General features: G+C 60.6%; 45 protein-coding genes, 1 tRNA gene and 3 pseudogenes (2 of these 49 cut by a window edge). 25 read left to right on the top strand and 24 right to left on the bottom strand.

Going from position 1 to position 57,671, the window contains the following annotated elements; translation table 11 throughout:
• Window positions 1-3,250 carry the 5' portion of an indolepyruvate ferredoxin oxidoreductase family protein gene (locus tag AW06_RS04395; RefSeq protein WP_273704377.1) on the bottom strand. 305 nt of this gene lie to the left of the window's left edge, so only the first 3,250 of its 3,555 coding nucleotides appear in the window; its start codon is at window positions 3,248-3,250; the stop codon falls past the left edge of the window.
• Between the two features lie 483 nt (window positions 3,251-3,733).
• Here AW06_RS04395 and AW06_RS04400 point away from each other — a divergent pair, with 483 nt between their 5' ends.
• From AW06_RS04400 to AW06_RS04435, 8 genes and pseudogenes are all read left to right on the top strand, one after another.
• Window positions 3,734-4,015: a hypothetical protein gene (locus AW06_RS04400; protein WP_034946151.1), complete on the top strand. Its 282-nt coding sequence runs from the start codon at window positions 3,734-3,736 to the stop codon at window positions 4,013-4,015.
• A gap of 139 nt (window positions 4,016-4,154) precedes the next feature.
• Window positions 4,155-5,297: a Gfo/Idh/MocA family oxidoreductase gene (locus tag AW06_RS04405; RefSeq protein WP_273704378.1), complete on the top strand. Its 1,143-nt coding sequence runs from the start codon at window positions 4,155-4,157 to the stop codon at window positions 5,295-5,297.
• Window positions 5,294-7,420 carry a bi-domain-containing oxidoreductase gene (locus AW06_RS04410; protein ID WP_034946158.1) on the top strand — a complete coding sequence of 709 codons (2,127 nt, stop codon included), beginning with the start codon at window positions 5,294-5,296 and terminating at the stop codon, window positions 7,418-7,420. Before AW06_RS04405 ends, AW06_RS04410 begins: the two co-directional genes overlap by 4 nt.
• A gap of 279 nt (window positions 7,421-7,699) precedes the next feature.
• Complete coding sequence (locus AW06_RS04415) at window positions 7,700-9,376, top strand: alginate lyase family protein (protein WP_034946161.1); 1,677 nt, start codon at window positions 7,700-7,702, stop codon at window positions 9,374-9,376.
• Between the two features lies 1 nt (window position 9,377).
• On the top strand, window positions 9,378-10,613 hold the full coding sequence (locus tag AW06_RS04420; protein ID WP_034946164.1) for a glycosyltransferase family 4 protein: 1,236 nt from the start codon (window positions 9,378-9,380) through the stop codon (window positions 10,611-10,613).
• Window positions 10,612-10,797 (top strand): annotated as a pseudogene (locus AW06_RS04425) (DUF3782 domain-containing protein); the annotation flags it as partial. The gene AW06_RS04420 and the pseudogene AW06_RS04425, both read left to right, overlap by 2 nt.
• A 170-nt stretch (window positions 10,798-10,967) precedes the next feature.
• Window positions 10,968-11,975 (top strand): NAD-dependent epimerase, encoded by a 1,008-nt coding sequence (locus AW06_RS04430; protein WP_034946167.1) that lies wholly within the window; start codon window positions 10,968-10,970, stop codon window positions 11,973-11,975.
• 18 nt (window positions 11,976-11,993) lie between these two features.
• A complete protein-coding gene (locus AW06_RS04435) occupies window positions 11,994-13,361 on the top strand; it encodes a UDP-glucose/GDP-mannose dehydrogenase family protein (protein WP_046534890.1) in 1,368 nt (455 codons plus the stop codon).
• Between the two features lie 89 nt (window positions 13,362-13,450).
• On the opposite strand, the gene AW06_RS04440 is transcribed toward AW06_RS04435, so the two are convergent.
• Genes AW06_RS04440 through modA form a run of 3 tightly spaced genes read right to left on the bottom strand, consistent with a single transcriptional unit; the run spans window position 13,451 to window position 16,001 of the window.
• Window positions 13,451-14,545: an ABC transporter ATP-binding protein gene (locus AW06_RS04440; protein WP_034946170.1), complete on the bottom strand. Its 1,095-nt coding sequence runs from the start codon at window positions 14,543-14,545 to the stop codon at window positions 13,451-13,453.
• Window positions 14,542-15,216, bottom strand: coding sequence for a molybdate ABC transporter permease subunit (gene modB, locus AW06_RS04445; protein ID WP_034946173.1), 675 nt, complete (start codon window positions 15,214-15,216; stop codon window positions 14,542-14,544). Before modB ends, AW06_RS04440 begins: the two co-directional genes overlap by 4 nt.
• Entirely contained in the window at window positions 15,216-16,001 is a 786-nt protein-coding gene (gene modA / locus AW06_RS04450; protein ID WP_034946176.1) for a molybdate ABC transporter substrate-binding protein, read from the bottom strand. The genes modB and modA overlap by 1 nt, the downstream gene beginning before the upstream one ends.
• A gap of 314 nt (window positions 16,002-16,315) precedes the next feature.
• On the opposite strand from modA, the gene dksA reads away from it, so the two are divergent.
• Window positions 16,316-16,741 (top strand): RNA polymerase-binding protein DksA, encoded by a 426-nt coding sequence (gene dksA / locus AW06_RS04455; protein ID WP_034946179.1) that lies wholly within the window; start codon window positions 16,316-16,318, stop codon window positions 16,739-16,741.
• Window positions 16,742-16,849: 108 nt separating this feature from the next.
• Here dksA and pnp read toward each other — a convergent pair whose 3' ends face one another.
• Entirely contained in the window at window positions 16,850-18,964 is a 2,115-nt protein-coding gene (gene pnp, locus AW06_RS04460; RefSeq protein ID WP_034946183.1) for a polyribonucleotide nucleotidyltransferase, read from the bottom strand.
• 174 nt (window positions 18,965-19,138) lie between these two features.
• A complete protein-coding gene (rpsO, locus tag AW06_RS04465) occupies window positions 19,139-19,408 on the bottom strand; it encodes a 30S ribosomal protein S15 (RefSeq protein WP_034931452.1) in 270 nt (89 codons plus the stop codon).
• Between the two features lie 316 nt (window positions 19,409-19,724).
• On the opposite strand from rpsO, the pseudogene AW06_RS04470 reads away from it, so the two are divergent.
• Both AW06_RS04470 and AW06_RS04475 read left to right on the top strand, forming a co-directional pair.
• Window positions 19,725-20,017, top strand: a pseudogene (locus tag AW06_RS04470) (transposase family protein); the annotation flags it as partial.
• A gap of 181 nt (window positions 20,018-20,198) precedes the next feature.
• Window positions 20,199-21,044: a DUF4743 domain-containing protein gene (locus tag AW06_RS04475; protein WP_034946189.1), complete on the top strand. Its 846-nt coding sequence runs from the start codon at window positions 20,199-20,201 to the stop codon at window positions 21,042-21,044.
• A gap of 508 nt (window positions 21,045-21,552) precedes the next feature.
• On the opposite strand, the gene AW06_RS04480 is transcribed toward AW06_RS04475, so the two are convergent.
• A tRNA-Leu gene (locus tag AW06_RS04480) sits at window positions 21,553-21,639 on the bottom strand.
• Between the two features lie 39 nt (window positions 21,640-21,678).
• Here AW06_RS04480 and rnr point away from each other — a divergent pair.
• From rnr to trmB, 6 genes are all read left to right on the top strand, one after another.
• On the top strand, window positions 21,679-23,850 hold the full coding sequence (gene rnr, locus AW06_RS04485; protein ID WP_138678213.1) for a ribonuclease R: 2,172 nt from the start codon (window positions 21,679-21,681) through the stop codon (window positions 23,848-23,850).
• Between the two features lie 28 nt (window positions 23,851-23,878).
• Window positions 23,879-26,728, top strand: a complete 2,850-nt coding sequence (locus AW06_RS04490; protein WP_273704379.1) for an AMP-binding protein — start codon at window positions 23,879-23,881, stop codon at window positions 26,726-26,728.
• Window positions 26,718-26,891: a hypothetical protein gene (locus AW06_RS04495; RefSeq protein WP_171047332.1), complete on the top strand. Its 174-nt coding sequence runs from the start codon at window positions 26,718-26,720 to the stop codon at window positions 26,889-26,891. Before AW06_RS04490 ends, AW06_RS04495 begins: the two co-directional genes overlap by 11 nt.
• A 521-nt stretch (window positions 26,892-27,412) precedes the next feature.
• Window positions 27,413-27,613: a sulfur carrier protein ThiS gene (gene thiS / locus AW06_RS04500; protein WP_034946195.1), complete on the top strand. Its 201-nt coding sequence runs from the start codon at window positions 27,413-27,415 to the stop codon at window positions 27,611-27,613.
• 32 nt (window positions 27,614-27,645) lie between these two features.
• Window positions 27,646-28,440, top strand: coding sequence for a thiazole synthase (locus AW06_RS04505; RefSeq protein WP_034946198.1), 795 nt, complete (start codon window positions 27,646-27,648; stop codon window positions 28,438-28,440).
• A 50-nt stretch (window positions 28,441-28,490) separates the two neighbouring features.
• Window positions 28,491-29,222: a tRNA (guanosine(46)-N7)-methyltransferase TrmB gene (gene trmB / locus AW06_RS04510; protein WP_046534896.1), complete on the top strand. Its 732-nt coding sequence runs from the start codon at window positions 28,491-28,493 to the stop codon at window positions 29,220-29,222.
• Here trmB and AW06_RS04515 read toward each other — a convergent pair.
• Window positions 29,181-29,705, bottom strand: a complete 525-nt coding sequence (locus AW06_RS04515) for an energy transducer TonB (RefSeq protein ID WP_034946201.1) — start codon at window positions 29,703-29,705, stop codon at window positions 29,181-29,183. The two genes, trmB and AW06_RS04515, sit on opposite strands and share 42 nt — an antisense overlap.
• An 83-nt stretch (window positions 29,706-29,788) precedes the next feature.
• On the opposite strand from AW06_RS04515, the gene AW06_RS04520 reads away from it, so the two are divergent.
• Window positions 29,789-30,775, top strand: a complete 987-nt coding sequence (locus AW06_RS04520; RefSeq protein ID WP_138678214.1) for an ankyrin repeat domain-containing protein — start codon at window positions 29,789-29,791, stop codon at window positions 30,773-30,775.
• Here the strand turns inward: AW06_RS04520 and hemW are convergent.
• Genes hemW through AW06_RS04545 form a run of 5 tightly spaced genes read right to left on the bottom strand, consistent with a single transcriptional unit; the run spans window position 30,735 to window position 35,201 of the window.
• Window positions 30,735-31,964 (bottom strand): radical SAM family heme chaperone HemW, encoded by a 1,230-nt coding sequence (gene hemW, locus AW06_RS04525; RefSeq protein WP_046534893.1) that lies wholly within the window; start codon window positions 31,962-31,964, stop codon window positions 30,735-30,737. The genes AW06_RS04520 and hemW overlap by 41 nt on opposite strands.
• 20 nt (window positions 31,965-31,984) lie before the next feature.
• Window positions 31,985-32,590, bottom strand: coding sequence for an RdgB/HAM1 family non-canonical purine NTP pyrophosphatase (rdgB, locus tag AW06_RS04530; protein WP_034946206.1), 606 nt, complete (start codon window positions 32,588-32,590; stop codon window positions 31,985-31,987).
• Window positions 32,587-33,303 carry a ribonuclease PH gene (rph, locus tag AW06_RS04535; RefSeq protein ID WP_034946209.1) on the bottom strand — a complete coding sequence of 239 codons (717 nt, stop codon included), beginning with the start codon at window positions 33,301-33,303 and terminating at the stop codon, window positions 32,587-32,589. The genes rdgB and rph overlap by 4 nt, the downstream gene beginning before the upstream one ends.
• Window positions 33,304-33,311: 8 nt before the next feature.
• A complete protein-coding gene (locus AW06_RS04540; RefSeq protein WP_034946212.1) occupies window positions 33,312-34,241 on the bottom strand; it encodes a PP2C family serine/threonine-protein phosphatase in 930 nt (309 codons plus the stop codon).
• Window positions 34,242-34,247: 6 nt separating this feature from the next.
• The gene (locus AW06_RS04545; RefSeq protein WP_034946215.1) at window positions 34,248-35,201 is read right to left on the bottom strand and encodes a serine/threonine-protein kinase; all 954 of its coding nucleotides are present in this window, start codon (window positions 35,199-35,201) and stop codon (window positions 34,248-34,250) included.
• A gap of 103 nt (window positions 35,202-35,304) precedes the next feature.
• Between AW06_RS04545 and AW06_RS04550 the strand changes: the two genes are divergently transcribed.
• Complete coding sequence (locus AW06_RS04550; protein WP_034946218.1) at window positions 35,305-36,171, top strand: YicC/YloC family endoribonuclease; 867 nt, start codon at window positions 35,305-35,307, stop codon at window positions 36,169-36,171.
• Window positions 36,172-36,188: 17 nt separating this feature from the next.
• Here the strand turns inward: AW06_RS04550 and AW06_RS19885 are convergent.
• A pseudogene (locus AW06_RS19885) lies at window positions 36,189-36,311 on the bottom strand (DNA-binding response regulator); the annotation flags it as partial.
• A gap of 209 nt (window positions 36,312-36,520) precedes the next feature.
• Here AW06_RS19885 and AW06_RS04560 point away from each other — a divergent pair.
• From AW06_RS04560 to AW06_RS04585, 6 genes are all read left to right on the top strand, one after another.
• Window positions 36,521-37,771 carry a TolC family protein gene (locus tag AW06_RS04560; RefSeq protein ID WP_034946224.1) on the top strand — a complete coding sequence of 417 codons (1,251 nt, stop codon included), beginning with the start codon at window positions 36,521-36,523 and terminating at the stop codon, window positions 37,769-37,771.
• On the top strand, window positions 37,768-38,337 hold the full coding sequence (locus AW06_RS19890; protein WP_273704380.1) for a hypothetical protein: 570 nt from the start codon (window positions 37,768-37,770) through the stop codon (window positions 38,335-38,337). Before AW06_RS04560 ends, AW06_RS19890 begins: the two co-directional genes overlap by 4 nt.
• Window positions 38,312-39,475: an HlyD family efflux transporter periplasmic adaptor subunit gene (locus tag AW06_RS04570; RefSeq protein WP_273704381.1), complete on the top strand. Its 1,164-nt coding sequence runs from the start codon at window positions 38,312-38,314 to the stop codon at window positions 39,473-39,475. The genes AW06_RS19890 and AW06_RS04570 overlap by 26 nt, the downstream gene beginning before the upstream one ends.
• A 1-nt stretch (window position 39,476) precedes the next feature.
• Window positions 39,477-42,581, top strand: coding sequence for an efflux RND transporter permease subunit (locus AW06_RS04575; protein ID WP_034946226.1), 3,105 nt, complete (start codon window positions 39,477-39,479; stop codon window positions 42,579-42,581).
• Between the two features lie 27 nt (window positions 42,582-42,608).
• Window positions 42,609-43,064: a hypothetical protein gene (locus AW06_RS04580; protein ID WP_034946228.1), complete on the top strand. Its 456-nt coding sequence runs from the start codon at window positions 42,609-42,611 to the stop codon at window positions 43,062-43,064.
• A gap of 234 nt (window positions 43,065-43,298) precedes the next feature.
• Window positions 43,299-43,607, top strand: a complete 309-nt coding sequence (locus tag AW06_RS04585) for a DUF411 domain-containing protein (protein WP_324545361.1) — start codon at window positions 43,299-43,301, stop codon at window positions 43,605-43,607.
• 83 nt (window positions 43,608-43,690) lie between these two features.
• Here AW06_RS04585 and malQ read toward each other — a convergent pair whose 3' ends face one another.
• From malQ to AW06_RS04635, 10 genes are all read right to left on the bottom strand, one after another.
• Window positions 43,691-45,220 (bottom strand): 4-alpha-glucanotransferase, encoded by a 1,530-nt coding sequence (gene malQ, locus AW06_RS04590; protein ID WP_034946230.1) that lies wholly within the window; start codon window positions 45,218-45,220, stop codon window positions 43,691-43,693.
• A gap of 77 nt (window positions 45,221-45,297) precedes the next feature.
• Complete coding sequence (locus AW06_RS04595; RefSeq protein WP_034946231.1) at window positions 45,298-46,482, bottom strand: acetate kinase; 1,185 nt, start codon at window positions 46,480-46,482, stop codon at window positions 45,298-45,300.
• A gap of 1 nt (window position 46,483) precedes the next feature.
• On the bottom strand, window positions 46,484-47,896 hold the full coding sequence (locus tag AW06_RS04600) for a bifunctional enoyl-CoA hydratase/phosphate acetyltransferase (protein ID WP_034946234.1): 1,413 nt from the start codon (window positions 47,894-47,896) through the stop codon (window positions 46,484-46,486).
• Between the two features lie 135 nt (window positions 47,897-48,031).
• The gene (gene fabI, locus AW06_RS04605; RefSeq protein WP_034946332.1) at window positions 48,032-48,829 is read right to left on the bottom strand and encodes an enoyl-ACP reductase FabI; all 798 of its coding nucleotides are present in this window, start codon (window positions 48,827-48,829) and stop codon (window positions 48,032-48,034) included.
• Window positions 48,830-48,880: 51 nt separating this feature from the next.
• Window positions 48,881-49,720, bottom strand: coding sequence for a polyphosphate kinase 2 (gene ppk2 / locus AW06_RS04610; protein WP_034946334.1), 840 nt, complete (start codon window positions 49,718-49,720; stop codon window positions 48,881-48,883).
• 232 nt (window positions 49,721-49,952) lie between these two features.
• On the bottom strand, window positions 49,953-51,371 hold the full coding sequence (locus AW06_RS04615; protein ID WP_034946237.1) for an efflux transporter outer membrane subunit: 1,419 nt from the start codon (window positions 51,369-51,371) through the stop codon (window positions 49,953-49,955).
• The gene (locus tag AW06_RS04620) at window positions 51,364-54,570 is read right to left on the bottom strand and encodes a multidrug efflux RND transporter permease subunit (protein WP_034946240.1); all 3,207 of its coding nucleotides are present in this window, start codon (window positions 54,568-54,570) and stop codon (window positions 51,364-51,366) included. Before AW06_RS04620 ends, AW06_RS04615 begins: the two co-directional genes overlap by 8 nt.
• 6 nt (window positions 54,571-54,576) lie before the next feature.
• Window positions 54,577-55,791 carry an efflux RND transporter periplasmic adaptor subunit gene (locus AW06_RS04625; protein WP_034946243.1) on the bottom strand — a complete coding sequence of 405 codons (1,215 nt, stop codon included), beginning with the start codon at window positions 55,789-55,791 and terminating at the stop codon, window positions 54,577-54,579.
• A 492-nt stretch (window positions 55,792-56,283) separates the two neighbouring features.
• The gene (locus tag AW06_RS04630) at window positions 56,284-57,414 is read right to left on the bottom strand and encodes an ABC transporter permease (RefSeq protein ID WP_034946246.1); all 1,131 of its coding nucleotides are present in this window, start codon (window positions 57,412-57,414) and stop codon (window positions 56,284-56,286) included.
• Between the two features lie 4 nt (window positions 57,415-57,418).
• A protein-coding gene (locus tag AW06_RS04635; RefSeq protein ID WP_034946249.1) for an ABC transporter ATP-binding protein crosses the window boundary here: on the bottom strand, window positions 57,419-57,671 show its end. 674 nt of this gene lie beyond the right edge of the window; 253 of the gene's 927 nt are visible here — the last part of the coding sequence; its start codon lies beyond the right edge, outside the window — the gene reads right to left on this strand; it ends in the stop codon at window positions 57,419-57,421.

A 57,671-nucleotide genomic window follows, 5' to 3' on the forward strand; every position in this document is an offset into this window, starting at 1 on the left:
GCCCGTAACTGCTTTTCCGGACTCGGCCAGTCGCTGGATCGAGTCTGGCGAGCAACGGTGGCGCGAGGTGGAAACGCAGGCGGTAGTCTCCCTCGAATTCTTCGGACAACTGCTGGAGGAATGCCGGGTCGGAATGCAGCCGTGCCACCTCGTACTCGTCCTTGACGGCCAGGAGTCTGAAATAGCTGCGAGCCACGGCTTCGCTCAGCGCGGTCGACTGCAATGGAGATTCAGCGGCGCTTACGCGCTCGACCAGCGCACGGTAACGTTCGGCGTAGCGCGCATTCTGATAGGCGGTCAAGGTCTCGACACGCTGGCGGATCAGCTCGTCGAGGTTCCGCGAAAGTCGCTGTGGTGCCGGCATGCCGGTGGGGTTGAGCAGATTCTGCAGGGCTTCAGGGTCGTGCGCTGCGCGCCGGCCCCAGAGAAAAGCCTGGCGATTCTGCTCGACCGCGGTCGCATTGAGTTCGATGGCCTGGTCGATGGCTGCCAGCGACAGCGGTACTAGCCCGCGCTGCCAGGCAACGCCGAGCAACAGCAGATTGCCGTAAAGGGCATCCCCCATCAGGCGGCGCGACATGGCCGCAGTGTCCAGAAAAAGGGCGTTGCCTTCTCCACACGCTTCACTGATCTGTTCCTGCAGGTGTTCCTGCGGGAATTGCCAGTCCGGGTTGCGCGTGAACTCGGCAGTGGGCGTTTCGGCGACGTTGACCACCGCGCGGGTCTTTCCGGCAAGCACTTTTGACAGGGCCTCGGCGCCGGCGCTGACCACCAGGTCGCCACCGATTACGGCATGCGCTTCGCCGGTGGCGATGCGTGCAGCGTGAATGTCCTCGGGCCGGTCAGCGATTCTGAGGTGAGAAAAAACGGTGCCGAATTTTTGTGCCAGGCCGGTCATGTCGAGTACCGAGACGCCCTTGCCGTCGAGATGCGCGGCCATTCCCAGCAGGGCGCCGAGGGTGACGACGCCGGTGCCGCCAACGCCGGTGATCAGGATGTTGTAGGGGTGCCTGGTGTCAGGCAGTAGAGGTTCCGGCAGCACCGCTTCCGCAGCAGCAATGGCTCGGCCGCGGCGCAGTCTGCCGCCTTCGACGCTGACGAAGCTGGGACAAAAGCCCTGGATGCACGAGAAATCCTTGTTGCACGCAGACTGGTCGATCGCCCGCTTGCGGCCGAACTCGGTTTCGACCGGAATCACCGCCAGGCAGTTGGATTGCACGCCACAGTCTCCGCACCCTTCACAGACCGCCGTGTTGATGAATACCCGCCGGGCCGGATCGGCGAGCTTGCCACGCTTGCGCCGACGGCGTTTCTCGGTGGCGCAGGTCTGGTCATAGATCAGGACCGACACACCGGGGTGATTGCGCAGTTCGCGCTGTACGGCATCGAGTTGATCGCGATGATGGATCGGCGTATTCGGGGCGAGATCAGGCACCTTGCGATATTTTTCCGGCTCGTCGGTGACAATGACGATCCGCTGGATGCCTTCCGCCGCCAGTTGTCGACTCAGTTGTGCGACACTTAACGGGCCATCGACCGGTTGCCCGCCGGTCATCGCCACGGCGTCGTTGTAGAGAATCTTGTAGGTGATGGCGACGCCGGCGGCGACCGCCTGGCGAATCGCCAACAGACCGGAGTGGAAGTAGGTGCCATCGCCGAGGTTGGCGAAAATGTGCTTCTCGCTGCTGAACGGCGCCTGCCCGACCCAGGTCACGCCTTCTCCGCCCATGTGCGTGAAGGTCGCGGTATTGCGGTCCATCCAGGTCACCATGTAGTGGCAGCCGATGCCGGCGACGGCGCGAGAACCTTCGGGTACGCGCGTCGAGGTGTTGTGCGGGCAACCGGAGCAGAAGTACGGCGTGCGCTGGATTGCCGCCATGCCGGTCGCCGGCAGCAGCCCCTGTGCGAGGCTTCTCTGTTTGGCCTCGAGCAGCGCCAGGCGAGCCTCGATTGCCGAAGAAGTGAAAAAGCGCCCGATGCGCGCCGCCAGTGCCCGCGCCACCTGTGCCACCGACAACTCGCCGGCCGCCGGCAGCAGCCAGTCACCATGCGTCAGATGCCCACTGCCGGTGGGCAGCAACGCCCATTCGCCTTTCTCGTCGAATTTCCCGACGACACGTGGCCGGACATCCTCGCGCCAGTTGTAGAGTTCCTCCTTGAGCTGGTATTCGAGCAGTTGCCGTTTTTCCTCGACAACCAAGATTTCTTCGAGTCCCTCGGCGAAACGGCGCACACCATCGGCTTCGAGTGGCCAGACCATGCCGACCTTGTACAGGCGAATGCCGATCTGCGCGGCCAGTTCGTCGTCGATACCCAGTTCGTCGAGCGCCTGGCGGACATCGAGGTAGGCCTTGCCGGCTGTGATGATTCCCAGGCGGGCTGGCGAAGCCGGGTCGGCACTATCGATCACCACCCGGTTGAGCTGGTTGGCTCGGCAATAGGCCAGCGCCGCGTACAGCTTGTGGTTGAGCAGGCGTGCTTCCTGCTGCAGTGGCGGGTCGGGCCAGCGGATGTTGAGCGCGTGCGGATCGTTCTTTGGCATCTCGAAATCGTCGGGCAGTCGAATTTGTATCGACAGCGGGTCAATCGAGACCGAGGCGGAGGTCTCCACGGTGTCGGCCAACGCCTTCATCACCACCCAGCAGCCCGAGTAGCGGCTCATGGCCCAGCCGTGCAGACCGTAATCAAGGTATTCCTGGACATTTGCCGGATAGAGCACCGGCATCATCACCGCCTTGAAGACATGCTCGGTCTGGTGCGGCAGTGTCGAAGACTTGGCGGCGTGATCGTCGCCGGCGATTACCAGGACACCGCCATGCTTTGCCGAACCGGCTGCATTGGCGTGCCGGAAAACGTCGCCGCAGCGGTCGACACCCGGACCCTTGCCGTACCACATGGCGAAGACACCCTCGTATTTGGCACCGGGAAAAAGATTGAGCTGCTGGGTTCCCCAGACTGCGGTGGCTGCGAGGTCCTCGTTGACCCCCGGCTGGAACACGATGCGCCGGGCGTCGAGATGCGGACGAGCTTTCCACAGCGCCTGATCGAGTCCTCCCAGTGGGCTGCCACGGTAGCCCGAGACAAAGCCTGCGGTATTCAGCCCGGCCGCCTCGTCACGCATGCGTTGCAGCATCGGCAGGCGAACGAGGGCTTGCGTGCCGCTCAGAAAGACGCGTCCCGAGTTGGCCGTATAGCGGCTGTCAAGTGTGGTCGAGAGATCGCCCATGGGATTCTCCTGTGGTGGTGGCATGTTGTCTGACCGAAACGCCTGGGGTCGTCCGGCCTACGATTCGTATTCGTTTGCGCTTTCGATGTCGCAACCGGCCGACTACCGGCAAGCCAGCAATCCCTCTGACTGCTCGCAGGCACGGGCCGGAATCCGCTTAAAGCAGCCAGAGATCAGTCCTTCGACATTCACCAGAGGGAATGTCTCGCACGGTCGCTGCCGGATTGTTGAAAGATGTTTTCAGCAGCGCTGACGATGGCAATCAAATGTAGTACAAACAGACCGCAGGAAGGGCTGAATTCTTTCAGCAACGCTCCCTGGTACCCATGGCAGTCCTGGGCAGGTGGATGGTTGATCTGCTCGAAAACAGTACAAACCCCAGGCCGCTTATGGAAAGCAGCCGCCCGGTGGACCAGAGTCAGTGCCCGCTAAAGGTTCTTTCGAAAAATTTTCCCAACGCAGTAATTTATATAGCAAAATTCTGCTACTGAACGTCCACTCAACGCCATGCACCTTCGCAAACACGACCTTCTGGAGATGGACGCCGAGTGGCTGAAGAAGCTGCTGGCGGAGCGATTGCTGGAAGTGTCTATCCGCCTCTTGGACGATGTCAAGGAATTGCAGGATCGGCAGATTCAGAACCTGGCCAACACCTCGAACCTCCCGGCCAGTCAGGCGTCGTGGAAGAAAGCTGGCGCCGACGAGGAAGAAAACGAATTCGACGAGCCACACCTGCCATTCATCAACAATGCCACCGAACAGGCGCTGCGGCACTGGGTGATTGCGTGATAGCTCAGCCACGGCACCCGCTCGTAAGCAGTATCCCGAGCCTTTGCTCCCTGGACAGCGTCATCGAGCCGGCCAGCAAGGGCCTGGAACTCCCCGTGCTGTCTGTCATCCCGGTGGCCGCATAGGGTGAACCATGACCATGAGTGAGCATGGAACAATGTCCGAAGTAGGCAAGGTACTTCGGTTCATGACCATTTATGGTTTCGGGAAAACAATATTCAAGATTATTGGTCGAGTAAGACCAAATGGTTTCTCCGCCAAGCTGTGGAAAAGTCGTAAGGCGGATATTGGGGTGATTGGTTGTGGTCAGTTTGCTTTTGCAACGATTGGCTTCTCAATCTGGCGAAGATATGGGAATCGGTTTGCCATTTGCTACGATATCGATGTCGATAAGCAGCGCTCTTTCGCCTCATTTTTTGGTCTTGCACAGGAGAATGTTTCCGCTCTGGATGTCATGACTGACGAGCGAGTGAGGTTCCTATATATTGCTTCCAATCATGCCTCGCACACGGACTATGCAGTTCAAGGGCTTCTGGCGGGCAAAATCGTTTACCTGGAAAAGCCGATTAGCGTCAGTATCGAGCAATTACAAAGACTCCATGAAACCATTCGGAGAACGGGAGGGCAGATCTTTGCTGGATACAACCGGCCATTTTCTGCCGCGGTGCGCCATCTGCATCACTGGATGGCAGGGGTGAACCAACCACTGACCCTGAATTGTTTCATCAGCGGTCATGTGCTAGGGCCTGAGCATTGGTATCGTAAGCCCGAAGAAGGGACAAGGGTTTGTGGCAATGTGGGCCACTGGCTGGATCTGGCTGTACATATGCTCTGTTGGTCGAGCTTGCCGGATAAATGGCACATCACCACCGTTTATAGCAATGCGGTGACGCGGGACGAAGACATGGTGATTGTACTCACCAGTGAGCGGGGTGACCTGATCAACATCATTCTCACGGCTCGCGGAGAGCCTTTCGAGGGAATTAACGAGACAATCAATATTCAGCAGGGTGATCTGATCGCGAAGATTGATGATTTTCGCCAGCTTGTTATCTGGCAGGGGGATAAGTTGCAAAAGAAGAGATTCTGGCCAAAAGATGTCGGCCATAACATGGCGATTCTTCAACCATTTTCCGAGGTAAGACGGGCTTGGCGTGAGGTCGAGCTTTCCACCTTGCTCATGCTTTGTATAGCCAGAATGGTCGTAAACGGCGATCATTCTTTTGAATTCAGCTTTTCCGAAGAACACAAACGATTAACCGGGCCTTCAAGTCGGTCATGAAACAGATTCTGCAATCGCTTAAAACAGGTGAGACCGAGGTTGCCGAGATCCCCTGCCCGGTGGTGATGCACCGGCAAGTATTGATCCGAAGCACAGTGTCCCTGGTCTCCGTTGGCACGGAGCGTATGCTCGTGGAGTTCGGCAAGGCTGGCTGGATCGAGAAGGCACGTCAACAGCCCGACAAGGTGCGCATGGTTCTGGACAAGATCAAGACCGACGGTTTGATGCCGACCGTCGAGACGGTATTCAACAAGCTTGATCAGCCTTTGCCACTCGGTTATTGCAATGTCGGTGTAGTGATGGAGACGGGAAGCGGGGTGAGCGGTTTTGCACCTGGTGACCGGGTGGCCTCGAACGGCAAACATGCCGAGGTGGTCTCTGTTCCAGCCAACCTCTGTGCGAGAATCCCCCCCCTCGTTTCCGATGAGGAGGCGGCGTTTACGGTGATCGGCGCGATCGCCCTCCAGGGAATACGGCTCGTTCAGCCCACCCTCGGCGAAGCGGTGGTAGTGACCGGGCTGGGGCTGATCGGTCTGGTGGCGGTGCAGTTGCTGCGTGCCCATGGCTGCCGGGTGTTGGGTATCGACCTCGATGCCGAGAAACTGGCCCTGGCCAGGGAGTTCGGCGCGGAAGTGGTGAATCTCGCGGCTGGAGAGGACCCGGTCGCGGCTGCACAAGCCTTTGCCCGCGGGCGCGGGGTGGATGCGGTGCTGATTACGGCTTCCACCAAGAGTAATGCGCCAGTGCACCAGGCGGCGTTGATGAGTCGCAAGCGCGGGCGCATCGTGCTGGTGGGGGTGACCGGGCTTGAACTCTCACGTGCCGACTTCTTCGAGAAGGAATTGACTTTTCAGGTGTCTTGTTCCTATGGGCCGGGCCGCTATGACACGAACTATGAAGAGAAAGGTCAGGACTATCCGGTAGGCTATGTGCGCTGGACCGAGCAACGCAATTTCGAGGCTGTGCTGGACATGCTTTCGGATGGCCGGTTGAACGTGCAGCCACTGATTTCCCACCGCTTTCCAATTGATGCGTCAGAGGATGCGTATGCCCTGATCGGCGGTGCAGAACCCGCGCTGGGCATCCTTTTGCGGTATCCGACGCCTGCCGAAAAGCCAGAAGTGGAAGTGCGTCGCACCAGCGTCAGACTGGCAGGTTCCCATGCTGCTGCCGGAGCTGCGGCATTGGGCTTTATTGGCTCGGGTAACTATGCTACGGCGGTATTGATCCCGGCCTTCAAGGCAACCGGTGCTCGCTTGAAGGTGGTTGCTTCGAACGGCGGTGTCAGTGGCCTTCATGCCGGTCGCAAGTATGGTTTTGAAGCAAGCACCACCGACACAGACAGTATTTTTGCCGACCCGCAGGTTAACGCGGTGGTGATTACGACTCGCCACGACAGCCATGCCGCGCTGGTTTGTCAGGCACTCGCAGCCGGCAAGCACGTCTTCGTGGAAAAGCCGCTGGCCATGAACCATGAAGAATTGGCAGCGATTGAACAAGCGCATGCAATCGCTGTGGCGACTGGCCGTTCTCTGGTGGTGATGGTCGGTTTCAACCGCAGGTTTTCCCCTCAAGTACAAAAGATCAGGTCGCTGCTTGAAGGCACCAGAGCTCCCAAGGCTTTTGTGATGACCGTCAATGCCGGTGCCATTCCCTCTGAACACTGGACCCAGGACTTGGCCGTGGGGGGAGGGCGGATTATCGGCGAGGGCTGCCACTTCATCGATCTGTTGCGTTTCCTGGCCGGAGTCGAAATTACAGCCCATCACAGTGTTCGTCTGCAGGCGGCGACCGCCGATACGGTGACCATCCAGTTGGCGTTCGCTGATGGGTCGATAGGCACCATTCACTACTTCGCCAACGGTAGCAAGTCCTATCCCAAGGAACGCCTGGAGGTCTTTGCTGCCGGGCGAGTATTGCAATTGGACAATTTTCGCAAGCTCACGGGATTCGGTTGGCCAGGCTTCACGAAGATGAACCTGTGGCGGCAAGACAAGGGACAAAGGAATTGTGCGGGAATGTTCGTCAATGTTGTCGAAAAGGGTGGGTTCACCCCAATCCCGCTGGCTGAAGTTCTGGAAGTCAGCCGGATCAGCATTGAGGTGGCTGCGAATCTCCGATGACTCGTGATGAACTCATTGCACTCGTTGTTTCTGGCTAACGGTCATGACTTTTCCAGGCACCCCCGATCATGAAAGTCATGACCGTTTCCCTCTCTCCCGACCCCTCCCCCACGAGGGGGAGGAAAGATTCGTGAGTCGCATACGCGACTTTCACATTAATTCGAGATCATTGCCGGCACGCCCGCATTTCATGAAAATCGTGCTGAAAAGGGATCGGCAAACCGGCCCGCAGATTGTAGCGGTACTTGAGCAACTGCTGACGGGACGTTACAAAGGCTCATGATCGGGTCCGGGCACCTGTCGCGCTTGTTCCACACCGTCCGACATTTGCGTGGTGAGCAGATTGCCTACCGTTTGTATTACCGCCTGGCCAGGCCTCTGGTCGCCCAGCAGGCCCTTGCATCGATTACCGAACTTGCCCGGAGAGCCTGGGTCCGGCCCTGGGTGGCGCCATTGATAGCACCGCGTAGCCACGTCGACCAGGGCGTATTCGAGTTCCTTGGAGAGCGCGGCTGTCTCGAGAAGTCCGGTGACTGGAATGCGGTGAACAAGACCAAGCTGTGGCTCTATAACCTACATTATCTTGACGACCTCAATGCAGTGGATGCAGATGCACGCCCCGATCAGCAAGGATGGCTGATTCAACGCTGGATCGATGACAATCCTCCACTCGCCGGTCATGGCTGGGAACCCTACCCACTTTCCTTGCGGATCGGGAACCTGGTGAAATGGTGTGCGCGGCAAACACAAGTCTCTCCGGAATGGCTCGTCAGTATCGGCAGGCAGGCGCAGGCCCTTGCGGTTCAGGAGGAACGCCACATTCTTGCCAACCACCTGTTTGCCAATGGCAAGGCGCTGACCTTCGCCGGAGCGTTTTTTGCCGGCGATCGGGGGGGGCAGTGGTTGAAGGGCGGCTTGCGTATCCTGGACCGGGAGATCAGCGAGCAGTTCCTGCCGGATGGTGGCCATTTTGAACTTTCTCCGATGTATCACTCGACCCTGCTTTGGGATATGTGCGATCTCGTGAACCTGGCTGAGCGAAGTGCTGTCCCCGAGCTGCTTGAACGGGCAGCGGCATGGCGTGGCGTGATTGAACGGGGGCTGGCCTGGCTCGAAAGCATGTGCCATCCGGACGGGGAAATTTCCTTTTTCAACGATGCGGCTTTTGGCATTGCGCCGCAGTTTCGACAAATCAAGGCCTATGCCGGAGCCTTGGGTTGTCTGGAAAGCAAAGGTCTGACCGAAGCCTTGTCCGGCATTCCCTGCACTCATCTTGGTGATACCGGCTATATCGTCGTCATTCCGGGGCAGGGCGGTAAGGCCTTGCTGGATGTGGCAGCTGTGGGACCGGCTTACCAGCCTGGTCATGCACACGCGGACACGCTCAGCTTTGAGTTGAGCCTCTTCGGGCAGCGGGTCCTGGTCAATTCCGGGACGTCCCGCTACGGCGAGGACACCGAACGGCAGCGCCAGCGAAGTACCGCTGCACACAATACGGTTGAGATCGATGGTGAAGATTCGTCGGAAGTCTGGGCCGGCTTCCGTGTCGCGCGCCGGGCCCGGCCGAGCGTACCGGAAATCTGGCGAGAGCGGGGGATGGAAGGCGAGGAACTACGGATTCGTTGCGCGCATGACGGATATCGGCGTCTGCCGGGCCGTCCGCTTCATCAGCGGCAATGGATGTTCGCCAAAGGTCGCCTGCGCATGATCGATTCGCTATCCGGACAATTCCGGAAGGCCGTTTGTCGCTTTTATCTGCATCCAGACGTTCAGGTCGCGGGGAATCAGGAACTGCATCTGCAGAGTGGTCACAGCATCCTTTTGTCTGTCTTTGGCGGTACGGCGAACGTGGTGTCTTCGACCTGGCACCCGCAGTTCGGGGCATGTGTACCCAGTCACTGCATTGAGATCCGGTTCGACAGCGCTGAACTGATCATCGATTTTTCCTGGAAGTGAGATGCATATCCTGTTCTTGTCCGACAACTTCCCGCCGGAAGTGAATGCGCCTGCCAGCCGCACCTTCGAGCATTGCCGTGAGTGGGTCAAGGCAGGCCATCAGGTGACGGTGATTTCCTGTGTGCCGAATTTTCCAAAGGGTCGCGTTTATGCGGGATATCGTAACCGGCTTTGGCAGACTGAAATCATCGAGGGGATTCGGTTACTCCGGGTCTGGTCTTACATTACAGCCAACGAGGGCTTCGTCAAACGAATTCTCGACTATCAAAGCTTCATGGTGGCCGCCACCCTGGCTGGACTCCTCGTCCGGCGCGTGGATGTGGTCGTCGGCACCTCCCCCCAGTTTTTTACAGTCTGCGCGGCGTGGGTATTGAGCGTTTTCAAGCGGATACCGTTCGTTTTCGAGCTGCGTGACCTTTGGCCCGAGTCGATCAAGGCCGTGGGGGCCATGCAGGATTCAACTGCCATCCGCTGGCTGGAAAAACTGGAATTGTTTCTCTATCGCAAGGCCAAGCTGATTGTCACGGTGACCCACGCTTTCCGAGACAAGTTGATCAGGCGTGGCATCGACGGCAACAAAATCAGTGTGGTCACCAATGGTGTGGACATGGGGCGCTTCAAGTCGATGCCGAAGGATCCTTCCTTGGTCCGACAACTGGGCCTGGAAGGCAAGTTCGTGGGTGGCTATGTGGGCACCCATGGCCTGGCACACCACCTTGAGACAGTTCTGGACGCCGCGGAGAAATTCATTGCCGAGGGCCTCGGAGAAGATTTTCACTTCATTCTGCTTGGCGACGGTGCTCGCAAACCGGCTCTTCAGGATGAAGCACACAGGCGTCGGCTGCAAAATGTAACGTTTGTGGACACAGTGCCCAAGGATGAAGTGGCGCGCTATTGGTCGCTGCTGGATGTGTCGATCATTCACCTTCGGAAAACCGAGCTGTTCACGACGGTGATTCCCTCCAAGTTATTCGAATGCATGGGAATGGGCTTGCCGGTACTGCACGGCGTGGCCGGTGAGTCGGCGGATATGGTGTGTGCGGAGAATGTCGGGATTGTCTTCGAGCCTGAAAACGCCGAAGAGTTGGTGACTCAGATGAAGGTCTTGAAAAATGACCGTTCAAGGTACGAGATATACCGCGCCAACAGTCTCGTGGCGGCCAGGAAATACGACCGCACTGCCCTGGCGATGGAGATGCTTGCGCTACTGGACAAGCTGGTTGCTGGACGGGCATAACGAGGGTATACGGATCGATTTGCTGGTGGTCAACGACAGTGAGGCGGTACTGGTGGATGTGACAAGCAAACTGACGCCGTCCGATGTGGACGAGCATCTAGAGAGTCTGGCGAAATTCAGACAAGCGCTGCCGCGCTATGCCGACGTGCGGACCATCGGGGCGGTGGCAGCGATGGTGCTCCCCCCGGTCAAGCATCTCTCTTCTCCCAAACCTGGGGGAGGAGCGAAGGGGCGAAATGGGCAATGCATGGCGCATGCGCCGTGCTCATCAGGCGATTCCGGAGTGCCCGCAGGAATGCGTCCTGCAAGGGCGGGAAACAGTCAGGGCTTATCCGATTTCCGGAGCCTCATACCTTGAAACTCCTGGTCACCGGTGTGGCCGGTTTCATCGGCATGCACACCGCGCAGCACCTCCTTCGTCGTGGCGATACGGTGGTGGGCATCGACAACCTCAATCAATATTACGAAGTGACGCTCAAGCGTGCCCGACTTGCCTGCCTGGCAGGGCAGGGTGACTTCCGCTTCATCGAGATGGACATCTCCGATCGGGTAGCCATGGCGACCTTATTCGCCAGCGAAGGATTCGATCGCGTGATCCATCTGGCGGCCCAGGCCGGTGTGCGCTATTCACTCGCCAATCCCAACGCCTACGTCGATAGCAACCTCGTCGGCTTCATGACCGTCCTTGAGGGCTGCCGCCATCATGCAGTTCAACATCTAGTCTACGCTTCGAGTTCCAGCGTCTACGGCGGGAATGCACGCATGCCTTTCTCAGAGTGCGACAATGTGGACCATCCGGTCAGCCTCTACGCCGCGACCAAGAAGGCCAACGAACTGATGGCGCATACCTACAGTCATCTTTATCGTTTGCCGACCACCGGACTTCGCTTCTTCACCGTCTATGGTCCCTGGGGACGGCCCGACATGGCGCCCTTCCTGTTCACTCGCGCGATCCTCGAAGGGCGGCCGATCGATGTCTTCAACCATGGGCAGATGCAGCGCGACTTTACCTACGTGGATGACATCGTCGAAGCCGTGCTACGGGTCAATGACCGGATCCCCGGGCCCGATCGGACTTATACTGCAGACAGTCCTGATCCGTCTGCCAGTGATGCGCCATACCGCGTATTCAATGTCGGCAATCATCAGCCGGTGCCCTTGCTGAGCTTCATTGGCTGCATCGAGCGGCGACTGGGGCGCGAGGCCGAGAAGCGGATGCTGCCGATGCAGCCGGGCGACGTACCGGCCACCTATGCCGACACTTCCCGCCTCGAAAAATGGATCGGTTTCGCGCCAGGCACGCTGTTGTCCGAAGGCATCGCGCGCTTTGTCGATTGGTATCGCAACTACTACCAGGTCTGAAAGGAACATTGTCATCCCATGAAAGTGACCGTGATTGGAACGGGCTACGTCGGATTGGTCACTGGCGCCTGCCTGTCGGAGATGGGCAACCACGTATTGTGTCTGGATGTGGACGAACGCAAGATCGCGATCCTCAACAGCGGTGGTATCCCCATCCATGAGCCTGGCCTGGAGCCAATGGTGAAGCGCAATGCCGTCGCGGGACGTCTGCAATTCACGACCGATATCGCTGCCGCGGTACATCACGGTACGCTGCTGTTCATCGGTGTCGGTACGCCTCCCGACGAGGACGGTTCGGCCGATCTGCAGTATGTGCTCAGCGCTGCACGCAACATCGGGCAGCACATGACCGACTACAAGGTGATCGTCGACAAGAGCACGGTACCCGTCGGCACCGCCGATCGCGTTCGCGCGGCCGTGCAGGAAGCACTGGCCAAGCGCGGGCTCTGCATGGAATTTGCCGTGGTCAGCAATCCGGAGTTCCTCAAGGAAGGCGCCGCGGTCGATGACTTCATGCGTCCCGACCGCATCATCGTCGGTGCTGACGATGAACGCGCGACCTTGCTGATGCGGGCGATCTATGCTCCTTTTTCGCGTAACCGCGACAAGCTGCTACTGATGGATACACGCAGCGCCGAACTCACTAAGTATGCAGCCAATGCGATGCTGGCGACGCGCATCAGCTTCATGAACGAACTGGCTCGGCTGGCCGAGTGCGTCGGCGCCGACATCGAACTGGTTCGCCATGGTATCGGCAGCGATCCGCGTATCGGCACGCACTTTCTCTATGCCGGCACCGGCTACGGTGGCTCGTGTTTTCCCAAGGACGTGAAGGCACTGGTACGCACCGGCCAGGAGTTTGGTATCGATCTTCGTGTCCTGGCAGCCGTCGAGGCGGTAAACGACATCCAGAAGCGGGTGCTGGTCGACAAGGTGCTCGCCCGATTCGAAGGAAACCTGCAGGGACGCAGCTTTGCGCTGTGGGGGCTGGCCTTCAAACCGGATACCGACGACATGCGCGACGCACCGAGCCGAGTGATCGTGCATGAACTGCTGCGTTTCGGTGCGACGATTCGGGCTTACGATCCGGTGGCGATGGACGAGGCGCGCCGGGTATTCGGCGACCTTCCTGGGCTGAGCTTTGCGAGCCACCCTGCCGAGGCGCTGCAAGGCGCGGATGCCCTGTTGATCGCCACCGAATGGCGCGAGTTCAAGAGTCCGGATTTTGAGCAGATCCGCGCGCTGCTGAGGCAGCCCTTGATCTTCGACGGCAGAAACCTTTTTGACCCCGTTCTGGTACGTAGTCTGGGTATCGAGTATCACGGGGTTGGGCGTGGCGAGGGGGTTCAACAGACCCGGAGCAACGGTGTGACAGGCCGGGTGTGAACCGATTGCGATCATGGTCGTATCGCGATGATTTTCCATTGCGCCGGCAAGGGTAGGCCAGAACACGCAGAGGCGGAATTTGACTCTGCTCAGCGTGCCGGCCCCGTGTGCAGCGGCACGATGTCGCCTGCCCGCAGAGAGACCGTGACCTCCCGTCCGACCGCAATCCCGTAGCGATGGACGGCGCGAACTGGCAGGCGCATCTGCAGGCGGGCTTCGGACAGACCCTGCGGTTGTAAACGGACGACGGCTTCAGTGCCCATTTCGATGACTTCCTCGACGATGACCAGCAGCGGGTTTTCCAGATGACTTCCCCAGGGTTTGTCCGGGCGGACGAGCAGTACGTTGCTCGGCAGGATGGCCCAGCGCAGGTCGCCCTCAATGCCCGCCGGTAGCGGGCCGGTGGCACGCAGGGCATGCGGTCCCCAGCGCAGCCGCAGGTTGCGCCCACTGGCCGTGCCGTCCACCCTGGCCGTAAAAATATTCGGGATGTCGAGGAGGCGTGCCGCTTCCTCGCTTGTGGGGCGCGTCAATACTTCGGAGGTGGCCCCGGACTGCACTATTCGCCCATGCCGTAGCAGCAGCAGGTGCGAAGCCAGTTGTGCGGCTTCGTCGAGATCGTGGGTCACCAGCAGCACCGTTGCAGCGAGTTGCTCATGCAGGCGCAGCAGTTCTATATAGAGACGCTTGCGCGTACTGCGATCAACGGCGGAGAAAGGCTCATCAAGTAGTAGGACCTGCGGTTGGCGGGCGATTGCCCGCGCCAGCGCCACACGCTGCTTCTGGCCGCCGGAAAGCTCGTCGGGATAGCGTCGTTCAAGACCTTCGACATGGGCGAGGGCAAGGCAATGAAGCGCTCGTTTCCGGCGTTCGCCGATCGGCAGATGGATCAGTGCTGTCTCGACATTTGCCTGCACCGTCAGGTGGGGAAAAAGACCATAATGCTGGGAAACGAAGCCGATTGACCGCTCGCGTGTCGGCCGGTGGATGTTTCCTTCAGCCCAAATTTCCGTCCCCAGTGCCACGTGTGCCTGTCTGACTGGCAACAGGCCAGCAATGGCGCGCAGGATCGAGGTCTTGCCGCTTCCGGAAGGGCCTACCAGGGCGGTGATCCGTCCGTCGGGAAAGTCAGCGGCAAAATCGAGTGGCGGACCGCCATGACGAAGTTGTACGCTGAGGGTCACGTTGCGCGGTGCCGCCTGGCCAGGCGTCTGGCCAGCCCGTAGCTGACCGAGATGGTGAGCAGCGAAACCAGCAGAAGCAGTAGCGACATCGCGCCTGCCGAAGCGTGATCGAAGGATTGCACCTTGTCGTAGATCGAGATCGCGACGGTACGGGTTTCGCCGGGGATGTTGCCACCCACCATCAGTACTACGCCGAATTCGCCGAGGGTGTGGGCAAAGGTCATCACCGATGCAGACAGAATGCCGGGCCAGGCCAACGGCAGTTCTATCCTGAGGAAGGTTTGCCAGCAGGTCAGTCCGCAACATTGTGCGGCTTCGCGAATGTCCGGTGCAATGGCTTCGAAGGCGCGCTGGATCGGCTGCACGGCAAAGGGAATGTTGAAGATCACTGAGGCTACGACCAGGCCGCTGAAACTGAAGGCCAGGGTCTGGCCAGCAAGCACCTCGAACCAGCGTCCCGGTAGCGATTGGCTACTCATCGCCACGAGCAGGTAGTAGCCGATCACTGTGGGTGGCAGGACCAGCGGGAGCGCCAGCAGGCCCTCAATCCATATTTTGCGCTTGCGCGTGGTCACCGCCAGCCAGTGGGCCGCAAGAATCGCCGGGGGAAGCAGTAGCAGCAAGGTCAGCAAGGCGAGTCTGACTGACAGGGTGATCGCGGCCGTGTCCATTAAGGCGTTGCTTTATTCGGCAGAACGAAGCCGTGGCGAACGAAGACGGCGCGTGCGGCAGGTTTTTGAACGTAGTCGTAAAAGGCGCGCGCGGTATCGCCGGCGGACTTCATCAGTACCAGGCGCTGGCGCAACGGTTCGCTCGCGTGCCATTCGCTGCTAATTAGCGTGAAGCTTCCCGATTGGGCGACTGCTGGCGCACTGGCAAGTGACAGGGGCAGCAGGCCTCCCTGACTCGATCCCGATGCCGCGAACTGCATCGCCTGTGCGGCACTTTCGCCCAGCACGAGCTTGGACTCGATCGCCGACCACAGCCCCGCATGTTGTAGCACTGCCCGCGCTGCGCGGCCATAGGGGGCGTGCTCTGGGTTGGCGATGGCAAAGCGCTTGACGCGGCCGTCGGCCAGTGCCGCCTTGAGATCGTTCAACGCAGCGTCTGCCTGCAGGGGCGATCCGTGTGGGACGAACAGGACCAGGCGGCCGATGGCATACAAGACGCCACGATCCCGTGTCAGCCCCCGGTCGGCGAGCCGAAAAACCAGGTGCTCGTCAGCAGAGAGAAACAACTCGAATGGAGCGCCATGCTCAAGCTGGTAGGCAAAGTTTCCCGATGAACCGAAAGACAGCTTTACCGCGTGTCCGCTCTCCTTCTCGAAAACTTCGGCAACTTCGGTCAGTGCGAACTTGAGATCAGCCGCGGCAGCGATCGGGGGGGGACCGGCAGCTTTCGCGATCGTCAGTTCAGCCAGCAGCAACAGACAGACAGCGGCGCGAAGGATTGGCATGACAGCTCTGGCCAACGTCAATGGGAGGCTCATTATAGCCTGCCAGGATTGCCGGTTAGCGATCGACCTTGCCCAGGCTGCAGGCGGATCGTAGCGATGCGATTGATCGATATTCTGCACCTACCCCGACCCGTGCATGAGTGCCAGTCATACCGAGGGCTGCCGAAGAGACCTGGTAGACGCTGTTCACGAGAAATGCTGCGTTGTATGCGCACTTGTATTCGGGTCATGTGGCACAATATAAAGATGGCTCAAGACTCACGACCTGGTTTGCTCATAGTCAGACGAACAACTATCAATACACAGGAACCTGGATGACTTCTGACATGCTCCACAAGCATTTCACTCCCTACTCGCCAAAACCGGGTGAGGAGTTCATGAATAGCGATCAACTGGCCCATTTTCGTGGCATCCTCGAAGCGCTCAAGCAGCAGTTGATCGAGGACATCGAGCGTACGGTGCATACCATGAAGGATGAAGCGACGGTTTTTGCCGATCCCAATGATCGTGCGAGCCAGGAAACCGACATTGCCATCGAACTGCGCAACCGCGACCGAGAACGCAAGCTGATCAAGAAGATCGAGGAGACCATCGACCGGATTGACAGCGGTGACTATGGCTATTGTGCCGCCTGCGGGGTCGAGATCGGCATCAAGCGTCTGGAAGCGCGACCGACGGCGACCCTGTGCATCGACTGCAAAACGCTTGAAGAAGTACGGGAAAAACAGATAGCCAAGTAGGCGATATCGGCAGATGGGCGCTGGGCGCACCGCGCAGGCGGTCGACCAGCGGTGCATGTCACACAAAAGGACGCCTCGGCGTCCTTTTTTCTGCCGTTGATCAGCGGCCTATGACTGTGTGGCGTTAGCGCCGCCCTCTTCGGCGCTCAGGGCTTTCATGGACAGCCGTACCCGGCCTTTCTCGTCGGCTTCCAGAACCTTGACGCGTACCTTCTGGCTTTCCTTGAGATAATCGGCAACGGCGTTGACGCGTTCGTTGGCGATCTGTGAGATGTGCAGAAGGCCATCTCGACCGGGCAGGATGCTGACGATGGCGCCAAAGTCTAGCAGCTTTAGTACGGTGCCGTCATAAACCTTGCCGACTTCGACGTCAGCCGTAATGGCCTCGATGCGAGCCTTGGCAGCGTCAGCGGCGTCCCCGCTGACCGAAGCGATGGTGATCGTGCCGTCGTCCTTGATGTCGATCGTCGTGCCGGTTTCTTCGGTAATGGCACGGATCACCGCACCGCCCTTGCCGATCACGTCGCGAATTTTCTCGGGATTGATTTTCATCATATACAGGCGCGGTGCATAGCTCGATACCTCTTCACGATGTCCGGACATCGAATCCTGCATCTGTTTCAGGATGTGCAGGCGGGCCTCACCGGCCTGGGCCAGCGCGACCTGCATGATTTCCTTGGTAATGCCCTGGATTTTGATGTCCATCTGCAGTGCAGTGACCCCCGACTCGGTGCCGGCAACCTTGAAGTCCATGTCACCGAGGTGATCCTCGTCACCGAGGATGTCGGTCAGCACAGCGAAGCGATTGCCTTCCTTGATCAAACCCATGGCGATTCCGGCCACGTGTGCCTTGAGCGGAACGCCGGCATCCATCAGCGCCAGCGATGCTCCGCAGACGCTGGCCATCGAGCTGGAGCCGTTTGATTCGGTAATCTCGGAGACAACGCGAATGGTGTACGAGAACTCTTCGGGTGAAGGCAGAACGCCCAATAAGGCGCGCTTGGCCAGCCGGCCATGCCCGATCTCGCGACGCTTCGGCGTTCCGACACGGCCGCATTCCCCCGTGGCGTAGGGCGGGAAATTATAGTGCAGCATGAAGCGCTCACGGTATTCGCCGGAGAGTGCGTCGATGATCTGTTCGTCACGACCGGTGCCGAGCGTCGCCACGACCAGCGCCTGCGTCTCGCCACGGGTGAACAGGGACGAGCCATGTGCTCGCGGCAGCACGCCCGAACGCATCGCGAGCGGTCGAACGGTTCGCGTATCGCGTCCATCAATGCGCGGCTCGCCGGCGAGGATGCGACCGCGGACGATTCTGGCTTCGGCATCTGAGACCATGTTGCGGACGGCGTTGGCATCAGGGGCATCGTCGCCAGCGGTCAGGACTTCGACCGCGTAGGCGGTGATTTCCCTGATCCGTTGGCTGCGCAACTGTTTGCTGCTTATCCGGTAGGCCTCCTGCAGTTCGCCTTCAACCAGTGCATTGAGCTTGCCATGCACGGCTTCGTTTCTTGCCGCCGGTGCCCAGTCCCATTCCGGTTTGCCAGCCTGATCGGCAAGTTCGTTGATGGCATCGATCGCCGCCTGCATTTCCTGGTGTCCGTAGACCACGGCACCGAGCATGACCTCCTCGGAGAGTTCCCGGGCTTCTGACTCAACCATCAGCACGGCTGCCTGTGTTCCGGCGACGACCAGATTGAGCAGACTCGATGAGAGTTGCGTGGCCCTCGGGTTGAGGACGTATTGGCCGTCGATATAGCCGACGCGGGCAGCGGCGATTGGTCCGTCGAAAGGGATGCCGGAGATCGCCAAGGCTGCCGAGGCGCCGATAATGGCTGGAATGTCGGGATCGATTTCCGGGTTCAGCGACATCACCATTGCGACGATCTGAACCTCGTGGTAGAAGCCTTCGGGGAAGAGCGGGCGCAGCGGACGATCGATGAGCCGTGAGGTCAGGGTTTCCTTCTCCGAAGGACGGCCCTCACGCTTAAAAAAGCCACCGGGAATGCGTCCCGCAGCATAGGTTTTCTCGATGTAATCAACGGTCAGCGGAAAGAAATCCTGGCCAGGCTTGGCCATTTTGTTGCCAACGACAGTGACCAGCACGACGGTGTCGTCCATCGACACCAGTACGGCACCGCCAGCCTGACGGGCGATTTCGCCGGTTTCCAGGGTCACCTGGTGGGCTCCGTAGGCGAAGCTTTTCTTGACGATATTAAACATTGTTCCCTTTCTCAATAGTCTGGCGCGAGCCTGCCCGCGACTCCGGCAGGCGACCGACGCCCGATTTAGCAAACTGCAATAGCAGAAACAGCGGCGCAGCCCGCGAGGGGCTGGCCGCTGACTGCTTTTCGAGTTGCCTGCAGATCCGATCGCGGTGAGGATCGGTGAGCGGGCTTATTTGCGCAGGCCGAGACGCTGGATCAGGCTGCGGTACGAATCGACATTGGTGCGCTTCAGATAGTCCAGCAACTTGCGACGACGGCTGACCATACGCAACAGCCCACGCCGCGAGTGATTGTCCTTCTTGTGTTCCTTGAAATGGCCGGTCAGGTCATTGATGCGTGCGGTCAGCAACGCCACCTGGACTTCGGAAGACCCGGTATCGCCGACGGTACGCTGGTAATCGGTCATGATTTGCGCTTTTTGCGTCACATTGATCGCCATGTCAAACTCTCTTTCTGGGAAACGGCGCCGCCCCGGTTTGATAGAGCCAACGCCAGATGGATAAAGGTGTTTATTCGCTTGGCGAAGCGAGGCGGGGATTGTAACTGTTGGGGGGATGAGCAGCAAGGCAGCCCTGAAGCATGACCGGCGAACCCAGGGCCTCTGTACTCGGTTGACATACTCCATGTCGTGTCAAAAGGAGCAAAATTGCTTACATTCATTGGCTTATGAAGATATCTTGTAAACCCGTGCGAAATCAGGTCTGCTCTCGTCTTTTAGGCGACCGAAATGATGGCGACACAGGGGGGTAAGTCTGATGTGCTGCTTGAGGGAAGTGGACGATCCGTGCAAACCGAGCAAAGGAACGCTGCATGACTTCGTGGAGAGGCTCGTGATCGCATCGCGATGGCAACGGCGCTGTCCAATAGTGACACCCTTGAAGAGATCGCGGACTGGGGACGGACGAAGGAGCCCTGGTTGCGCCATTTCTGGGTGCTCAAAAACGGCGTCCCCTCCGTGGAGACCTTTCTGCGGGTCTTTCGAGCGCTGGACGCGAAGCAATTCGAGGCGGCATTCCGCCGCTGGGTGGCCGGGGTCGTTGGCGCCCTGAGAGGCAGTGCGGCGGTCGATGAATAGGGCAGGACGTGACACGAATACCGTACGAGCGAAAACCCGGGTGCGAACGGTAAGCGGGAGCAAGACTTGCAGCAATGCCAAGCATTCGCGACTACAATGCGCAGGGGGTCGTTTGTTGTTGACCCGGGCCGGCTAATGGGTGAGTCATAGGAACATGTCCTTCCTCGAGCGTATCGACGAGTGCAACACGCACGATCTGGCCGCCTTCCGTCCTTTCGAGGTCGAGGGCGTGCGCTATGGCTGGGTGCGGCACGATCTTGCCGAGCGCCTGGCCGGGTTTGGTGAGGTCTTCGCCGTTTCCGCCAATGCCGTGGTGCTGTCGCCAGCGTTGCGCGACTTTGCGGCGCGCAGCGAGGCGGTCGAGCGCGCGGTGCGCGTCCTCGAGAGCGAAGGGCGGATCGTCGGGCGCCGCGACGAGTTCTATCCGGTGACACAGGCGTTTGCCGCGCTGCCCGTCTTGCAGATCGAGCGCGCTGCCGTCCCGCATTTCGGTGTGCTTGCCTTCGGTGTGCACATGAACGCATTCGTGCGCACGCGCAACGGCTTGCAGATGTGGGTGGCAAGGCGAGCAGCGGACAAGCCAACCTTTCCCGGAATGCTCGACAATGCGGTGGCGGGCGGCCAGCCGATCGGCATCGGGCTGCGCGAGAACCTGCTCAAGGAATGCCACGAGGAAGCGGGAATTCCGCCGGAGATCGCGCAACGCGCCACGTCGGTCGGCGCCCTTTCGTATTGCAAGGAAACACGGAACGGGCTGAAACCCGACGTGCTGTATTGCTTCGATCTCGAACTGCCAGCGGACTTCGTGCCGAGCAATACCGACGGAGAAGTCGAGGAATTTTTGCTCTGGCCGATCACGCGCGTCGCCGAGACGGTGCGCGACAGCCAGGCGTTCAAGCCGAACTGCAACCTGGTGATCATCGATTTTCTCGTGCGGCACGGCGTCATTCCGCCGGAGCACAGGGATTATCTGCCGATCTGCCTCGGCTTACGGCGTTAGCAGGGGGCTTCCCTCCCTGCACCCCTTGCGATGGTTGCCGGTCGTTTCGCTTCTGGTCTTGACGCGATACCTCATATGGGCACCGAGGGGCAATTCCACCCGGTCGAGCCACGCAGTCGAGCTAAGCTTTCTTCGCTTGTCGTGGATCGCGCACCCCCAACCCACACGGCCAGCAGCTGAAAGCTGAACCGAATTCTCTGCCTTCATTCATGGAACGCCCAAAAAAGACAGAAAACTACACAAATCATAGGGCTGTGAACATCCCTCTTCCTAACTCGTTGAGGGTAAACGCGCCTATTTGCGAGGGTTGACGACATTGGCGTCCATGCAATTGCCCTGGTGACGCCGGATTACCGCATGGGACGGGGGGCTGATGACGTACAATAAGCAGGCAGGACGGTCGGAGTATGGTCTTGCGGCGGGCCTGACAAGCAGCTGTGCGCAACCTTCAAAGAGGTGCCGTCTGAAAAAAAGGCCCCGACCAATCGGGGCCTTCTTGTTGGGTGCCTGGTGCCCAAGAGAGGAATCGAACCTCCACGGTGTTGCCACCACTAGGACCTGAACCTAGCGCGTCTACCAATTTCGCCACCTGGGCAATTCCAGCGAGAGCCGAATTCTATAGGAACATGAAGAAATGTCAATCATCAAAATGTCGGCAATCCGACGCCGCGATCCGTACCTGGAGCGTGAACTGAAACACTACGAGCAACCATTGCCTTCGCGCGAATATATCCAGCAAATTCTTGAGGAACAGGGTAAGCCTGTGGGCTTCGACGAGCTTTGTGCGCTGCTTGACATCCAGAAAGCCGAGTTCGAGCCGTTTCAGCGCCGCTTGCGGGCAATGGAGAGCGAGGCGCAGTTGCTGCGCAACCGCAAGGCCTCGTACATTCTGCCGGAACGCGTTAGTCTGATTGCCGGACGCGTCGAGGGGCATCCCGATGGATATGGCTTCCTGATTCCTGATGATGGTAGCGAAGACCTGGCTCTTGAAGCCCGGCAGATGTCCAAGGTACTACATCGCGATCGCGCCCTGGTGCGTGTCGTCGGCACCGATCGCCGCGGACGCCGTGAGGGGGTCATCGTCGAAGTCCTGGAACGGGCCAATAGCCGGGTCGTTGGCCGCGTCCTGCTGGAACATGGGATCGCCGTCGTGGTACCGGAAAACCGGCGCATCAACCAGGACATCCTGGTCGCACCAAACGGCAATATCAGTGCACGCTCGGGTGAGGTAGTCACGGTCGAAATCATCGAGCAGCCCGATCGGCATTCGAAGCCGATTGGGCGCATCGTCGAGGTGCTTGGCAACTACGCCGACCCGGGCATGGAAATAGAGATCGCCCTGCGTAAGCACGAGCTGCCATTCGAGTTCTCAAGCGGTGCGCTTGCAGAAGCCGCGGCGCTGCCGGATACCCTGGACCCGGTTGATCGGGAAGGTCGTATCGACTTGCGAGTGCTGCCATTGGTAACGATCGACGGTGAAACGGCGAGGGATTTCGACGACGCGGTTTTCGCCGAGAAGCAAGGTCTTGGCTGGCGATTGGTGGTGGCAATTGCCGACGTCAGTCACTACGTACAGCCAGCCACGGCGCTCGATCATGAGGCCCGGGAACGCGGCAATTCGGTCTATTTCCCTCGCCGGGTGATTCCGATGTTGCCCGAGAAGCTCTCCAATGGCCTGTGTTCGTTGAACCCCGACGTCGAACGTCTGGCGATGGTCTGCGACATGCTGATCGACCCCCATGGCGAGATCACCGATTACCGTTTCTACCCTGCAATCTTCCGCTCACAGGCGCGGCTGACCTATGATCAGGTATGGAACTGGCTGACTGGCGTAACGCGGCCGGAGAGCGATCTTCATCGTGGCCTGCAGCCGCATCTGCAGACGCTCTACACTCTGTTCAAGGTGCTTGTCGATGCACGTGGCAAACGCGGGGCGATCGACTTCGAAACCATTGAAACGATGATGGTGTTCAATGCGCAGGGCAAGATCGAAAAGATTGTTCCAGTGCGCCGCAACGACGCGCACCGCCTGATCGAGGAATGCATGCTCGCCGCCAATGTCTGTGCTTCCGACTTTCTTCAGGCCAAGCGGCAGCCTTGCCTGTATCGGATTCATGAAGGTCCGACGGCAGAGAAGCTGGAGGCACTGCGCAATTTCCTCAAGGAATTCGGAATTGGCCTGGGCGGCGGTGACAATCCGACGGCCAGGGATTACGCCAAGTTGCTGGAGAGCATCAAGTCCCGTCCCGACGCCCAGTTGCTGCAGACGGTGATGCTGCGCTCACTGCGCCAGGCCATGTACAGCCCCGATAACGTCGGACATTTCGGTTTGTCGTACGAGCACTATACCCATTTCACGTCGCCGATCCGCCGCTACCCTGATCTGCTGATCCATCGTTCGATCAAGGCGGTGCTGGCGGGAACGCACTACCAGCCAGGCAAGTGGGACGAAATTGGTCTGCACTGCTCGATGACCGAGCGGCGCGCCGATGAGGCGACACGTGACGTCAGCAACTGGCTGAAGTGCTACTACATGCGTGACCGTATCGGAGAGTGTTTTTCAGGAACGATTGCCGCCGTGGTACCCTTTGGAATTTTTGTCGCACTCGATGAGGTCTATGTCGAAGGTCTGGTGCATGTTTCGGAACTCGGCGACGAGTATTTCCAGTACGACAGTGTTAAACACCAGATGCTCGGCGAGCGAACAGGTCACCGCTATCGTCTCGGTGACCGTTTGCAAGTGAAGCTCGTCAGGGCGGATCTGGAAACCGGGCGAATCGATTTCGTGCTCTCGGAGCCGTCGTGATGCGCATCAGCGACAGAAAGTCAGGATAGTGAACGGAGATTTTCGGGAAGATCGGCAGGTGCCAGCGCCGCCGGATATCGCGGCGAGGTTGTTACGTGTGGTGTTGGCAATGGTCGAGGAGACCCGCCCGGGACGAGCTCTGGGGCGAGTGAGCCTGCACAGCCACCTTGAGCGGGATCTGGGCCTGGATAGCCTGGCTCGGGTCGAACTCCTGCTGCGGGTGGGCAGCGAGTTTGGCAAATCGCTGCCTGAAGGAGCGCTTGCCGAGGCCGAAACGCCACAGGACCTGCTGCGATTCATTGCGTGCGCCGACACCGGGAGTTTTGTCCAAACGGATGTCGAGCCGGCAAGCAGCCCGACCGGTGTTGACAGCAGTCCGACCGGTGTTCCCGAATCGGCGAGGACGCTGGTCGAAGTCCTTGAGTGGCACGCCGAACGCCATCCGCATCGACCGCATGTGCTGCTCTACGGCGATGGCGGAGGCGAACAGGGTGAATTTCGTGCCGAAACCATCACCTATGCCCAATTGCTCGAGCAGGCTCGTCGTGTCGCCACTGGACTGGTGTCACGCGGCCTGTTGCCGCGGCAGGCAGTGGCGTTGATGCTGCCTACCGGACGCGACTATCTGACGAGTTTTTTCGGTGTGATGCTTGCCGGCGGCATTCCGGTGCCGATCTACCCGCCGGCACGACTGGCACAGATCGAGGATCACCTGCGGCGGCATGCACGCATTCTCGCGAATGCTGAAGCGGTGTGCATCATCACCGTGCCGCAGGCGAAAGGGGTGGCCGCACTGCTGCGACCCGAGGCACCGACGCTGACCGAGGTGCTGACCCCTGCAGAACTTGACAATGAACCGATTCCCCTGCTGTACCGCGCTGTTCAAGAGGATATCGCCTTTCTGCAATATACCTCCGGCAGCACGGGTGACCCCAAGGGCGTGATGCTCAGCCATGCCAATCTGCTCGCCAACCTGCGGGCCATGGGCGAAGCTACCGGGGTAAGCAGCGAGGATGTCTTCGTATCGTGGCTGCCGCTTTACCATGATATGGGATTGATCGGTGCCTGGTTTGGCTCGCTCTATTTCGGCATGCGCCTGATTCTGATGTCGCCGCTGGCTTTTCTGTCACGACCGGTGCGCTGGTTGCATGCCATCTCGCGGCATCGCGGTACGCTTTCTCCTGCCCCCAACTTTGCCTATGACCTGTGCGCGCGCAAGCTTGCCGACGCCGATCTGGAGGGGCTTGATCTGTCTTCCTGGCGGCTGGCGCTGAATGGTGCCGAGCCGGTGAGTCCGTCGACGCTCGAAGCCTTTGCAAAACGTTTCGCCCCCTATGGTCTGTGCGGCGAGGCGATTACGCCGGTGTATGGCCTCGCCGAATGCTCTGTTGGGCTAGCCTTCCCGCCGCTCGAACGCGGTCCACGCATTGATGTGATCGAGCGGGACGCCCTGGTCAAGCGTAAATGTGCTGTCCCGGTTAGCAAAGGTGACGCCGATCCGTTGCGCGTGCCGGCCTGCGGTCGGGTCCTGCCACGGCACGAGATCCGGGTGGTTGATGAACAGGGCTGCGAACTTCCAGATCGGCGCGTCGGCTGCCTGCAGTTTCGTGGTCCATCGGCCACGACAGGCTATTACCGTAATCCGCTAGCGACGCAAGCGCTGTTTCGCGACGGCTGGCTGGACTCCGGGGATTTTGCCTATACGGTTGAAGGCGAGATCTATCTGACCGGAAGGGTCAAGGACTTGATCATTCGCGGCGGCCGCAATTTCTATCCATACGAGCTCGAACAGGCGGTCGGCAACATCCCTGGTGTGCGCAGGGGCTGTGTCGCGGTATTTGCCAGCAACGATCCGGTCAACGCCACTGAACGGCTGATCGTCCTGGCCGAGACGCGCGAGGAGGACGCGACTCGGCGCGAGACGCTGCGGCAGTGCATCAACGATGCGGCCGTCGCAGCCATTGGCATGCCGGCCGATGAAGTGATTCTGGCGCCGCCCAATTCGGTGCTGAAAACATCGAGCGGCAAGATCCGGCGTAATGCGTCGCGGGAAGCCTTCGAGCGTGGCTTGATCGGTATCCGGGCGGTACCGGACAGGTGGCAGATGCTGCGGCTCACCCTGGCGGCACTGCGCGAGCGCCTGCGTGACTCGGCTGAGCGTCTCGCCAGAAGGGTTTATGGTATCTGGTGCTGGAGCGTCTTTCTGATGCTTGCGGTACCGGTGTTGGGACTGGTCGTCGCCCTGCGCGTGCCGGGGCTTGGCCGCCGCGTCGTCCATCACGCCGCCCGCATCTTCCTGCGGCTGGCCGGCATGCCGGTCGCAAGCACCGCTGCTGCAGAGTCAACAGCAGGCGCGCACCTGCTGCTGGTCAACCACTGCAGCTATTTTGACGCCCTGGTCCTGTGTGCAGTCTTGCCGCCGAGTGCGGCCTACAGCTTTGTTGCCAAACGCGAGTTTGTCGAACAGCCGGTGATCCACGCTTTCCTGCGCGCGCTCGGCACCTTGTTCGTCGAACGCTTCGAAGCGACAAAGAGCCTTGAGGATGTCGACGGCATCGTTGCCGCACTGGGGCGGGGTGAGAAGGTGGTGATTTTCCCGGAGGGCACCTTCTCGCGCGAAGCCGGTCTCAAGCCGTTTCGCATGGGCGCTTTCGTTGCGGCCGTGCGAGCTGGAGTACCGGTGCGGGTGGGCGGTCTACGCGGCACGCGTGCAGTTCTGCGGGATCGGACCTGGATGCCGCGGCGCGGCCCGATCGGCTTCGAAGTCGGGCCGCTGCTTTCGCCAGTCGGTAGCGACTGGGCCGCGGCGGTTCGCTTGCGGGAGAAAACGCGTCAGGAAATGCTTCGGCTCTGCGGCGAGCATGATCTTGAACGTTGAACCGGCCTACGGGGGCTACGACGAAGTCGAAGTGCAGCCGTCCGATCCGGACAGCCCAGGCCTGCGGCTCTGGGTGACCCGGATCCGGCGCAGGGAAGCGCCGTGCAGGCGTGGCCACCGTCGCTGCGATCAGCCGCCGCGTGCAGCGGTTCTGCCAGAATAGGAAGCTGTACGGGTGGGCGCCCCCAACTGGGTAGCGAAAATGATCGATCCATTTGCTACAGCACACATCTGCGTACGGCTCTCGAATAATACATCGACCACCGGGGCAAGAGGTGGCCGCGTTTGTTTGAACAGAAAGTGCTCCTGGACAAGTGGAGCCCTGACAGTTTCGGTCGGCTCTACGAAGTCCCTTCCTCATGCCACGCCGCGGCTCGGGTGGCAGACGCGAGGGTGACAAAGCCGGCGGCGTCCGGCGTCTGGGCATCGCGAGCGATGGAGTCGTCGCTCGTGGTAGAAGTGTAGAGACGAGCTCAGATGGGCGTTCGCATCGGCGACGCGGTCACTCCTCAACAATCGTTTTCCAGCGTCAACGGACCGATCTTGGCTCTGTTTCGTCAAGTCCGGATCACTCTTCCGGCAGCGCTGCAGCGCTTGCCAGGTCGTCGCCAACCAGCAGATCCAAATGGCTGCTGCCGCCGACAGCACCGGTGTAGTCGCCGAGCGTGCTAGAATTTCCTCCCTATGGAAATCATGATCAACGGCGAAAGCCGCCAATTTTCTTCGCCACTGACGGTGGCCGAACTCGTGCTGACCTTGAACCACGCCGGCAAACGCATCGCCGTCGAACGCAACGGTGAAATCGTTGCGCGCGGCCGGTATGGCGAAACGATGCTGGCCGATGGTGACCGGATCGAGATCGTCGTTGCGGTCGGTGGCGGCTGAACCTTAGGGACCTGCTCTCAAGCGAAAGACACATGCCATCTTCCCCACACAGCCTGACGGTCGCCGGCAGGATTTACCGCTCGCGCCTGCTCGTCGGTACCGGCAAGTACCGGGACTTCGCAGAAACTCGTGCCGCCATCGACGCTTCCGGCGCCGAGATTGTGACTGTCGCGATTCGCCGTACCAACATCGGCCAGAATGACGGCGAGCCGAACCTGCTCGACGTGCTGCCACCGTCGCAATTCACGATCCTGCCGAACACCGCCGGCTGTTACACTGCGGCGGACGCGGTGCGCACGCTGCGGCTGGCGCGCGAGCTGCTCGAAGGGCATGCACTGTGCAAGCTGGAAGTGCTCGGCGATCCGACCAGTCTGTTTCCGAACATGCCGGAAACGCTCAAAGCTGCCGAGATACTGGTCAAGGAGGGCTTCGAGGTGATGGTCTACTGCGCCGACGATCCGATCCAGGCGAGAATGCTCGAAGAGATCGGTTGCGTGGCGGTGATGCCGCTGGCGTCCTTGATCGGTTCGGGGATGGGTATCGTCAATCCCTGGAACCTGCGCCTGATCATCGATAACGCCAGGGTGCCGGTGCTCGTCGATGCTGGCGTCGGCACCGCTTCGGATGCCGCGATTGCGATGGAACTCGGTTGCGACGGAGTACTGATGAATACCGCCATCGCGCACGCCCGCGATCCGCTGCTGATGGCCAGCGCCATGAAAAAAGCCGTCGAGGCCGGGCGCGAGGCCTTTCTTGCTGGGCGGATGCCGCGCAAGTACTACTCGGCAGACCCCTCGTCACCGACGACCGGCCTGATCGGATCCTAGGCATGACTGTGCCGGATTCCGCGCAGGCGGGCCTGAATGCGGACACGGGTATGGGCACGGATGCGGCTGCGCGGGCCGGGCATATTCGCAGCTTCGTTCGCCGTCAGGGCCGGGTGTCGAATGCCCAGCAGCGCTATCATCAAGAGATGATGGCCAAGATCGGCGTTCCTTACGCGGCGGCACGCCTTGATTTCGATGCGCTGTTTGGACGCGTGGCACCTCGCATTCTCGAAATCGGTTTCGGCATGGGCGAGACTTCGGCAGTGATTGCCGCCCTGCATCCTGAAAATGATTATCTTGGCATCGAAGTTCACACGCCGGGTGTCGGCAGCCTGTGCAAGCTGGTCGCCGAGAAGTGCTTGCATAATCAGCGCATCATTCAGCACGACGCCGTTGAAGTACTGCGTGACATGCTTATGCCGGGGTCGCTCGCTGGGGCGCACATCTTTTTTCCCGATCCCTGGCCGAAGATGCGTCACCACAAGCGGCGGCTGCTGCAAGCGCCGTTTGTAGCGCTGCTCACCAGCCGCCTGCAGCCTGGCGGTTATCTCCATTGCGCGACAGACTGGGAAGATTATGCGCAGCAAATGCTGGCCGTACTCTCGGCCGAAACGCTGCTGGAGAATACGGTATCTGGTTACGCGCCGCGCCCGGAGCAGCGTCCGCAGACCAAGTTCGAGCAGCGTGGCCGGCGGCTCGGGCACGGCGTCTGGGATCTGGTATTTCGCCGCCGGCTGGATTCACTCCAGGCGGAAGATGACCGGCAGAATGAACTCGCGTGAGTTCGCCCAGTCAATACGCCCCATCGTGTAGGCCGCTTTCACCGCCGCCTGGTCGAGGAGGGCATGGCCACTGCTGGCGGCTACGACGACGTCGGTGATGCTGCCGTCGTCGGCAATCGTCAGCAGCAAGCGCACTTCGCCTTCGAGGCCGCGGGCGACGGCTGCGGGCGGGTAGTAAAGATGCTGCGACAATTTGCGCTGTGCGGCCTCGATCTGGTGCCTCGCCGCCGCTCTGGCGTTTGGCGGCAACGCACGAGCAGCCGGCGGGGCAGGGGGTACCGCCTTGACGGGAGCCGGGTCATCAGTGAGCGTATTTTTCATCAGCGGCTCGTTGTGACGCGCAGGAGGAGGCGCTGGCGACTGCAGGGATGCCTCGATTGGTGGCGGTGCCGTCGGCAGGCTGAGTTTGCGGGCATCCCAAAACAGCACCCCGGCGTGCAGGGCGAGCGAGAGAGCGATGGCAAAGGGCAGGCAAGGCAACATGAGTCTGACATTGTGAAGCAAAACCGTGCGGCAGGCACGGGTGTGGGGTTCTGCAAGGGTGTTCTGTCGAGTCGGAATGGAGAATGCGTGTGAAGCCTTTGATCAAGCCACTCGGTTGCTGGGCCTTGCTCCTGTGCTGCCTGCTGGCCGCGCCGGTGTCAGCCGAGGCATCGGTACCCGATCCCATCACGTTCGAATATGCCGTCGAGCGGGGTGATCTGCGAACCGTCAAACGCTGGCTCGACGAGGGCCTGAATCCGGAGTACCAGGCAGCTCACATTGGGACAGGTCTGATGGTCGCTGCCTGGTATGGCCAGATAGACATGATGGCACTGTTCGTCGAACGCGGTGCCGATTTGCGGCAAACCAATCGCCATGGTGAACAAGCGCTGCAACTGGCGGCCTGGGGTGGGCATCAGGAGGCCGTCAAATGGTTGCTCGATCGTGGTGCGCCGCTCGAACGTGTCGGCAACCAGTGGGGGGCACTGCACTACGCGGTCTTCAATGGCCACGAAAGGGTGGTCAGCGATCTGCTGGCGCGCGGTGCCAATGTCAATGCGCGCGCACCGAACGGGGCCACGCCGTTAATGATGGCGGCTCGTGAAGGCCATGAAAATCTGGCGCGAAGTTTGCTGGAAGCGGGGGCCAATCCGAAACTCCAGAGCGATTGGGGTGATTCGGCACTGACCATGGCCATGCGCTACGACCACCTGCGTCTGGCAAAAATGATTTCGTCGCCAGAGGAATTCGCGATTGCCGTCAAGGCACCGAAGGAGAGCTTTGGCGAAGCAACGCGCTCGGCTGCGGTCACGCCGACAATCGACGCCATCCTCAAGGAGATTCGTCTTGCGGAAGCCGAAGGACGGCCGAGCGAGGAGCTGCACAAGAAACTGCGTGCCGCGGTCAATGAACTGCGGGTCAGCGCGGTCCCGCTGGCGCAGCGGCCGATGCCGCGCCCCTATGTGCCGCGCTCGATGGTGATCACCGCTCGCCGCGCTCAACCTGGTGCCGAGCGCGCGCAGTTGGTCGTCACCCCGCGTCCGCCAGGAAACCCACCAGCAGGCGATTGAGAAAGCGCCTGCCGTGCTCGCTCGGGACAATGCGCTGCCGTTGGCGTTCGATCAGTCCTTCCTGCTCGGCCTGTCGCAGCTTGCCCTCGATGCTGAGCAGCGACAGCGCGGTCCGCGACTCGAAGATCTGTGCGTCGAAACCCTGCACCAGGCGCAACGCGTTGATCATGAACTCGAACGGCAAATCCGCGGCAGCGACGGCAAACTCTTCCTGCACCGGCATCCCGGCTGCAACCTGGGCCAGATACTGCTCCGGTCCTTTCCAGCGCATCTGGCGCAGAACGCGATCGTGCAGCGTCAGCTTGCCATGTGCTCCGGCACCAATTCCCAGATAGTCGCCAAAATGCCAGTAGTTGAGGTTATGCTGGCACTGCCGGCCAGGTATTGCGAAGGCCGAGGTTTCGTAGTGCAGGTAGCCGGCCGCTGCCAGCCTGGCTTCGATGGCGTCCTGCATGTCGGCACACAGGTCATCTTCGGGCAGCGCCGGTGGCCTGGCGGCGAAAGCGGTATTCGCTTCGATGGTCAGTTGATAGCAGGACAGGTGTGGTGGTGAAAACGCCAGCGCCGCGTCGAGGTCGGCGAGCGCCTCGGCCAGCGTCTGCCCGGGCAGGCCATACATCAGGTCGAGATTGAAATTGTCGAAATGGCGGGCGGCGATCGTGATCGCTCGCCGAGCTTCGTGATCGTCATGGATGCGGCCGAGCGCCTTGAGGTGCTGTGGATTGAAGCTCTGAATGCCAAGCGACAGGCGGTTGATCCCGGCGTCGCGAAAGGCTGCGAAGCGGGCCGCTTCAACGGTTCCCGGATTGGCTTCGAGCGTGATCTCGGCGCCCGGCAGGAAGGTCAGGCGGCTGCGCAGTGCGGCCAGGAGTTGATCGAGCCCCGCGCCCGAGAGCAGGCTGGGCGTCCCGCCGCCAAAAAAGAGGCTGTCGATACGGCGTCCCCAGACCAGCGGCAGCGCCGACTCAAGGTCTGCAACCAGGGCAGCCAGGTAGTCGCTTTCGGGGATCGCCGTCGGCGCCGTGCTGCTGCCCACCTGCAACGAATGCGAGTTGAAATCGCAGTAGGGGCACTTCTGCACGCACCAAGGAATGTGGACATAAAGAGAGAGTGGCGGCGGGCTGCGAAATCGCGGTTCGGGTTCCTTTATTGCCGCCAGGCGCGCCTGCGGCAATAAAGGAATGATCATCCGGCTTCGGCTACCCGGCATCAGCGTGGAAGTGAAAGTTGCGCGCGCGCTTGCAAGCGCTCGACGAGGCGGGCGAGCGCCTGACCACGGTGCGAACGGCGGTTCTTCTCGGCGGCGTCGAGTTCCGCCGCAGTCCGGTCCAGTTCGCGGATATAGAACAGCGGATCATAGCCAAAACCATCTTCACCGCGTGCTGCCGAGAGAATTTCGCCGTGCCATTCACCCTCTGCAATGATCGGTTGCGGATCGTCGGCGTGGCGAACAAAAACGATCAACGAAACGAAGTGAGCCATCCTCTGAGTGTTGTCGCCGAGTTCGAAGAGCAGCTTTTCATTGTTTCGGGAATCAGACCTGGGTTCGCCGGCGTAGCGGGCAGACTGTACGCCGGGAGCGCCGCCAAAAGCGTCGACACAGAGGCCCGAGTCGTCGGCCAGCGCTGGCAGGCCAGTCAGCCGTGACGCGTGGCGCGCCTTGGCCAGAGCATTCTCGACGAAGGTGCAATGCGGTTCTTCGGCCTCGGGAACTCCGAGTTCGCCCTGGGGAATGAGTTGCCAATCCAGTGGTGCGAGAATCGCGTCGAGTTCCTTGAGTTTCTTGGTATTGTTTGAAGCCAGAACAAGTTTCATGAGTGCAGGGCCGCTTTCTGCTGCGCCATCAGCTCACCGATGCCAGTCGCAGCGAGGTCCAGCAACTCGTCCATCTGTGTTCGCGTAAAGGGATTGCCTTCAGCGGTCCCCTGGATCTCGACGATGCCTTGCTGACCAGTCATCACCACGTTCATGTCGGTGTCGCAGTCGGCGTCCTCGGCGTAGTCGAGATCGAGAATCGCTGCGCCCTGATAGATCCCGACTGAAATCGCGGCTACTTGGTCACGCAGCGGGTTTTTGCTGATCTTGCCCTGGCTCAACAGATGCTCGCAGGCATCGTTGAGCGCCAGCCAGGCACCGGTGATCGCAGCGCAACGCGTGCCGCCGTCAGCCTGGAGGACGTCGCAGTCGAGCGTGATCTGGCGTTCGCCGAGCACTTTCAAATCGGTCACCGCACGCAGCGCGCGCCCGATCAGGCGCTGGATTTCCTGGGTGCGACCGCTTTGCTTGCCCTTCGCCGCCTCACGTCCAGTCCGTGTGTGCGTCGACCGCGGCAGCATGCCGTATTCGGCGGTGACCCAGCCCTGGCCGCGACCGCGCAGAAAGGGCGGTACCGACTCTTCGACGCTGGCAGTGCACAGGACGCGGGTATCGCCGATTTCGATCAGTACCGAGCCTTCGGCGTGGCGAGTGAAGCGGCGGGTGATCTGCACTTGGCGCAACTGTGATGCCTGACGTTTGCTGGAGCGCATGTGAGTCCCTATTTGGTGTACTTTTGGATGGTCGAGCGGATCTCTTCGATGGCGAGTTCGATCTCCTCTTCGGAGAGGTCAGTCTTGCCGCTCTGGTGGCGTCCGAATTCATCGATGATCTTGGTGACCGAGTCTTTCGGCATAGTCTTGGTGGAGATCAGGCTACTCGTCCCACTCCCGCCACTGCTCTCATCGCTGTAACTGTCTCCCCAGCGCACGGCGATCAACGACAGGTTGTCGGCGTGTGAACCACCGCGGATTTGCGCATCGTTAAGAAGCAGCGGCACGGCATAGGCCAGATCGGCGGTCTTCAGGGAGAGTGCCAGGGTACCGGCGGGTAGCACGCCCCATACACCATCCGTGCACAGCGCCAGGACATCGCCTGCTTCCAGGGTTGCCTTGCGGGAGTACTCGATCTCCGGTTTTTGCTGGCCACCCAGACAGCCGTAGATTTTGTGGCGGTCGGGGTGCCCGGCCATTTGTTCTTCGCTGATCACCCCTTGATCGAATAATTGTCGGACACGCGAGTGATCCCTGGTTTGCGCCAGCACCTTTCCGTTACGCAGCAGATATAGCCGTGAATCACCCGAGTGCACCCAGTACGCGATGTTATTCTGCACGATGCAGGCGACGCAGGTGGTACGCGGCGAGTCGACCAGATGATGCCTTTCGGCATAGTCGACGATGGCCCGGTGGGCGTTGATCATTCCCTTCTGCAGAAACAGAAAGGGGTCACGCATGCGTGGCCTGAATTCGCGCGTGAATGCCTCGGTCAGTGTCTGCACCGCGATTTGGGCTGCGACCTCACCATAATAGTGACCGCCCATGCCATCGGCGACGACCATCAGCAAGGCTTCCCGTGAGTAGCAGTAAGCCAGGCGGTCTTCGTTGTTGGCGCGCATGCCGGTACGACTTTCCTGGTAGATGCTGAATTTCATAATCCCCTAGGTCTTCTTGAATTTGCCGACTACCTGCCCCAGCCAGGAGTCCTTCTGCTGCGGGCTTGGAGGTGGCACGGAAGTGATGACCGGCTCGGTAAGCGCTTTCTGCAGCGCAAAAACGCTTTGCGGCCGGTACCGATGGTTCAGGCACAGACACCAGTCGATGGTTTCGAGCAATTGATCCGAGTATTGCCCTTCCCAGCGGACCATTGCGGGGATCATCCGATCCTTTTCGAGGCGATTATTGGCCGGTTGCGGTGTATTGCCGGAGATACAGGCATACATCGAGGCACCGACACTGTAAATGTCGCTCCATGGGCCGAGCAGGTCTCGCTGGCAGTAGTGTTCGGGAGAGGCAAAGCCGGGCGTATACATCGGCTTGAGCATCGGCGTGTCGGAAGCCAGCGTCTGGCGGGCCGCGCCGAAGTCGATCAGCACCGGGATGTGGCTGTTGCGCATGTAGATGTTCGACGGTTTGAGGTCGAGGTGCAGCAGCCGGTGCGCGTGCACCTCGCGCAGGCCGTTGAGCATCTTGGTGAATACATTGCGAATGAAGTTCTCGGTGATCCCTGCACGATTCTTCTGGATCAGCTCCTGCAGAGTATGGCCGCTTTCATACTCCATCACCATGTAGACCGTATCGTTGGCACGAAAAAAATTCAGAACGCGGATGACGTTAGGGTGGGAAAGCGCGGCCAGTGCCCGGCCTTCCTCGAAAAAGCATTTCATGCCGTAGCGAAAAGCCGGCAGATGATCTTCAGTGATGACCGGAGAGGTCTGCCCCTCACTGCGCAAGGCCAGAGTATTGGGCAGGTACTCCTTGATGGCGACGCGCCTCCCTTGTGCATCGGTAGCCACGTAGACAATTGAAAAACCTCCCATCGACAGTTGATGCTCGATGGAATATTCATCAAGTTGGAAACCGGCGGGAAGGGGGTGGTTCGCTTGTTGCACCATCCGTGTCAGGGCTATCATTCACATGTTTTCCCATTGTCCGGTTTTTTGCGGTGAACTGTAAAGCCGGTTGCTCATTCAGAGTCGTTTAAGTGTCAGGATTGCAATGATTTATAGCATGACCGGCTATGCTGCCAGAACGCGCACCGTCAGCGGCGGAGAATTGCACATTGAACTTAAAAGTGTCAATTCCCGCTACCTGGATTGCCAATTTCGAGTTTGTGACGAATTGCGCATCGTCGAACCGGCGTTGCGGGAACTGATCGGCATGCGCGTTCGCCGCGGCAAACTCGAATGTCGGGTCAGCTTTATTCCGGAAAGAGGGAATGCGCAACAGCTTTGCCTGAATGCCGACCTGCTTGAACGCCTCAGGTCGTTCGACACCCATATTCGCAGCATCTTGCCCATGGCTGCTCCGCTGAGCGTCAGCGACATCCTGAACTGGCCGGCGATTTTCGGTGATGACAGCGTCGATGTCGAGACCGCACTTCCGGCCTGCCTGACGTTGGCAGGCGAGGCTCTCGACGATTTCACGGCGAGTCGGGCACGCGAGGGAGAAAAACTCGCGGCGGTGATTCTTGAAAAGCTTGGCCACATGCGCGCCTTGGCGCGCGAAGTAGAGCCACGCATTCCAGTGGCGCAGGCGTTGTTCAACGAGAAGCTCAGACAGCGCTTGCTGGATGCCGTGCAATGGGTCGACGATGAACGAATCCGTCAGGAAGTCGCCGTTTTCGCTGCACGTATCGACGTCGCTGAGGAACTGGCGCGCTTGTCGACTCATCTCGACGAGGTCGAGCGGGTGCTCAAGGCCGGCGGTGCGAGCGGCAAACGCCTCGATTTTCTGATGCAGGAACTCAATCGCGAAGCCAATACGCTCGGTTCAAAATCTCTCATCGCGGAAGTTTCGCAGACCGCGATCGAGTTCAAGCTGCTGATCGAACAGATGCGTGAACAGGTGCAGAACCTGGAATGAGCTGATTCTTGTGGTGACAGCGCGAGATGCAGTCCGTCGAGGCCGTCACGCGCCAGGTCGACGACGAACCCGGCCTCGGCCAACCATTGTCTCAGATAATCCCCGGTTTTGATCTCGTCTTCAACCACCAGTATCTTCATGTGCATTCTCCCGTGTTGCGATTTGCGCCATTCTGCGCTGGCAACATTGGGCACTTTCTCAAGATTACAGAAATGTAATTTGGTGGTCAGCATGGCGTTAGGTAAGGTTACGCAGAATTCGCTCATCGTCGAACAGGAGCGAATGCTGTGGAAACTCATACTCAAAATGCGAGCCGTCGCGTACTCCTGCCGCTCTTTTCGCAGCAAACATGAAAACCATCGTCTCCCGACAACTGAGGCTGGTGGCGGTTTGCACCACCGGGCTGCTCGTTGGTCTTTCCGTGCAGGCGGCAGAAACGCCGAAATCCGGACTGGCGACAGCCGTGGAACAGGCTTGGCGCTTGAATCCCCAAGCTGCGGGATTGGATGCCCGCGAGGCCGAAGCGCGTGCTGCGCAGGATGTCGCGGCCGGACTGACACCCGAGCCCGGCTCGGTCAGCATCGGTAGCCTGAATGACCGGCTCAACCGCAATCAGGGCAAGCAGGAATACGATGTCGAACTGGCGGTGCCGCTGTGGCTGCCCGGCCAGAGAGCAGCGCGTGAAGCCGAGACGGCGAGCCGCGTCGAAGAAGCCGTTGCCAGACGAGCCGCCGTGCGTCTGGATGTCGGCGGCGAATTGCGGGAGGCGTGGTGGACGTTGGCAGCGGCACGCAGTGCCAAGATGTTGGCGGCACGGCGCCTGGAAACTGCCCGTGCTCTGGAAACCAATGTCATGCGTCGCTACAAGGTCGGCGAACTGTCCCGCATCGACGCTAATTTGGCGCAAACAGAAACCCATGTTGCCAATGCCGATCTGATCGAGGCGGAGGCAACCCTGCTCCAGGCTGAGCAGGCCGTGCAAACCCTTATCGGTTCTCCGGCCCCGAAGGATTTGGACGAAGAGTCGCCGACAATGCGACGACTGATCGATGACGTCGGAAATTCAGCCGAATCCCATCCCTTGTTGGCTGCTACCGCTGCCTCCGCGCGCAGCGCCCGAGCGCGTGTCCAGGTCGCGAATGAGTCGTTTCGCGCGGCGCCGGAGCTGACGCTGCGAGTCGTACGCGAGCGCGGCGACTTCGCTGAGTCCTATTCCAACAGCGTAGGAATCAAGCTCAAGATCCCGTTCTCGTCCGGTTCGCAAGTGCGTCGGGAAACATCGGCGGCACAGGCTGAGGCGAACCAGGCCGATGCCGACCTGCTACGTACCCAGACCCGGGTCCGGCTCGACGCCGAGCGCGCACAGCGCAATTTACAGGCAACGGAGCGCCAACTGGCCATGGCACAGGAGCGCCGCCAGCTTTCCGCCGAGAACCTGCGTCTCGCCGAGAAAGCCTTTTCGCTGGGCGAATTCGATCTGGCGACCTTGCTGCGCATTCGAGCTGCCGCCTTCGATGCCGATGCCTATTTTGACCGCCAGCGCGTGGCTCGCGCTGCCGCGATATCACGTTGGAACCAAGCTCTGGGAGTGTTGCCGTGAAGCATGTGAAGAAGATTTTTCTTGTGACGCTCGTCGCTTTGTCTTTGCCCGTCTGGGCAGGTGGGGACAGTAGCGATGGGCACAGCCACGGGGCGCCAGTACCTCTCCCGGTCAGTCAGGGCGTCACGCCACGTGCCACCGCAGCGACCGAGGAATTCGAGATTGTCATCTCACTCGAGGGCAAGAAGATGGTAGTGCATGTGGATCGTTTCGCCAGCAATGAACCAGTGATACAGGCCAAGGTAGAAATTGAGGGTGCGAGGCTGAAGAGTGTGGCCAGCGAAACCACACCCGGAACCTATGTGCTCGATGTTGCCCCGCCCCTGCCGCTGGCCAAGCACCCATTGACCATCAGCGTCGAGGCCGGCGACAGTGTCGATCTCCTTACCGCTACACTGGATACCTCCGTTTCCGCGACCAATGAGGTGCATGCCCACGGCTGGAGCGAGTGGGTCGTCTTGGGGATTTCCGGAGCGCTGCTTTTGGTCACTGGAATATTGTTTGCCGCACGGTGCCACAAGCGTGCCAAGAAGGGATTTGATGATGCGCAAGATCGAATTGCATAATAGGCTGGTGGTTGCACTGGCATTGGGTATGCTCACGGGAACAGCCTTGGGGCACGGCGACGAAGATCACAGCCAGGACGCCAAGAAGAAGGCGCCTGCCGCCGTGTCAGCTGAAGGAACATTGGGAACAGCGGGGGGGGCTGCAGCGCTGCAGCGACTGGCCGACGGCAGCCTGTTCGTGCCGAAGCCGGTGCAACGTCAGCTTGGTCTGCGCACCCAGCTGGTGCGCATCGCCGAACTGGCGGCGACGGTTGAAATGAATGGTCGGGTCATTCCCGATCCGGAAACCAGCGGGCGGGTGCAGGCCATGTTCGCCGGCAGCGTGATTCCCGGCCCGAAAGGCATGCCGACAGCCGGAAGGAAGATCGCCAAGGGCGAAGTCCTGGCCTACCTGCGCCCGATCAGTGGCACCATCGAACGTGGCAACCAGAAAGCAAGTCTTGCCGAACTCGAAGCCCAGCTGGCCATCGCCGAGGGCAAGGTGAAACGTTTTGAGCAGCTTGAAGGCGCCGTGCCGCAAAAAGAGATTGACGCAGCGCGCATTGAACACACAGCGTTACAGCAGCGGCGGGCATATGTCCGGGCGAGCATCGACTCCGCCGAACAGCTCGTGGCACCGGCATCGGGCATCGTCAGCGCCTCGCACCACTTGCTGGCCGGGCAGGTGGTCGATGCCAAGGAAGTGCTATTCGAGATCGTCGATCCCGCCCGCCTCGCCGTGGAGGCGCTGGCTTACGATGTCGGTATCGCCAAGACACTAGTTTCCGCCAGCGCCTTGGCAGATCAAACTGCGCTGGATCTCAAGTTTGTCGGTGGCGGCCAGCAACTGCGCGAGCAGGCCTTGCCCCTGCTATTTCGCATCACCAATCCTAACGCGGCAGTGGCCGTTGGTCAGCCGGTCAAGGTGATCGTCCGTATCGACAAAGGTGTCAAGGGCGCGACCGTGCCCCGGGCGGCACTGACCAAAGTCGGCGCTGGCGAGACGGCGGTTTGGGTCCATACCGAGGCAGAGCGCTTTGTTGCCCGCCGGATTCGTCACCAGTCGCTCGATGCAGCCAACGTCGCCATCCTCGACGGCCTGCATGACGGTGACCGCGTGGTGACGATCGGCGCCGGACTGCTCTCGCAAGTACGCTGACATGTTCGACTACATTATTCATGCTGCCCTCAAGCAGCGGATGATTGTTCTTGGCATCTCGCTGCTGATGATCATCTATGGCGCGATCACGCTGCGACAGATGCCGGTCGACGTTTTCCCCGACCTTAACAAGCCGACCGTTACCCTGATGACCGAGGCTGGCGGCATGGCACCGGAGGAAGTCGAGCAACTGGTCACCTTCCCGGTTGAGTCGAGCATGAACGGCATGCCGGGCGTAACACGCATCCGCTCGGTGTCGGGCATCGGCCTGTCGATCATCTACGTCGAGTTCGAATGGGGCTCGGACATCTACCGTAACCGCCAGCAGATTGCCGAACGCCTGAATCTGGTGCGCGAAGCCCTGCCTCCCGGTATCGTGCCGCAGCTCGGTCCGCTCTCGTCGATCATGGGCGAGATTCTGCTGATCGCGCTACCAGCCGATCCCGACAAGATCAGTCCGATGGTCGTCCGCGAATATGCGGACTGGGTGGTGCGCCCGCGCCTGTTGACCATTCCCGGCGTCGCCCAGGTCATTCCGATCGGCGGCGAAGTGCGGCAATACCGCATCGAAATCAAACCGGCGCAGCTCCAGGCGCTCGGCATCGAGCGGGAGAAATTGGAAACTGCCCTGAAGGACTTTGGCGCCAACACTAGTGGCGGCTTTCTCGAAGCCCAGGGACGCGAATGGCTGATCCGTCAGATTGGTCGCAGTTCGCGGATCGAAGACTTGCAGAATCTTGTCGTGACGGTCAAGAACGGCCAGTCGATCCTGCTCAAGCAGGTGGCGGACGTGAAGTTCGCTCCGGCCATCAAGCGTGGCGAAGGCAGTTACAAGGGCAAGCCGGCAGTGATCCTGTCGGTGCAGAAGCAGCCGGCTGCCGACAGCGTCAAGCTGACCAGAGAGGTCGAGAAAGCGATGGCCGAACTCGGCAAGAGCTTGCCCAAGGGCTTTGACGCGCCGTCCTTCCTGTTCAAGCAGGCCGACTTCATCGAGCATTCGGTAAACAACGTTGAAGAGGCATTGCGCGATGGCGCCATCCTGGTGGCTGTAATCCTCTTCATGTTCCTGCTTAACGTGCGTACCACGCTGATTTCGCTGATGGCGATTCCGGTGTCGCTACTGGCAACGGCGCTTGTCTTCCATTACTTCGGCCTGTCGATCAACACCATGACGCTGGGCGGTCTGGCCATCGCCATCGGCGAACTGGTGGATGACGCAGTAGTCGGCGTGGAGAACGTGTTGCGGCGCCTGAAGCTGAACCGAACCGCTGATTCCCCGCTCCCGGTGGCGGAGGTTATCGCCGCTGCCACGCTGGAAGTACGTTCCGCCATCGTCTATGCGACGGTAATCATCGTCCTAGTGTTCGTGCCCCTGTTCGTATTGCCGGGCATCGAGGGGCGGTTGTTCAGCCCGCTCGGCATTGCCTACATCGTCTCGATTCTCGCCAGCATGATCGTTTCGGTGACGCTGACGCCGGTGATGGCCTATTACCTCCTGCCGCGGATGAAGCAGCACCACGCTGGCGACAGCCCGCTGGTAATTTGGCTCAAGCGTTGGGATGCGAAGCTTCTTCACTGGTCATTCGGTCATGCGCGCAGCCTGCTGGCCGGGGCCGTCGCTCTGGTCATCATCGTCGCGGCAAGCGTTTCCTTCTTTCCGCGCTCCTTTCTGCCGCCGTTCAACGAAGGCACGCTGACGGTCAATGTCCTGCTTAATCCAGGAACCTCGCTCGCCGAATCCAACAGCATCGCCACCCTGGCAGAGCAACTGGTGATGCAAGTGCCCGAGGTGACGCAGGTCGGACGCCGTACCGGCCGCGCAGAACTGGATGAGCATGCCGAAGGCGTGCACTACACTGAGATGGATGTGGATCTCAAGGCGTCCGAGCGTAACCGCGAGCAGATCATCGCTGACATCCGGCAGCGTCTTGCCAGCCTGCCAGCCGCCTCCAACGTCGGCCAGCCGATTTCGCATCGCCTTGATCACCTGCTTTCCGGCGTGCGCGCCCAGATCGCCCTGAAGATTTACGGCGACGATCTCGATACCCTGCGCGGACTGGCGGCCGAGATGCGCGATCGGTTGGCGCGGATCCCCGGTGTGACTGATCTACAGATCGAAAAGCAGGTTCTGATCCCGCAGATCAAGATTCGCCTCGACTACGAGCAGGCAGCACGCTACGGCGTGGCGCCCGGCAACCTGCTGCGTGGGCTGGAACAAATGATCGAGGGCGAAAAAATCACCCAGATCATCGAAGGCAACCGTCGCTTCGACCTGCTGGTGCGTTTGCCGGAGTCCGCGCGCGGGCCGCAGGCATTGGCTGATCTGCTGATCGAGACGCCAATCGGCTACGTGCCCTTGTCCAAGATCGCCAGCGTCGAGGAAAGCGACGGTCCTAATCAGGTCAGCCGCGAAAACTCGCGCAGGCGTATCGTACTCGCAGCCAACACCGACGGCGGCGACATGTCGAAGGTGATCGCCGATATCCGCGCCGAGCTGGCCGCCAAACCCTTGCCCGAGGGCTATTTCACCACGCTCGAAGGTCAGTTCCAGGCGCAGGAGCAGGCGGCCAAGCTGATCACTTTGCTCGCGTTGGTGTCGCTGACGATGATCTTTATGGTGCTCTACAGCCGCTACCGCTCGATGGCGCTGACCTTGATCATCATGGGAAATATTCCGCTGGCGCTGATCGGCAGTGTGATCGCCCTGTGGATTTCCGGGCAGCCGCTGTCGGTGGCGGCGCTGGTCGGCTTCATCACGCTGACGGGCATCGCCACTCGCAACGGCATTCTCAAGATCAGTCATTACATCAACCTCTGCGCTCTCGAAGGCGAAACCTTCGGCCAGCACATGATCGTGCGCGGGTCGCTCGAACGCCTCACCCCGGTGCTGATGACTGCGCTGGTGGCCGCCTTCGCGCTCATGCCGCTGCTGCTCTCTGCCGACGCACCGGGCAAGGAAGTACTGCACCCGGTGGCGGTAGTGATCTTCGGCGGCTTGGTCAGCTCGACCTTGCTCGATACCCTGCTGACCCCGGTGATGTTCTGGCTGTGGGGGAAACGCCCCATGGATAGTCTGCTGGCCAGCCAGGAAAAAGAAAGTTTCTGACCCGTTCCACCCACCAAGGAGAGTTTCATGAAGAAAGCCCTGTTCCTGATTGCCGCCGCCAGTGCATTTGGTTTGGCGGGCCCGACGTTACTTGCCCATACCGATGATGTCCTGGAAACCCAGAAAGCGCCCAACGGTGGCCAGTTGCGCATGGCCGGCGTCTATCATTACGAACTGGTGGTCGCCAAGGACAGCAAGGAAGCGAAGGACAACGCGGTCGTCGTGTATGTCACCGATCACGACGGTAAGAAAGTTGCGACCAGCGGCGCAAGCGGCACGGCAACCATCCTGGCCGGCAAGGCCAAGGCGACCGCGACACTTGCGCCTGATGGCGATAACCGGCTCAAGGGGATGGCCAAGTACCTGTCGGCGCCGGACATGAAAGTCGTCGTGTCGATCACTGTTCCGGGCAAAGCGGCCGAACAGGCGCGCTTTACCCCGCTGGCTGCCGCGAAGGATGGGCACACGGATCACAAGCATTGATGTGGTAGGCCACCCGCTCAGGCGACAGCAAGAGGATGGCGCAGATAACAAAAATGTAATTTCCGGGTCAGCTTCCTGTCGGGATGAATAGGGAACACTGTTTCCATCCGAATAACCGAGGAATTCCATCATGAAGCTCAACCGAAATGCGCTGCTATTGATCTCTGTTCTTGGCGCTTCTGCCGCCATGGCGCAAGCCACGGTGGTCGAGGTATTCAAGAGACCGTACTGCGGGTGCTGTGGCAAATGGGTTGTGAGCATGTGCGGCAGAACGGCTTCGACGTCAAGGCGCATGACGTGGAGGACGTTTCGGCTATGAGGCAGAAGCTGGGCATGCCGGATCGGCTGGGCTCCTGCCATATCGCCAAGATCGCCGGGTATGTCGTCGATGGCCACGTTCCAACCGCCGACATCCAGCGCTTGCTGAAGGAAAAACCGAAGGCCCTCGGTCTGTCGGTTCCCTCCATGCTGCCCGGTTCATCAGGGATGGAAAGTTCGAAGCCGATTCCCTATCAGCCGCTGCTGGTCCAAGCAGATGGGTAGACGCGCGTCTTTGTCCAGCATTGAACAATGCGGCTCGTTCGACGTTCCATCTTGCAGTGCGAGGTTCAGGGGGGTTGGCGCGCTCAACCCGGCTTTCGTCCGTATAGACGTGTCAGTTCGGCAAGGCGCCTGGCATGCGAATCATCGACCTGCCGCCAGCTGAAGCGCCACTCCCAGGACCCCTCGCCGAGGCCCGGTGCGTTCATGCGGTGCGTCGAATCGAGGCCGAGCACGTCCTGCATGGGAATGACGCACAGCGAGGCAACCGAGGAACAGGCAAGGCGGATCAGTTGCCAGTGTATTTCTTCGCTGCTGTCGTCGCCGATGCCCAGGTAGGAGCGCACATAGTCCTGCTCCGGATGACCGAGCGATTCCCACCAGCCGCGGCTGGTGTCGTTGTCATGGGTGCCCGTATAGACCACCGTGTTGGCTTCGTAGTTGTGAGGAAGGTAGGGATTCTTGGCGTTGCCGTCGAAGGCAAACTGCAGGATACGCATGCCGGGCAGACCGATCGCCAGGCGCAGGGCATCGACTGCTGGGGTGATGATTCCGAGATCCTCGGCGATGATCCGCAACCGACCTTGCGCGTCGCTCAGCTCGCGGCGCATGGCGTTGAACACGGCTTCGCCCGGGCCTGGCCGCCAAGTCCCGTTCACGGCCGTCTCGGCTGCGGCGGGAATTTCCCAGAATGACTCGAAACCGCGAAAATGGTCTATACGCACGACGTCGCAAAGCTTCATCGTTTGCCGCATCCGCTCGACCCACCAGCGATAATCTTCAGCCGCGTGTGCCGACCAGCGGTACAGCGGGTTGCCCCAGCGCTGTCCGGTGGCGCTGAAGTAATCCGGGGGCACACCGGCCACCACGCGTGGATATCCTTTCCTGTCGAGGTCGAATAGCTGTCGATTAGCCCACACATCGGCACTGTGCGCGGCGACGAAGATCGGCAGGTCGCCGACGAGTTCGATGTGACGAGCATTGGCATAGTGCTTGAGTGCCGACCATTGATCGAAAAAGCGCCACTGGCAGAACTTCCAGAAATCGATTTCTTCGGCGAGCTGGGAGCGGGCTTCACAGAGCGCTGTCGGCTGGCGTTTAGCCAGCGGCGCAGGCCAATCCTGCCACATTCGGCCATCACCGCCGTGGGTGATATCGAGTGCCATGAACAGCGCGTAGTCGTCAAGCCAGCCGCGCGCAGTATTACAGAAGCCTTCGTAAGCCAGGCGCTGACCAACGCTCTGGTGGCTGAAGAAGTGTTTGGCGGCGCGTCGCAGGTGGGCAATCCGGAAGCGCCGTACTGCGTCGTAATCGACCCGCCCCGCAGGAAAATTGGGGACCGACTTGAGATCGGCCTCGGTGATCCAGCCGGCGTCGCGTAACTGGCACAGATCGATCAGCAGTTCATTGCCGGCAAAAGCTGAAGGGCTGATGTACGGCGAGTTGCCTGGCCCAACACTGCCGAGTGGCAGCACCTGCCACACCGACTGCCCGGCGCCAACCAGCCAGTCGACGAAATGATACGCCGCCGGGCCGAGGTCGCCTGAGCCATGCGGCCCCGGCAAAGAGGTGGGATGCAGGAGAATGCCGTTATGGCGAGGAAGTGATGTGATCATGCGAGTCCTTTGTCTCGACTGAGTTAGGGGAGGGGTTCAAATATGACTTCAATCCGTGCCTGCCTGGCGAGGGTTGATCACAGGGCGAGGAGCTTGCAGGTATGGCGCGCGATCATCAGTTCTTCGTTGGTCGGTACCACCCATGCCGATACCCTGCTACCAGCGCTGCTGATGCGGGCGCTTCCCTGTTCATTCGCTGCCAGGTCGAGGTCGATGCCCAGCCATTGCGCCTGCTCACAGACGAGTTGCCGGATGCGGGCGCTGTTCTCGCCGATGCCGGCGGTAAACACCAGGGCGTCGAGGCCGCCGAGGACAGCCGCGAGCGCGCCGAGTTCGCGCTTGATGCGGTAGATGAAGTGGTCGATCGCCAGACTAGCGCGCGGTGCATCGCTGGCCAACAGAACGCGCATGTCATTGCCGATGCCGGACAGGCCGAGCAGGCCGGAGCGCTTGTAGAGCAGGTCTTCGATCTCTTTCGCCGAGAGGCCGTCCTGCTGCAGTAGGTAGAGGACGATTCCGGGGTCCATGTTGCCTGGTCGGGTACCCATCATCAAGCCGTCGAGTGCGGTGAAGCCCATCGAACTACCGACACTGCGACCGTTGAGCAGCGCGCACATGCTCGCACCGCTGCCGAGATGCGCCACCACGACCCGCCCGCTGGCGATTTCGGGCGCGATCGTTGGCAGGGTTGCGGCAATGTACTCGTAGGACAAGCCATGAAAACCGTAACGCCGGATACCCCGCTCGTAGTATTCGTAGGGCAGACCATATAGCTGTCCAACCATATCCTGTGTGCGGTGAAAGGCGGTATCGAAGCAGGCCACCTGTGGCAACTCCGGTTGCACGGCCTGCACCGCGCGGATGGCGGCGAGATTGTGCGGCTGGTGCAAGGGCGCGAGCGGCACGAAAGCCGCGAGCGCATCCATCGCCTCTGGAGTAACCAGGAGCGGGGCTGAATAATCCGGACCACCGTGCACCACGCGGTGGCCGACACCGGCCAGAACCTGTCCCGCAAAGCGGGAACGCAGGAGTGTGGCGATTTCCTGCAGAGCCTGGGCATGATTCGCTACCTGGCTGTTTGGCCAGCATTCATCGGCGATGCTCTGGCCCTTGCCATCTTTTGCTTTCAGTCGCGGGGCCGTGCCGAGACCTTCCACTTGGCCAACTGCCCTGACGCGCATTTCACCCGTGTCTTGCAGCTCGAAAACCGAGAACTTCAGGCTTGACGAGCCGGCGTTGATGACCAGAATCACCTTTTCCATTTCAGCCTCCGCTCTTCGTCAAACCATCCACCATTGGCACGCTGGCCATCAGGCAGGCGATCGCGCAGGAGGCCAGCTTGGTCCGTTTATTGTCGGCACGGCTGGTCAGGATGATTGGCACACGCGCGCCGAGAACGATGCCGGCGCCGTCGGCATGACTCATGAAGGTGAGTTGCTTGGCGAGGATGTTGCCGGCCGCGAGATCGGGGACGACCAGGATGTCCGGATCGCCAGCCACCTGGGAGTCGATTTTCTTTATCCGCGCAGCTTCCTTGCTGATGGCGTTGTCGAGTGCCAGCGGACCATCGAGAATGGCGCCCGCGATCTGGCCGCGGTCGGCCATCTTGCACAGTGAAGCGGCGTCGGTGGTGCACGCCATCCGGGAATTGATCGTTTCGATTGCGCAGATGATCGCCACCTTGGGGCGGGCAATGCCGAGGACATGCGCCAGATCGATCGCGTTCTGGCAGATGTCGCGCTTGGTGTCGAGATCGGGAGAAATGTTGATCGCCGCATCAGTGACGATCAATGGCTTGTGGTAGGTCGGCACGTCCATCAGGAAGGCGTGCGTGATGCGCCGTTCGGTGCGTAGGCCGGTTTCCCGGCTGACCACCTCAGTCATCAGTTCGTCGGTATGCAGGCTGCCCTTCATCAGCGCTGCGGCCTGTCCGAGGCGGACCAGTTCAACGGCACGGAAGGCCGCAGCATGGCTGTGCGGCACGTCTTCAAGGCGGATGCCGGTGAGATCGAAACCCCGTTGTACGGCAAGCATACGGATGCGCGCCAGCGGACCCACCAGGATGGCCTCGATCAGGCCCTCGCGGGTGGCTTCAAGGGCAGCGCCAAGAGAAGATTCGTCGCAGGGATGCACTACTGCGACGGCTACCGGAGGTAGTTGCCGACAGCGCCCGACGAAATTCTCGAGGTTGTCATGGCTCTGGATAGATACCTGCGCAGCGTCCGGACGCTCCATGGTGATTCTCACCTTGGGCGCAATCACGCGGGCAGTACCGGTCATCACCGTCTCGCCGCGGGCATTGATGCAGCGGCAGTCAAAAGTAACGAGACGGGTTTCGGCATGCTTCTCACGCACCGTGATGCTCAGCGTGATCTGTTCGCCGATGGTGACCGGCGCGTGGAACTCAAGATCCTGCCCAGCGTACACTGTGCCCGGGCCGGGGAGCTGATTACCGAGCAGTCCGGAGACCTGGGCGCCCAACCACATGCTGTGTGCGCTCAGATCGCCGGGGCCGAGCTGTTTATCCAGCTCGGAGTCGAGGTGGGTCGGACTGATCTCGCCTGAAACCGCAGCGAAAAGCTGCACGTCCTGCAAGGTCAGCGTATGTCGGATACTCGCCGTATCGCCGATGAGGATGTCGTCGAAACAGCGGTTCTGGAGGATTTCCGGGCTCATCTGTGTGCTCTTTGCGCTGGAGGGTAGAGGCGAGAGGGGCGAGCCAATTCGGTTCCGAGGTCGGCAGTGTGCAGCCTGTGGCCCGCCCTGATAAGGTTCAAATCTGTTGTGTGCAGCGAGTGCGCTGCCGCACGATTAACCCATGATGTTGTAACCGCCGTCCATATAGAGAACCTCACCGGTGACGATCGAGGCGAAATCACACGCCAGTGCGGCCGTCGCAAGTCCAACCTGATCGGGGGTAACCAGTTTTCCGGTCGGCGCCTTTTCCTTGGTCTTGGCCAGGAGTTCGTCGAAGCGATCGATTCCTGATGCCGCCCGGGTCATGACCGGTCCCGGCGAGATGACGTTGACGCGGATGCCTTTCGGCCCCAGCTCCGCAGCCAGGTAGCGGGCAGCCGACTCCAGCGCTGCCTTAGCTGGTCCCATGATCCCGTAGTGCGGGACGACCTTCTCGCCACCGAAGTAACTCATCGTGAAAATGCTGCCACCTTCCTTCTCCATCAGCGGCTCGGCCAGATGCGCAACGCGCAGCAACGAGTGCACCGAGATGTCCATTGCCATCAGGAAACCGTCCCGCGAGCAGTCGACAACCCGGCCATGCAGGTCTTCCATGGGCGCAAAGGCGATTGAATGCAGAACGACGTGCAGCTTGCCCCATTTCTGCTCAATGGTCTCGAAAACTGCCTCGAGCTGGCCCGGTTGACGCACGTCGCACGGCAAGTAAAGCGCGTCGTCAACGCCCAGTGCCTGAGCGAGTTCGCCAGTGTAGCGCTTCGTTTTGTCGTTCAGGTAGGTAATCGACAGATCCGCTCCGCAGGCTCGGAAGGCGCGCGCGCAGCCATGGGCGATGGAGTCCTTGTTGGCGATGCCGATGACCAGCGCCTTCCTGCCAGCGAGCGGCCTTTGAGGAATCCCGACCGGCTGTAGCATTGGGCCATCTGAACCTTTGTATGGTTCGGTCATCGCTATCTCCTGTCGGCGTCAGTAAACTTCCGGGACATACTTGAGCGTCAGCTTGACTTCCTGGTAATCGCCCGGTTTCTGCCGTTTGGGCAGGGTGATCTTCGGCTGCTTGACTACTTTGTAAGGAATGCTGCTCAGGATGTGCTTGATGATGTTCAGGCGCACACGCTTTTTGTCGTTGGAGCGTGCAACGAACCACGGAGCCCATTCCGTATCGGTCTGCTTGAACATGTCGTCACGGGCGCGCGAGTAGTCGTACCAGTGGCTGTAGGACTTGAGGTCCATGGGCGAGAGCTTCCATTGCTTGCGCGGATCGGTGATGCGCGCTTCGAGGCGGCGTGTTTGCTCATCCATATCGACTTCCAGCCAGTACTTGAGCAGAATGATATTGTTGAGTCCAGAAACCATCAGCTTTTCGAACAGGGGTGCCCCCTTGAGGAAAGCCTCCACCTGTTCTTCACTGGCGAAGCCCATGACGCGCTCGACACCAGCGCGGTTGTACCAGCTCCGGTCGAAAATCACGACCTCACCGGCGGCCGGTAGGTGCGGCAGGTAGCGCTGCACGTACATCTGACTCTTTTCGCGCTCGGTTGGCGCCGGCAGGGCAACGACCCGGAAGACGCGCGGGCTGACGCGGCCGGTGATGGCCTTGATCGTACCACCCTTGCCGGCGCCGTCACGGCCTTCGAAGACGATCACCACCTTGAGGCCCTGCTGGATCACCCAAGACTGGAGATGGACCAGTTCGGCCTCGAGCTTTTCGAGTTCCTTCAGGTAGGTGCGGTTGGACATCTTCTTCGCTGGCTGTTCGGCGGCGGCCGTCTCGGGCGTTGCGCTCTCGGTCGACTCCTTCGACATGTCGGCATTGATCATTGTCCCGATCCCGGCTTTCCTTCCTTGTTTACGCTTCTTGCTCATCGTTCGCTCCTTTCAAGGTATCCATCTGCGAATGCTGCTGCACTGCCAACCGTCCGGCCCGGCCGCGAGGCCAGCGGCAAACTGCAGGGCTGCCAACGGCGGCGGCGCGTTGTCCGTCACCTGGCTTGACGAACGCCCATCCGGCGCGGCACGGCGGCGCCCGGATGGGTTCTCATTGTGCACCAGTCGTGTTCGCCACCTTCTCAGCCTCGCTCACCCAGCCACCGCCCATGGCCAAATAAAGATTGATCAGGGACTGAAACTCTATTTGCTGCGTCTGCGTGTACTGCAGCTGAACATTGAACAGGCTGCGTTCGGCATCGAGCACCTCGATGTAGCTGGTATAGCCGTTGTCGTAGCGCAGGCGGGCGGTGGCGGCGTATTGCTGCAGCGCCTCGACCTGGCGCCGCTGCGCCTTGAGCTGCTCGCGGGTCCGGTTCTGGCTGATCAGCGCGTCGTTGACTTCGCGGAAAGCCTCCTGAATGGCCTTCTGGTAGGCAAACAGCGCCTGTTGCTGCTGCGCCTCGGCGGCCTGTACCTGACCGGCAATCGCGCCAGCGGTGAAAATCGGCATCGTGATCGGTGCGCCGTAACTCCAGACCTTGCTTTGGCTGTCGAAGAGATTGCTCAGGCTCGTGCTGGCGTAACCGAAGAGGCCAGTGAGCGAGATGGTCGGGAAGTAGGCCGCCTTGGCGGCGCCGATCAGCGCATTGGCAGCGATCAGGTCCTGCTCCGTGCGCCGGATGTCGGGCCTGCGTTCAAGCAGATCCGACGGCAAGCCGGCGGGGATTGCCGGTAGCGTGAGATGGTCAATGTCCTTGCCGCGCGGTATCGGGCCGGGGTTGCGACCGAGCAGCACGCTCAGCCCGTTTTCCTGCTGGGCGATCGCTTTTTCGAGCGGTGGGATGGTCGCCAGTGCTTCCTCGTATTGCGATCGGTTCTGGCTCAGTTCGAGCACCGAAATGATGCCCCCCTCGAAGCGCAGTTTGAAGATCTCGTACGACTCACCGCGGCTCTTGGCCGTTGCCCTGGCAATTTCCAGTTGGCGATCGAGGTCGCGCAGGTTGATATAGGCGCCGGCAACGCTGCCGACGAGCGACAGGATGACACCGCGCCGGCCTTCCTCGCTGGCCAGGAGTTGGGCACGTGCCGCTTCCGTCTGGCGGCGGATGCGGCCCCAGATGTCGATCTCCCAACTGGCGTTCAACACCGCGTTATAGCTGTTGTAGGTCTCGTCGCCACCGGCGCCGACCACCACGGCGCTGACGTCTCGCTGCCGGCGGACTTCATAGCCGGCGCCCACCTGCGGGAAGAGGCCGGAGCGAACGATGCCGTAGTTGCCGGCAAACTGATCAACCCGCGCGGCAGCGATCATCAGGTCCTTGTTCTCGTGCAGCGCCGTCGCCACCAGATCGTTGAGCACTGGGTCGCCCAGTTGCTCCCACCAGACGGTATTGGCGAGGTCGCGGGCGTCCTGTTCACTGAGGCGCCAAGCCGTTGGCGTCTCTACCGGCGGGCGGACGTAGTCGGGGCCGACCATGCAACCGCTGGCCAGCAGCGCCAGCAATGTCACGAGCAGTGGCTTACGCATGACGATCGTCCTCCTTTTCCACCGGCTTTGCGGGCGCCTCGAGTTTTTCGGCCACGCCGTCGCTGGCCGGGTGACTGCGCACTCCGGTTTCTCCCTTATGACTGATCTTCTCGACGATGAAAAACGTCACCGGAATGATGAAGATGGCCAGGCAGGTAGCCGCCAGCATGCCGCCGATCACCGCGCTGCCCATGACCTGCCGCGAAAGGGCGCCAGCGCCACTGGCGATGGCCAGCGGCACGCAGCCGAGGATGAAGGCGAAGGAAGTCATCAGAATCGGCCGCAGGCGAAGTTGCGCGCCCTTGAGCGTTGCCTCGGCGAGCGACAGCTCGCCTTTCTCATACTCCATCTTGGCGAATTCGACGATCAGGATCGCGTTCTTTGCCGCCAGGCCGATCAGCATCACCAGGCCGATCTGCGCATAGACGTTGAGTTCCTGGGCGCGCAACAACAGCGCGAAGAAGGCGCCAGCGACGGCGATCGGGGTACCCAGCAGCACCGAGAAAGGCAGCGACCAACTCTCGTACTGGGCCGCCAGGATCAGGAAGACGCAGAGCAGCGAGAAGCCAAAGATGACGGCTGGTGAGACGCCCTGCTGGGCCTTCTGCTCCTGGAACGACATACCGGAATAATCGTAGCCCATTTCGCTGGGCATCGTCTCGGCGAAGACTTGCTCGAGCGCCCGCATGACCTGTACAGAACTGTAGCCGGGCGCCGCCGAGGCGTTGATCTGGGCGCTGCGATAAAGATTGTAACGCATCGTGAATTCTGGACCGGCGACATTACGGATCGATGTCAGCGCCGACAGCGGCACCGCCTCGCCCTTGTTGTTGCGCACGTAGAACTGGCCAACATTCTCGATGTTGGTGCGATAGTCGCCCTCGGCCTGAACATACACCTGCCACTGGCGGCCGAAGCGGTTGAAGTAGTTGATGAAGCCGCTGCCCAGGAAGCTCTGCAGCGTCTTGTACACGTCGCTGAGGATGACGCCCTGTTTGAGCACCTTGTCTTGATCGACGTCGATGAAGAGCTGCGGAACGGTTGGCCGGAAGGTGGTCGAAACACTGGCCAGCTCCGGGCGCTTCCGCGCGGCTTCGATGAACTTGCTGGTATTCTCCGCGAGGAAGGCGATGTCCTTGCCGGCACGGTCCTGGAGAATGAAGGTGGCACCGCCCGAGGTGCCGACCCCCTGGATTGCCGGTGGCGGGAACGCAAAAGCGATGGCGCTCGGGATACTGGCAAGCCGCTTCGTCAGCTCCGCCTTGATCGCGGTGTACTGCTCCTCGGGCTGTTTGCGATCTGCCCAGTTCTTGAGGGTGATGAAGAAGAAGGCGCTGTAGGTATTGGTCACCTGGCTCAGCATGCTGTAGCCGATGACGGTGGACGTGTATTGGACGCCCGGCACCTTCATGATCAGATCTTCCGCTTGCGCGGCAATTTCCGACGTACGCTGCAGCGATGACGCATCGGGGAGTTGGACAGCTGCAAAGACGTAACCCTGGTCTTCGTCCGGGAGGAAGCCGGCGGGGACAAGCTTGCCGAAGAAACCGGCGCCGACGGTGACGGCCACCAGAAAGAGAAGACTGATCAGGCTTCGGCGGATGGCGATCCGGCAAATGCCGACATAGCCCCCTGTAATGCGGCCAAACACCCCGTTGAACCAGTCGTAGAACTTCTGCACTGGCCCGCTGCCTTTGACCTTGGGTCTGAGCAGCATCGCGCAGAGTGCAGGGCTCAGGGTCAGCGCGTTGAACGCCGAGATGATCACAGAGATGGCGATGGTGACGGCGAACTGCTGGTAGAGCTGGCCCGTGATCCCCGGAATGAAGGCGGTCGGCACGAAAACCGCCGCCAGAATGACGGCAATGGCGATCACTGGACCGGTAACCTCTTCCATGGCCCGGAGTGTCGCGTCCTTCGGTGACAGGCCGTGCTCGATGTGGTGCTCGACGGCTTCGACCACGACGATGGCATCGTCCACCACCAGGCCGATCGCCAGCACCAGACCGAACAGCGAAAGCGTGTTGATCGAGAAGCCGAACATCGGGAACAGCATGAAGGTGCCGACCAGCGATACCGGTACCGCTAGCAAGGGAATCAGCGTTGCCCGCCAACCCTGCAGGAAGACGAAGACGACGATCATTACCAGTACCAGCGCCTCGAACAGCGTATGCTTGATTTCCTTGATCCCTTCCGTAACCGATAGCGTCGTGTCGAGGGCGACAACGTAGTCCAGGTCAGGCGGGAAACTTTGCTTGATCTTCTCCATCAGCTGCTTGGCGCCGTCCGCGGCCTGCAGCGCATTGGCACCAGGCATCTGGTAGAGGGCGATGAGGGCAGCCGGCTTGCCGTTGAGCCGGCCCTGCTGGCTATAGTTCTGGGCGCCAAGTTCGATGCGGGCAACATCGCCGACGCGCACGACCGAGCCGTCTGGGTTGGCGCGCAGCACGATGCGGCCGAACTCCTCGGTGCTCTGCAGGCGACCCTGCGCGCGCACCGCGTAGGTGAACTCCTGGCCCCGCGGAACCGGCTCGGCACCAATCGTTCCGGCCGGATTGACGGTGTTCTGCGTATTGACGGCGTTGATGATCTCCGGGATCGTGATGTTCAGCTTGGCCAACTGGTCGGGCTTGACCCACAGCCGCATCGCATACTGGCCGGCACCGAAGACGGAGACGCTGGCGATTCCCTTGACCCGCGTCATCTGGTCATTGATATTGATATAGGCATAGTTGGCGAGGAAGATGTTGTCGTAGGTGCCGTTCGGCGAGTAGAGCGCGAACATGATCAGCGGCGACGAGGTCGACTTGGCGACAGTGACGCCGTAGTTGCGCACGTCCGACGGCAGTTGCGACTCGGCCTGGCCTTCGCGCATCTGGGCGAGCAACTGGTCGGTGTTGGCGTCGGTGCCCAGTGCGAAGTTGACGTACAGCGTGGACTGGCCGTTATTGGCATTGATCGAATACATGTAGTCCATGTTGTCGACGCCGGACATCTGCTGCTCGATCGGGGTGGCTACGGCCTGCTCGACGGTCAGCGCATCGGCGCCGGTGTACGTGCTGCTGACCTGAATCTGCGGTGGCACGATGTTTGGGAACTGGGCGGTCGGCAGCCCGGCCATGGCGACCAGACCGACGATGGTCATCAGGATCGAGATGACCATGGCCACGATCGGCCGATTGATGAAGAACTTTGACATGGCCGCTTACCCCTTGCTCGCCGGCGCCGGCGCAGCCGGCTTGTCACCGGGCTTGGCCGGGGCGGCGACGGCTGGCGCATCCGCGACAAAGGGCTTCGGACTGACGGTCATTCCCGCGCGGACCTTCTGCGTTCCCTCGGCGATTACCTGATCGCCGGGCTGCAGCCCCTTGCTGATGATCCAGTCCGAACCGATGCGCTCGCCTACGCTGACCGGACGGATGTCGGCCTTGTTGTCGGCGCCGACGACCGCCACCAGGTACTTGCCCTGGATTTCGGTAACCGCACGCTGTGGGACGAGCAACGCGCCCTTCTCGACCGCCATCGTTGCCCGCACCTTCCCGTACTGACCGGGGCGGAGGAGGTTTTTCGGATTCGGGAACAATGCCGCAACCTTGAAAGTGCCGGTGCTCGAGTCAACCTGCCGGTTGAGCACGAAGAACTTTCCGGGGTGGGGATAGAGCGAGCCGTCGACGAGGAACAGTTCAAGCGGCACCTGCTTGCTGGCGTCCGTTCTCTCGCCGGCAACCTTGAGGTATTCCCGCTCACTGATGTTGAAATAGACCTTGATCGGGTCCACGGTCGACACCGTGGTCAGTTCGGTCGGCATGCTCGGGCTGAGGAGGTCGCCGATCTGCGCCTTGGCGATGCCGGCAATACCGGTCACCGGCGAGGTGATCTTCGTGAAAGCCAGATTCAGTTTCGCAGTCCGTAGCGAGGCGTCGGCGGCTTCGAGCGACGCCTTGGCGGAAAGATCGGCGCCGGTGGTGTCGTCGAGGTCCTTCTGACTGACGGCGTTCATGGCCGCCAGCGGCTTGATGCGGGCGAGGTTGGCGCGGGTCGTCTCGTAGCGGGCTGCCTGCTGGGCGCGTAATCCCTTGGCCTCGTCAACAGCGGCCTCGAAAGTGCGTGGGTCGATTTCGAACAGGGGTTGTCCCTGTTTGACGAGGTCGCCCTCGCGGTAGTTCTGCTTGATCAGATAGCCGGTGACCTGTGGCCGGATGACGGCATTGACGTTGCCGTCCAGCGAGCCAATCCATTCCATGTAGATCGGTACGTCCCTTTGCGAGACGGTGACGATCTCGACGACCGGCACCGCTGGTGGTGCCGCCTTTTCCTTATCGCAGGCAGCGGTCAGCAGCAGCGCGGCGCTGGCCAGCCCGGCAAGTGCGCAGCGGCAAGTCCAATCTGCGGATATGAAAGGGGACGGGATAGACCTCATGGTGGCTCCTGCTGGGCGAAAATGGGAGTGACTGGTGTTGATGAACGGGAAAGTCGCGTGGTCGTGCTGCAAACAAATGCTCAACTCTGGAGAGTCATTGCCTGCCGGTTCTGTCGGGCGACGACCCGCATTCATTATCGGTCAACTGGTGGGTGTAATCCAGCGTCAATCGTCAGGCAATCGAGTGTCGAGTCGCGATTCTGCGAGCCGTACGGTCACTGTTTGGCCCCCAACGACAACGGGCACCAGCAATCCACGACTTAGCCATGAACGCAGCGAAATCCTGCGCAGTCGTCCTTCGCACGACCTCGGCCAGGTACTCGGCATGGTCGGATTTGACTCACGCACCGGTGCCGCCGATTCTTGACATGATGGGCCGGTTCTTCAGGCAAGCTTGTGGCTGGTGCGAATGCCACGACACCAAAGGACTGATATCAGGAGAAAAAAGCAAGACGTGTTCGCATGCCCTTTGCGCATGACCATGGGCGGACCTCAGTCCAGCGTTCTGCGAAAGGTCTTCAGCCCGACGCCAAGGACCACCGCGATGAAGGCGAGGATCGGCCAGACTTGTTCCCAGAGCATGTCGACGCCGTTGCCCTTGAGCAGGATGCCACGTACCAGGAGCAAAAAATGCGTTAGCGGCAGGATATTGCCGATCGCCTGCGCCCATTCCGGCATGCCGCGAAAGGGAAACATGAAACCCGAGAGCAGCATCGATGGCAGGAAGAAGAAGAAGGTCATCTGCATGGCCTGCAACTGGTTGCGGGCAATCGAGCTGAAGGTGATGCCGAGCGTCAGGTTGGCGCAGATGAACAGCAGCACCACTGCGTAGAGCAGCAACAGGCTGCCGTGCATCGGTACGTCGAAGAGCCAGCGTGCGGCAAGCAGGATCAGCGTGACCTGAACCAGACCGATCAGGATGTACGGAACGATCTTGCCGGTCATCACTTCGAGGGGGGTGGCCGGCGTCGCGAGGAGGTGCTCGAAGGTGCCCCGTTCGCGCTCGCGAGTCATCGCCAGACCGGTCATCAAGACCATGGTCATGGTCAGGATGACACCGAGCAATCCTGGCACGACGTTGTAGGCAGTGATCCCCTCGGGGTTGTAGCGGCGATGGATGCGCAGTTCGACCGGTGGCGTCGGCACCCGTTGCAGCCCCGGCAGGTCGGGGGCGAAGACCTCGATGCCGAGACTCTTGAGCACCGAGATGGCACCGCCGGTGGCCATCGGGTCGGTGGCGTCGGCTTCGACCAGCAGCGTCGGACTCCTGCCGCGCACCAGGTCGCGATGGAAACCGGGCGGGAAGGTGACGACGAACTGCACCTTGCTGCGGTCGAGGAGTTCGCTGGCCTGATGCTCATCGACCTGGCCGACGATCCGGAAATAGTCGCTGTGGGCCATGGCGGCGACGTAGGCGCGCGCGAAAGGGCCGGGGTCGGCCATGACCACGGCGGTCGGCAGGTGTTTCGGGTCGGAATTGATGGCGAATCCGAAGAGCAGGAGCTGGATGATCGGGATGCCGACGATCATCCCGAAGGTCAGCCGGTCGCGTTTCAACTGGATGAATTCCTTGAGCAGGATGCCGACCCAGCGGGAAAAGGAGAAGCGGGAGAAATGTTCCATGCGCTCAGTCGGCGAAGGGGTCCTGGGCATGCTGCATGAGGTGAATGAAAGCGTCCTCGAGCGAGGGTGCCACGGTGGTGATGCGTACCTCGCGAAGCTGCGAGAGCGCCTGCAGGCTCGCCTGCAGACGGGCTCCGTCCTGACCGCTGACGTGCAGCGTCGCACCGAAGCTTGCCACCTGGTCGACACCGGCCATCCCGCGCAGATCTTCGGCCAGGCGGTGGACGCCGTCGCCGCTGACTTCCCAGGTGCTCAGA

This window comes from Candidatus Accumulibacter cognatus (assembly GCF_000584975.1).
Classification (GTDB): domain Bacteria; phylum Pseudomonadota; class Gammaproteobacteria; order Burkholderiales; family Rhodocyclaceae; genus Accumulibacter; species Accumulibacter cognatus.

What these genes read in the sequence shown, in the direction of transcription:
- AW06_RS04400 (WP_034946151.1), top strand. Translation starts at nt 3,734, where the DNA reads ATGCACCTTCGCAAACACGACCTTCTGGAGATGGACGCCGAGTGGCTG.
- AW06_RS04405 (WP_273704378.1), top strand. Translation starts at nt 4,155, where the DNA reads ATGAGTGAGCATGGAACAATGTCCGAAGTAGGCAAGGTACTTCGGTTC.
- AW06_RS04410 (WP_034946158.1), top strand. Translation starts at nt 5,294, where the DNA reads ATGAAACAGATTCTGCAATCGCTTAAAACAGGTGAGACCGAGGTTGCC.
- AW06_RS04415 (WP_034946161.1), top strand. Translation starts at nt 7,700, where the DNA reads ATGATCGGGTCCGGGCACCTGTCGCGCTTGTTCCACACCGTCCGACAT.
- AW06_RS04420 (WP_034946164.1), top strand. Translation starts at nt 9,378, where the DNA reads ATGCATATCCTGTTCTTGTCCGACAACTTCCCGCCGGAAGTGAATGCG.
- AW06_RS04435 (WP_046534890.1), top strand. Translation starts at nt 11,994, where the DNA reads ATGAAAGTGACCGTGATTGGAACGGGCTACGTCGGATTGGTCACTGGC.
- modB (WP_034946173.1), bottom strand. Translation starts at nt 15,216, where the DNA reads ATGGACACGGCCGCGATCACCCTGTCAGTCAGACTCGCCTTGCTGACC.
- modA (WP_034946176.1), bottom strand. Translation starts at nt 16,001, where the DNA reads ATGCCAATCCTTCGCGCCGCTGTCTGTCTGTTGCTGCTGGCTGAACTG.
- dksA (WP_034946179.1), top strand. Translation starts at nt 16,316, where the DNA reads ATGACTTCTGACATGCTCCACAAGCATTTCACTCCCTACTCGCCAAAA.
- pnp (WP_034946183.1), bottom strand. Translation starts at nt 18,964, where the DNA reads ATGTTTAATATCGTCAAGAAAAGCTTCGCCTACGGAGCCCACCAGGTG.
- rpsO (WP_034931452.1), bottom strand. Translation starts at nt 19,408, where the DNA reads ATGGCGATCAATGTGACGCAAAAAGCGCAAATCATGACCGATTACCAG.
- AW06_RS04475 (WP_034946189.1), top strand. Translation starts at nt 20,199, where the DNA reads ATGTCCTTCCTCGAGCGTATCGACGAGTGCAACACGCACGATCTGGCC.
- rnr (WP_138678213.1), top strand. Translation starts at nt 21,679, where the DNA reads ATGTCAATCATCAAAATGTCGGCAATCCGACGCCGCGATCCGTACCTG.
- thiS (WP_034946195.1), top strand. Translation starts at nt 27,413, where the DNA reads ATGGAAATCATGATCAACGGCGAAAGCCGCCAATTTTCTTCGCCACTG.
- AW06_RS04505 (WP_034946198.1), top strand. Translation starts at nt 27,646, where the DNA reads ATGCCATCTTCCCCACACAGCCTGACGGTCGCCGGCAGGATTTACCGC.
- trmB (WP_046534896.1), top strand. Translation starts at nt 28,491, where the DNA reads ATGGGCACGGATGCGGCTGCGCGGGCCGGGCATATTCGCAGCTTCGTT.
- AW06_RS04515 (WP_034946201.1), bottom strand. Translation starts at nt 29,705, where the DNA reads ATGTTGCCTTGCCTGCCCTTTGCCATCGCTCTCTCGCTCGCCCTGCAC.
- AW06_RS04520 (WP_138678214.1), top strand. Translation starts at nt 29,789, where the DNA reads ATGCGTGTGAAGCCTTTGATCAAGCCACTCGGTTGCTGGGCCTTGCTC.
- hemW (WP_046534893.1), bottom strand. Translation starts at nt 31,964, where the DNA reads ATGATCATTCCTTTATTGCCGCAGGCGCGCCTGGCGGCAATAAAGGAA.
- rdgB (WP_034946206.1), bottom strand. Translation starts at nt 32,590, where the DNA reads ATGAAACTTGTTCTGGCTTCAAACAATACCAAGAAACTCAAGGAACTC.
- rph (WP_034946209.1), bottom strand. Translation starts at nt 33,303, where the DNA reads ATGCGCTCCAGCAAACGTCAGGCATCACAGTTGCGCCAAGTGCAGATC.
- AW06_RS04540 (WP_034946212.1), bottom strand. Translation starts at nt 34,241, where the DNA reads ATGAAATTCAGCATCTACCAGGAAAGTCGTACCGGCATGCGCGCCAAC.
- AW06_RS04545 (WP_034946215.1), bottom strand. Translation starts at nt 35,201, where the DNA reads ATGGTGCAACAAGCGAACCACCCCCTTCCCGCCGGTTTCCAACTTGAT.
- AW06_RS04550 (WP_034946218.1), top strand. Translation starts at nt 35,305, where the DNA reads ATGATTTATAGCATGACCGGCTATGCTGCCAGAACGCGCACCGTCAGC.
- AW06_RS04560 (WP_034946224.1), top strand. Translation starts at nt 36,521, where the DNA reads ATGAAAACCATCGTCTCCCGACAACTGAGGCTGGTGGCGGTTTGCACC.
- AW06_RS04570 (WP_273704381.1), top strand. Translation starts at nt 38,312, where the DNA reads ATGATGCGCAAGATCGAATTGCATAATAGGCTGGTGGTTGCACTGGCA.
- AW06_RS04575 (WP_034946226.1), top strand. Translation starts at nt 39,477, where the DNA reads ATGTTCGACTACATTATTCATGCTGCCCTCAAGCAGCGGATGATTGTT.
- AW06_RS04580 (WP_034946228.1), top strand. Translation starts at nt 42,609, where the DNA reads ATGAAGAAAGCCCTGTTCCTGATTGCCGCCGCCAGTGCATTTGGTTTG.
- malQ (WP_034946230.1), bottom strand. Translation starts at nt 45,220, where the DNA reads ATGATCACATCACTTCCTCGCCATAACGGCATTCTCCTGCATCCCACC.
- AW06_RS04595 (WP_034946231.1), bottom strand. Translation starts at nt 46,482, where the DNA reads ATGGAAAAGGTGATTCTGGTCATCAACGCCGGCTCGTCAAGCCTGAAG.
- AW06_RS04600 (WP_034946234.1), bottom strand. Translation starts at nt 47,896, where the DNA reads ATGAGCCCGGAAATCCTCCAGAACCGCTGTTTCGACGACATCCTCATC.
- fabI (WP_034946332.1), bottom strand. Translation starts at nt 48,829, where the DNA reads ATGCTACAGCCGGTCGGGATTCCTCAAAGGCCGCTCGCTGGCAGGAAG.
- ppk2 (WP_034946334.1), bottom strand. Translation starts at nt 49,720, where the DNA reads ATGTCGAAGGAGTCGACCGAGAGCGCAACGCCCGAGACGGCCGCCGCC.
- AW06_RS04615 (WP_034946237.1), bottom strand. Translation starts at nt 51,371, where the DNA reads ATGCGTAAGCCACTGCTCGTGACATTGCTGGCGCTGCTGGCCAGCGGT.
- AW06_RS04620 (WP_034946240.1), bottom strand. Translation starts at nt 54,570, where the DNA reads ATGTCAAAGTTCTTCATCAATCGGCCGATCGTGGCCATGGTCATCTCG.
- AW06_RS04625 (WP_034946243.1), bottom strand. Translation starts at nt 55,791, where the DNA reads ATGAGGTCTATCCCGTCCCCTTTCATATCCGCAGATTGGACTTGCCGC.
- AW06_RS04630 (WP_034946246.1), bottom strand. Translation starts at nt 57,414, where the DNA reads ATGGAACATTTCTCCCGCTTCTCCTTTTCCCGCTGGGTCGGCATCCTG.